At 68.6% G+C, this 54,131-nt stretch carries 55 protein-coding genes (2 of these 55 running past the window's edge); 31 read left to right on the top strand and 24 right to left on the bottom strand.

The window, feature by feature from the left end:
- The 3 genes from BMY22_RS07915 to BMY22_RS07925 form a co-directional block, all read left to right on the top strand.
- Positions 1 to 919 carry the 3' portion of an ethanolamine ammonia-lyase subunit EutB gene (locus BMY22_RS07915; RefSeq protein WP_090620974.1) on the top strand. 476 nt of this gene lie to the left of the window's left edge, so 919 of the gene's 1,395 nt are visible here — the last part of the coding sequence; the start codon falls outside the window, past its left edge; its stop codon occupies positions 917 to 919.
- Between the two features lie 95 nt (positions 920 to 1,014).
- The gene (gene eutC / locus BMY22_RS07920) at positions 1,015 to 1,827 is read left to right on the top strand and encodes an ethanolamine ammonia-lyase subunit EutC (protein WP_090620976.1); all 813 of its coding nucleotides are present in this window, start codon (positions 1,015 to 1,017) and stop codon (positions 1,825 to 1,827) included.
- A gap of 61 nt (positions 1,828 to 1,888) precedes the next feature.
- Positions 1,889 to 2,521, top strand: a complete 633-nt coding sequence (locus BMY22_RS07925) for a pseudouridine synthase (RefSeq protein WP_090620977.1) — start codon at positions 1,889 to 1,891, stop codon at positions 2,519 to 2,521.
- A 33-nt stretch (positions 2,522 to 2,554) separates the two neighbouring features.
- Here BMY22_RS07925 and BMY22_RS07930 read toward each other — a convergent pair whose 3' ends face one another.
- From BMY22_RS07930 to BMY22_RS07950, 5 genes are all read right to left on the bottom strand, one after another.
- Complete coding sequence (locus BMY22_RS07930) at positions 2,555 to 3,373, bottom strand: FkbM family methyltransferase (protein ID WP_090620979.1); 819 nt, start codon at positions 3,371 to 3,373, stop codon at positions 2,555 to 2,557.
- A 384-nt stretch (positions 3,374 to 3,757) separates the two neighbouring features.
- Positions 3,758 to 3,961 (bottom strand): DUF2788 domain-containing protein, encoded by a 204-nt coding sequence (locus tag BMY22_RS07935; protein ID WP_090620980.1) that lies wholly within the window; start codon positions 3,959 to 3,961, stop codon positions 3,758 to 3,760.
- A gap of 60 nt (positions 3,962 to 4,021) precedes the next feature.
- Positions 4,022 to 4,501, bottom strand: coding sequence for an Lrp/AsnC family transcriptional regulator (locus BMY22_RS07940; RefSeq protein ID WP_090620982.1), 480 nt, complete (start codon positions 4,499 to 4,501; stop codon positions 4,022 to 4,024).
- A 331-nt stretch (positions 4,502 to 4,832) separates the two neighbouring features.
- Positions 4,833 to 5,723: a cation diffusion facilitator family transporter gene (locus BMY22_RS07945; RefSeq protein ID WP_090620983.1), complete on the bottom strand. Its 891-nt coding sequence runs from the start codon at positions 5,721 to 5,723 to the stop codon at positions 4,833 to 4,835.
- Positions 5,724 to 5,790: 67 nt separating this feature from the next.
- On the bottom strand, positions 5,791 to 6,210 hold the full coding sequence (locus BMY22_RS07950) for a polyribonucleotide nucleotidyltransferase (RefSeq protein WP_090620985.1): 420 nt from the start codon (positions 6,208 to 6,210) through the stop codon (positions 5,791 to 5,793).
- A 106-nt stretch (positions 6,211 to 6,316) separates the two neighbouring features.
- Between BMY22_RS07950 and hrpB the strand changes: the two genes are divergently transcribed.
- The 3 genes from hrpB (at position 6,317) to BMY22_RS07965 (ending at position 11,254) form a co-directional block, all read left to right on the top strand.
- Positions 6,317 to 8,833 carry an ATP-dependent helicase HrpB gene (gene hrpB / locus BMY22_RS07955; RefSeq protein ID WP_090620986.1) on the top strand — a complete coding sequence of 839 codons (2,517 nt, stop codon included), beginning with the start codon at positions 6,317 to 6,319 and terminating at the stop codon, positions 8,831 to 8,833.
- A gap of 49 nt (positions 8,834 to 8,882) precedes the next feature.
- Positions 8,883 to 9,629, top strand: coding sequence for an SDR family oxidoreductase (locus BMY22_RS07960; RefSeq protein ID WP_090620988.1), 747 nt, complete (start codon positions 8,883 to 8,885; stop codon positions 9,627 to 9,629).
- 302 nt (positions 9,630 to 9,931) lie between these two features.
- Complete coding sequence (locus BMY22_RS07965; RefSeq protein WP_090620989.1) at positions 9,932 to 11,254, top strand: DEAD/DEAH box helicase; 1,323 nt, start codon at positions 9,932 to 9,934, stop codon at positions 11,252 to 11,254.
- A 34-nt stretch (positions 11,255 to 11,288) separates the two neighbouring features.
- Here the strand turns inward: BMY22_RS07965 and BMY22_RS07970 are convergent, their stop codons facing one another.
- Both BMY22_RS07970 and BMY22_RS07975 read right to left on the bottom strand, forming a co-directional pair.
- Complete coding sequence (locus tag BMY22_RS07970; protein WP_090620991.1) at positions 11,289 to 12,521, bottom strand: TIGR03862 family flavoprotein; 1,233 nt, start codon at positions 12,519 to 12,521, stop codon at positions 11,289 to 11,291.
- 58 nt (positions 12,522 to 12,579) lie between these two features.
- Positions 12,580 to 13,500, bottom strand: a complete 921-nt coding sequence (locus BMY22_RS07975) for a histone deacetylase family protein (RefSeq protein ID WP_090620992.1) — start codon at positions 13,498 to 13,500, stop codon at positions 12,580 to 12,582.
- A 212-nt stretch (positions 13,501 to 13,712) separates the two neighbouring features.
- Between BMY22_RS07975 and bfr the strand changes: the two genes are divergently transcribed.
- Entirely contained in the window at positions 13,713 to 14,177 is a 465-nt protein-coding gene (gene bfr / locus BMY22_RS07980; RefSeq protein WP_090620994.1) for a bacterioferritin, read from the top strand.
- 65 nt (positions 14,178 to 14,242) lie between these two features.
- Here the strand turns inward: bfr and cueR are convergent, their stop codons facing one another.
- On the bottom strand, positions 14,243 to 14,647 hold the full coding sequence (gene cueR / locus BMY22_RS07985; RefSeq protein ID WP_090620995.1) for a Cu(I)-responsive transcriptional regulator: 405 nt from the start codon (positions 14,645 to 14,647) through the stop codon (positions 14,243 to 14,245).
- A gap of 119 nt (positions 14,648 to 14,766) precedes the next feature.
- On the opposite strand from cueR, the gene BMY22_RS07990 reads away from it, so the two are divergent.
- Entirely contained in the window at positions 14,767 to 14,964 is a 198-nt protein-coding gene (locus BMY22_RS07990; RefSeq protein WP_090620997.1) for a heavy-metal-associated domain-containing protein, read from the top strand.
- A gap of 42 nt (positions 14,965 to 15,006) precedes the next feature.
- Here BMY22_RS07990 and BMY22_RS07995 read toward each other — a convergent pair whose 3' ends face one another.
- Complete coding sequence (locus BMY22_RS07995) at positions 15,007 to 15,645, bottom strand: TetR family transcriptional regulator (protein WP_090621063.1); 639 nt, start codon at positions 15,643 to 15,645, stop codon at positions 15,007 to 15,009.
- Positions 15,646 to 15,914: 269 nt separating this feature from the next.
- Here BMY22_RS07995 and BMY22_RS08000 point away from each other — a divergent pair, with 269 nt between their 5' ends.
- Positions 15,915 to 17,105, top strand: coding sequence for a multidrug effflux MFS transporter (locus BMY22_RS08000; protein ID WP_090620999.1), 1,191 nt, complete (start codon positions 15,915 to 15,917; stop codon positions 17,103 to 17,105).
- A 25-nt stretch (positions 17,106 to 17,130) separates the two neighbouring features.
- Here the strand turns inward: BMY22_RS08000 and BMY22_RS24305 are convergent, their stop codons facing one another.
- Positions 17,131 to 17,295: a hypothetical protein gene (locus BMY22_RS24305; RefSeq protein WP_090621001.1), complete on the bottom strand. Its 165-nt coding sequence runs from the start codon at positions 17,293 to 17,295 to the stop codon at positions 17,131 to 17,133.
- A 339-nt stretch (positions 17,296 to 17,634) separates the two neighbouring features.
- Here BMY22_RS24305 and BMY22_RS08010 point away from each other — a divergent pair, with 339 nt between their 5' ends.
- Both BMY22_RS08010 and BMY22_RS08015 read left to right on the top strand, forming a co-directional pair.
- Positions 17,635 to 17,901 carry a PepSY domain-containing protein gene (locus BMY22_RS08010; RefSeq protein WP_090621002.1) on the top strand — a complete coding sequence of 89 codons (267 nt, stop codon included), beginning with the start codon at positions 17,635 to 17,637 and terminating at the stop codon, positions 17,899 to 17,901.
- A gap of 3 nt (positions 17,902 to 17,904) precedes the next feature.
- Positions 17,905 to 18,432, top strand: coding sequence for a cytochrome b/b6 domain-containing protein (locus BMY22_RS08015; RefSeq protein ID WP_090621004.1), 528 nt, complete (start codon positions 17,905 to 17,907; stop codon positions 18,430 to 18,432).
- A gap of 313 nt (positions 18,433 to 18,745) precedes the next feature.
- Here BMY22_RS08015 and BMY22_RS08020 read toward each other — a convergent pair whose 3' ends face one another.
- Positions 18,746 to 19,516 (bottom strand): phytanoyl-CoA dioxygenase family protein, encoded by a 771-nt coding sequence (locus BMY22_RS08020; protein ID WP_090621005.1) that lies wholly within the window; start codon positions 19,514 to 19,516, stop codon positions 18,746 to 18,748.
- Positions 19,517 to 19,882: 366 nt separating this feature from the next.
- Between BMY22_RS08020 and BMY22_RS08025 the strand changes: the two genes are divergently transcribed.
- The 3 genes from BMY22_RS08025 to BMY22_RS08035 all read left to right on the top strand — a co-directional run bounded on the left by BMY22_RS08025 (position 19,883) and on the right by BMY22_RS08035 (position 22,880).
- Positions 19,883 to 20,746, top strand: coding sequence for an alpha/beta fold hydrolase (locus BMY22_RS08025; protein ID WP_090621007.1), 864 nt, complete (start codon positions 19,883 to 19,885; stop codon positions 20,744 to 20,746).
- 121 nt (positions 20,747 to 20,867) lie between these two features.
- Complete coding sequence (locus BMY22_RS08030; protein WP_090621008.1) at positions 20,868 to 21,668, top strand: DUF4892 domain-containing protein; 801 nt, start codon at positions 20,868 to 20,870, stop codon at positions 21,666 to 21,668.
- 111 nt (positions 21,669 to 21,779) lie between these two features.
- Positions 21,780 to 22,880 carry an AI-2E family transporter gene (locus tag BMY22_RS08035; RefSeq protein WP_090621010.1) on the top strand — a complete coding sequence of 367 codons (1,101 nt, stop codon included), beginning with the start codon at positions 21,780 to 21,782 and terminating at the stop codon, positions 22,878 to 22,880.
- 2 nt (positions 22,881 to 22,882) lie between these two features.
- Here the strand turns inward: BMY22_RS08035 and BMY22_RS08040 are convergent, their stop codons facing one another.
- Positions 22,883 to 23,869, bottom strand: a complete 987-nt coding sequence (locus BMY22_RS08040; protein WP_090621011.1) for a patatin-like phospholipase family protein — start codon at positions 23,867 to 23,869, stop codon at positions 22,883 to 22,885.
- Between the two features lie 119 nt (positions 23,870 to 23,988).
- On the opposite strand from BMY22_RS08040, the gene selD reads away from it, so the two are divergent.
- On the top strand, positions 23,989 to 25,026 hold the full coding sequence (selD, locus tag BMY22_RS08045; protein ID WP_090621013.1) for a selenide, water dikinase SelD: 1,038 nt from the start codon (positions 23,989 to 23,991) through the stop codon (positions 25,024 to 25,026).
- Entirely contained in the window at positions 25,026 to 26,138 is a 1,113-nt protein-coding gene (mnmH, locus tag BMY22_RS08050) for a tRNA 2-selenouridine(34) synthase MnmH (RefSeq protein WP_090621015.1), read from the top strand. The genes selD and mnmH overlap by 1 nt, the downstream gene beginning before the upstream one ends.
- Here the strand turns inward: mnmH and BMY22_RS08055 are convergent.
- Both BMY22_RS08055 and cysZ read right to left on the bottom strand, forming a co-directional pair.
- Entirely contained in the window at positions 26,099 to 27,328 is a 1,230-nt protein-coding gene (locus BMY22_RS08055; RefSeq protein ID WP_090621016.1) for a glycosyltransferase family 4 protein, read from the bottom strand. The two genes, mnmH and BMY22_RS08055, sit on opposite strands and share 40 nt — an antisense overlap.
- Before the next feature lie 104 nt (positions 27,329 to 27,432).
- Entirely contained in the window at positions 27,433 to 28,179 is a 747-nt protein-coding gene (cysZ, locus tag BMY22_RS08060; RefSeq protein ID WP_090621018.1) for a sulfate transporter CysZ, read from the bottom strand.
- 602 nt (positions 28,180 to 28,781) lie between these two features.
- Here cysZ and BMY22_RS08065 point away from each other — a divergent pair.
- Positions 28,782 to 30,176, top strand: a complete 1,395-nt coding sequence (locus BMY22_RS08065; protein WP_090621019.1) for a cytochrome c peroxidase — start codon at positions 28,782 to 28,784, stop codon at positions 30,174 to 30,176.
- A gap of 227 nt (positions 30,177 to 30,403) precedes the next feature.
- Here the strand turns inward: BMY22_RS08065 and BMY22_RS08070 are convergent, their stop codons facing one another.
- The 4 genes from BMY22_RS08070 to folM form a co-directional block, all read right to left on the bottom strand.
- Positions 30,404 to 30,745, bottom strand: coding sequence for a HopJ type III effector protein (locus tag BMY22_RS08070; RefSeq protein WP_090621021.1), 342 nt, complete (start codon positions 30,743 to 30,745; stop codon positions 30,404 to 30,406).
- Positions 30,742 to 31,035 carry a DUF1244 domain-containing protein gene (locus BMY22_RS08075; RefSeq protein ID WP_090621022.1) on the bottom strand — a complete coding sequence of 98 codons (294 nt, stop codon included), beginning with the start codon at positions 31,033 to 31,035 and terminating at the stop codon, positions 30,742 to 30,744. Before BMY22_RS08075 ends, BMY22_RS08070 begins: the two co-directional genes overlap by 4 nt.
- 294 nt (positions 31,036 to 31,329) lie before the next feature.
- On the bottom strand, positions 31,330 to 31,707 hold the full coding sequence (gene folX / locus BMY22_RS08080) for a dihydroneopterin triphosphate 2'-epimerase (protein WP_090621024.1): 378 nt from the start codon (positions 31,705 to 31,707) through the stop codon (positions 31,330 to 31,332).
- A 41-nt stretch (positions 31,708 to 31,748) separates the two neighbouring features.
- The gene (gene folM / locus BMY22_RS08085) at positions 31,749 to 32,459 is read right to left on the bottom strand and encodes a dihydromonapterin reductase (RefSeq protein ID WP_090621025.1); all 711 of its coding nucleotides are present in this window, start codon (positions 32,457 to 32,459) and stop codon (positions 31,749 to 31,751) included.
- Between the two features lie 282 nt (positions 32,460 to 32,741).
- Between folM and mdcA the strand changes: the two genes are divergently transcribed.
- The 9 genes from mdcA to madM are packed head-to-tail and all read left to right on the top strand — an operon-like array spanning position 32,742 to position 40,090.
- Positions 32,742 to 34,403, top strand: coding sequence for a malonate decarboxylase subunit alpha (mdcA, locus tag BMY22_RS08090; RefSeq protein WP_090621027.1), 1,662 nt, complete (start codon positions 32,742 to 32,744; stop codon positions 34,401 to 34,403).
- Positions 34,403 to 35,281, top strand: coding sequence for a triphosphoribosyl-dephospho-CoA synthase (locus BMY22_RS08095; protein ID WP_090621029.1), 879 nt, complete (start codon positions 34,403 to 34,405; stop codon positions 35,279 to 35,281). Before mdcA ends, BMY22_RS08095 begins: the two co-directional genes overlap by 1 nt.
- Positions 35,282 to 35,283: 2 nt before the next feature.
- A complete protein-coding gene (locus tag BMY22_RS08100) occupies positions 35,284 to 35,583 on the top strand; it encodes a malonate decarboxylase subunit delta (protein WP_090621030.1) in 300 nt (99 codons plus the stop codon).
- A complete protein-coding gene (locus BMY22_RS08105; RefSeq protein ID WP_090621031.1) occupies positions 35,576 to 36,427 on the top strand; it encodes a biotin-independent malonate decarboxylase subunit beta in 852 nt (283 codons plus the stop codon). The genes BMY22_RS08100 and BMY22_RS08105 overlap by 8 nt, the downstream gene beginning before the upstream one ends.
- Complete coding sequence (gene mdcE / locus BMY22_RS08110) at positions 36,424 to 37,230, top strand: biotin-independent malonate decarboxylase subunit gamma (RefSeq protein ID WP_090621033.1); 807 nt, start codon at positions 36,424 to 36,426, stop codon at positions 37,228 to 37,230. Before BMY22_RS08105 ends, mdcE begins: the two co-directional genes overlap by 4 nt.
- 23 nt (positions 37,231 to 37,253) lie before the next feature.
- Positions 37,254 to 37,892 (top strand): malonate decarboxylase holo-ACP synthase, encoded by a 639-nt coding sequence (locus tag BMY22_RS08115; RefSeq protein WP_090621034.1) that lies wholly within the window; start codon positions 37,254 to 37,256, stop codon positions 37,890 to 37,892.
- A complete protein-coding gene (mdcH, locus tag BMY22_RS08120; RefSeq protein ID WP_090621036.1) occupies positions 37,889 to 38,824 on the top strand; it encodes a malonate decarboxylase subunit epsilon in 936 nt (311 codons plus the stop codon). Before BMY22_RS08115 ends, mdcH begins: the two co-directional genes overlap by 4 nt.
- Positions 38,825 to 38,874: 50 nt before the next feature.
- On the top strand, positions 38,875 to 39,324 hold the full coding sequence (gene madL, locus BMY22_RS08125) for a malonate transporter subunit MadL (protein ID WP_090621037.1): 450 nt from the start codon (positions 38,875 to 38,877) through the stop codon (positions 39,322 to 39,324).
- A 1-nt stretch (position 39,325) separates the two neighbouring features.
- Positions 39,326 to 40,090, top strand: a complete 765-nt coding sequence (madM, locus tag BMY22_RS08130) for a malonate transporter subunit MadM (protein WP_090621038.1) — start codon at positions 39,326 to 39,328, stop codon at positions 40,088 to 40,090.
- A 117-nt stretch (positions 40,091 to 40,207) separates the two neighbouring features.
- On the opposite strand, the gene BMY22_RS23725 is transcribed toward madM, so the two are convergent.
- Complete coding sequence (locus BMY22_RS23725) at positions 40,208 to 40,465, bottom strand: hypothetical protein (protein ID WP_139204325.1); 258 nt, start codon at positions 40,463 to 40,465, stop codon at positions 40,208 to 40,210.
- 484 nt (positions 40,466 to 40,949) lie between these two features.
- On the opposite strand from BMY22_RS23725, the gene BMY22_RS08135 reads away from it, so the two are divergent.
- Entirely contained in the window at positions 40,950 to 42,353 is a 1,404-nt protein-coding gene (locus tag BMY22_RS08135; protein WP_090621040.1) for a sodium:proton antiporter, read from the top strand.
- Between the two features lie 49 nt (positions 42,354 to 42,402).
- On the opposite strand, the gene BMY22_RS08140 is transcribed toward BMY22_RS08135, so the two are convergent.
- Positions 42,403 to 43,320 carry a LysR family transcriptional regulator gene (locus BMY22_RS08140; RefSeq protein WP_090621041.1) on the bottom strand — a complete coding sequence of 306 codons (918 nt, stop codon included), beginning with the start codon at positions 43,318 to 43,320 and terminating at the stop codon, positions 42,403 to 42,405.
- Positions 43,321 to 43,556: 236 nt separating this feature from the next.
- Here BMY22_RS08140 and BMY22_RS08145 point away from each other — a divergent pair, with 236 nt between their 5' ends.
- From BMY22_RS08145 to nhaA, 3 genes are all read left to right on the top strand, one after another.
- Positions 43,557 to 44,024, top strand: coding sequence for a ferritin-like domain-containing protein (locus BMY22_RS08145; RefSeq protein WP_090621043.1), 468 nt, complete (start codon positions 43,557 to 43,559; stop codon positions 44,022 to 44,024).
- Between the two features lie 308 nt (positions 44,025 to 44,332).
- Positions 44,333 to 46,543 carry an LTA synthase family protein gene (locus tag BMY22_RS08150; RefSeq protein WP_244158823.1) on the top strand — a complete coding sequence of 737 codons (2,211 nt, stop codon included), beginning with the start codon at positions 44,333 to 44,335 and terminating at the stop codon, positions 46,541 to 46,543.
- A 178-nt stretch (positions 46,544 to 46,721) separates the two neighbouring features.
- Positions 46,722 to 48,083: a Na+/H+ antiporter NhaA gene (gene nhaA, locus BMY22_RS08155; RefSeq protein WP_208599247.1), complete on the top strand. Its 1,362-nt coding sequence runs from the start codon at positions 46,722 to 46,724 to the stop codon at positions 48,081 to 48,083.
- Positions 48,084 to 48,151: 68 nt separating this feature from the next.
- On the opposite strand, the gene BMY22_RS08160 is transcribed toward nhaA, so the two are convergent.
- From BMY22_RS08160 to BMY22_RS08175, 4 genes are all read right to left on the bottom strand, one after another.
- Entirely contained in the window at positions 48,152 to 50,596 is a 2,445-nt protein-coding gene (locus BMY22_RS08160) for a TonB-dependent siderophore receptor (protein WP_090621046.1), read from the bottom strand.
- Positions 50,597 to 50,698: 102 nt separating this feature from the next.
- Positions 50,699 to 51,694: a FecR family protein gene (locus tag BMY22_RS08165; protein WP_208599248.1), complete on the bottom strand. Its 996-nt coding sequence runs from the start codon at positions 51,692 to 51,694 to the stop codon at positions 50,699 to 50,701.
- Positions 51,691 to 52,281 carry an RNA polymerase sigma factor gene (locus tag BMY22_RS08170; RefSeq protein WP_090621048.1) on the bottom strand — a complete coding sequence of 197 codons (591 nt, stop codon included), beginning with the start codon at positions 52,279 to 52,281 and terminating at the stop codon, positions 51,691 to 51,693. Before BMY22_RS08170 ends, BMY22_RS08165 begins: the two co-directional genes overlap by 4 nt.
- Positions 52,282 to 52,382: 101 nt before the next feature.
- Positions 52,383 to 54,077, bottom strand: coding sequence for a cation:proton antiporter domain-containing protein (locus BMY22_RS08175; protein WP_090621049.1), 1,695 nt, complete (start codon positions 54,075 to 54,077; stop codon positions 52,383 to 52,385).
- Between the two features lie 33 nt (positions 54,078 to 54,110).
- Between BMY22_RS08175 and BMY22_RS23735 the strand changes: the two genes are divergently transcribed.
- Positions 54,111 to 54,131, top strand: the 5' portion of a protein-coding gene (locus BMY22_RS23735; RefSeq protein ID WP_143068471.1) for a hypothetical protein. Its footprint extends 270 nt past the window's final position; only the first 21 of its 291 coding nucleotides appear in the window; the start codon lies at positions 54,111 to 54,113; its stop codon lies beyond the right edge, outside the window.

A 54,131-nucleotide genomic window follows, 5' to 3' on the forward strand; every position in this document is an offset into this window, starting at 1 on the left:
CACCCGCCTGCAGCCCAACCATCCCACCGACGACCCGGCGGGCATCGCCGCCAGCGTGCTCGACGGGCTGCTCTACGGCAACGGCGACGCGGTGATTGGCGTCAACCCGGCCAGCGACAGCCTGGAAGCGATCGGCGAACTCTTGAAGATGCTCGACGCGGTGATCCAGCGCTACCAGATTCCCACCCAGGCCTGCGTGCTCACCCACGTCACCTCGTCGATCGCCGCCATCGAACGCGGCCTGCCGGTCGACCTGGTGTTCCAGTCGATCGCCGGCACCCAGGCGGCCAACGCCAGCTTCGGCATCGACCTCGCAGTGCTGCGCGAGGGGTACGAAGCCGGCCTCAGCCTCAAGCGCGGCAGCCTCGGCGACAACCTCATGTACTTCGAGACCGGCCAGGGCAGCGCGCTGTCGGCCAACGCCCACCACGGCGTCGACCAGCAGACCTGCGAGGCGCGCGCCTACGGCGTGGCGCGGCGCTTCCGGCCGCTGCTGGTGAACACCGTGGTCGGCTTCATCGGCCCGGAATACCTCTACAACGGCAAGCAGATCATCCGCGCCGGGCTCGAGGACCACTTCTGCGGCAAGCTGCTCGGCCTGCCGATGGGCTGCGACATCTGCTACACCAACCACGCCGAGGCCGACCAGGACGACATGGACATGCTGCTGACCCTGCTCGGCGTGGCCGGGGTCAACTTCATCATGGGCGTGCCCGGCTCCGACGACGTGATGCTCAACTACCAGAGCACCTCCTTCCACGACGCCCTCTACGCCCGGCAGAGCCTCGGCCTGCGCGCCGCGCCGGAGTTCGAGGCGTGGCTCGCGCGGATGGGCATCCTGCGCCAGGACGGCGGCCGGCTGATCCTCGGCGACGAGCTGCCGGCCGCCTTCCGCCCGGCGCTGGCGCGGCTGTCCTGAGCCGCTTGCCCTGTAGGAGCGGATTTATCCGCGATATTCCGCTGGATCGCGGATAAATCCGTTCCAACAAGAGCCACCTAGTTCCGAGGTTTCCGATGTCCGACAGATCCCCCACCACCGAAAACCCCTGGCAGCAACTGCGCCGCCTGACCCCGGCGCGCATCGCCCTCGGCCGCGCCGGCGCCAGCCTGCCGACCGCGGCGCACCTGGCCTTCCAATTCGCCCATGCCCAGGCGCGCGACGCCGTGCACCTGCCGTTCGAGCCCGCCGCCCTGCAGGACGGGCTGCACCGGCGCGGCCTCGACAGCCTGCTGCTGCACAGCGCCGCCCGCGACCGCGACACCTACCTGCAGCGCCCCGACCTGGGCCGTCGGTTGCAGGCCGATTCCGCCAACCGGCTGCGCGAGCAGCGGGCCGCGCACGGCGGCGGCCGGGACCTGGCCGTCGTTGTCGCCGACGGCCTGTCGGCGCTGGCCGTGCAGCGCCACGCCCTGCCGCTGCTCGACTGCCTGCTGGAGCGGCTGCCGGCCGAGGGCTGGTCGCTGGCGCCGGTCAGCCTGGTCGAGCAGGGCCGGGTGGCGGTGGCCGACGAGATCGGCGAACTGCTCGGCGCGCGGATGACGGTCATCCTCATCGGCGAGCGCCCCGGTCTCAGCTCGCCGGACAGCCTGGGCCTGTACTTCACCTTCGCGCCGCGCATCGGTCTCACCGACGCCGCGCGCAACTGCATCTCCAACGTGCGCCCGGAGGGTCTGAACTACGCGATGGCCGCCCACAAGCTGCTCTACCTGATGGGCGAGGCCAGCCGCCGCCGGCTCTCGGGGGTGGCGCTCAAGGACGAGGCCGAAGTGCCGCGGCTGGACGGCGCCGCCTCGGGGCCGGGCAACTTCCTGCTCGGCGAGGGCTGAGGCTTGCCGCAAGGAGGGGGCGCCCCTAGCATGGGCGCCCCTTTTTGCCGGTGAACCCTCCATGGCCCGCCCAGTCCGTCCCGCACCCCGCCGGCCCGCCGGCCAGGCGCCCGCCCGCCGTCCGGGGCCGCCCACGGCGCCGCCGGTCGCGCCGCGGCTGATCCTGTTCAACAAGCCGTTCGACGTGCTCACCCAGTTCAGCGGCGGCGACGGGCGGGCGACCCTCAAGGACTTCATCCCGGTCCCCGGCGTCTATCCGGCCGGGCGCCTGGACCGCGACAGCGAGGGCCTGCTGCTGTTGACCAGCGACGGCCGCCTGCAGGCGCGCATCGCCGATCCCAGGCACAAGCTGGCCAAGACCTACTGGGTGCAGGTCGAGGGCGAGCCGGACGAGGAGCAGCTCCAGCGCCTGCGCGAAGGGGTGACGCTCAACGACGGCCCGACCCTGCCGGCCGAGGCGCGCCGGCTCCCCGAGCCCGAACTCTGGCCGCGCGATCCGCCGGTGCGTTTTCGCAAGAGCGTGCCGACCGCCTGGCTGGAGCTGACCATCCGCGAGGGGCGCAACCGCCAGGTGCGGCGCATGACCGCCGCGGTCGGCCTGCCGACCCTGCGCCTGGTGCGGGTGCGCATTGGCCCCTGGAGCCTGGAAGGGCTGGCGCCGGGGGAGTGGAAGGAAGTGCCAGCGCGGTTGTGAGGGGAAGGGACCCTGTTGCCAGTGGGCAGATAATCATTCCCGCATGGCGTGCGTGTCGTACCAACTGTCATAGTTGAAAGCACGGCGAAGCAGGCGAAGCACGGGTGTGCGCTTGATAACTTTCGATGGGAGGCTATGGACGCCGATCGTCTTGTATTGAATGAATATCGGCACATAGGCGCGTATTGCTTGCCTTTTGGTCAGCCACACACCATCGAGGCTATCGCCAAAAGGTCCTGAGGCGCCTTCTTCAAAGGTGTGGCTGATCAACTCCCCGTTGCGGTTTCTGAAATTTCCGTCCGGGTGTTTTTTTTGGTTTACGAGCTTGAACTTTGTATAGCCGAGACTTTCAAGCGTATTGAATTCATTCAATAAATCAGACCAGGAAGTCATCGTCGACTCCAGGGATATGTATTTGGGGCGGTACGCCATGTTTTTGAGGGCATTGACGCAGCGCATATCGGCACCTTCTATGTCGATTTTCAGGTAATGAGGGCAGCCGTACGTGGCGACAATGTCGGAAAAGCGGATGCTTTCAACTTTTATCTCTTCCGATTCTGCGTTGAGCGCCTTGTTTCTCCTGGCCCACTCGGGGTCTGCTGTTCCCCAGACGGATTTTTTCTTGTTGACGAAGAAGCTTATCGTGCCCTCCGTATCGGCAATGGCTTTATTGATCAATACAAAGCTGCCGTCGCCAATCTCTTTGCTGAATCTTTCTTTCAGGTGATCGGCAAGTGCCGGGTTGGCTTCAATGGCTACTACTCGATAGCCGAGCTTGAAGTAAAAATCGCTGTCCTCTCCCTTGTGTGCGCCTACATCGAAAATCAAGTCGGTTGGTTCGGCTTCAGTCATGGCATCGCTCTCTTGTTGGCAATGACTTGTTCAAACGCGTGCTTGTAGCGTTGGTGTGTTATCCGCTATCGCGGCAATGGCAGTACATGACAAGGCAACTGCAAGGCGTGTCGTAGTGAGAACCGTTGCGCCGGCCTGTTTCACACACCGACATTTTGGCGTTTACAGCAGGGCTTCCCAAAAGGTCGTTATTGACCCTAGCACTGGCTGACCATTTTGGGAGGCCATACTGACGTCCGGGAAAGTCGGGGGCCTACGCCCCATTGACCACGCCGAAGCCTGGACGGCCTGGCGCCGGGGGAGTGGCGGGAGGTGTCGGCGCGGCTGCGCAAGGAGCGGGCCGCGAAGCCGCTTCGGGCGGCGTCCGCGAAACCCCGGGGACCGTCAGAACCCTTCCAGGCTGCCGATCACCAGGGTCTTGATGACGAAGCCGAGCACGCCCAGGCCGAGGGCGAGGAACAGGATCATGGTGCCGAAACGGCCGGCGTTGGACTTGCGCGCCAGGTCCCAGACGATGAACGCCATGAACAGGATGAGGCCGCCGACCAGGCCGATCATCATCCACTCTTCGAACACTGCGGGATCCACTGCGATCCTCCTGCGGGGCTTACGGAGAAGGCCGACGAGTATAACGGAGTCGGCTTCGCCTCAGGGGCGCAGGTGCTCCAGCGGCAGTTCGGTGCTCGACTGCACCTGGCGCAGGACGAAGCTCGAGCGCACGCTGGAAACCCCGTCGATGCGGGTCAGGGTGCCGAGCAGGAACTGCTGGTAGCTGTCCATGTCCGGCACCACTACCTTCAACTGGTAGTCGGCGTCCATCCCGGTGACCAGGCTGCACTCCAGCACCTCCGGGCACTTGCCGATCACCGCCTCGAAATGCTCGAAGCGCTCGGGGGTGTGCCGGTCCATGCCGATCAGCACGTAGGCGGTGAGGGTCAGGCCGAGCCGCTTGCGGTCGAGCAGGGCCACCAGGCGCAGGATGTAGCCGTCGTCCTCGAGCTGCTTGACCCGCCGCGAGCAGGGCGAAGGCGACAGACCGATGCGTTCGGCCAGCTCCTGGTTGGACAGGCGGGCGTCGTGCTGCAGTTCGGCGAGGATGCGCAGGTCGTAGCGGTCGAGTTTGCCCATGGCGGATGGCTCTGTGTGGATGGATTGCTGGTTATCTTGCTTTCCTGACGAATGATTGCGCAAGTCATGCTTTGCTGGGCAATGTTCGCAATCCTCTGCCGGATTCGCAGGTTTATTCTTTTTCCAACTTCGAGGCCCGGACATCTGGTCCATCCGGAGCGCCCAACCAGGCACTCCGGCGCCGCGCGATCCCACCGGATCGCGTCGGCACCCGGGCTCGCGGCGCCCAACCAGGCGCGCGGGAAGACGGCGACAGGCTCGCCGGCAGCGGACGAAACGAAAAAGGAGGGAAGGCCGCGGGCCTTCCCTCCTTTTTCGTTTGCGCGTCGTTTCAGTGGAGTTCGCCTACCGCCTGCGGCGGATCGGTATGCACCAGTACCTCGGCGCGGGGGAATTCCGCATGGATCGCCCGCTCCACCGCCTCGGTGCGCTGGTGGGCCTCGCTCAGCGTCATCTCGCCGGGCAGCCGCACGTGCAGTTGGACGAACCAGCGGGTGCCCGAGATGCGGGTGCGCAGGTCGTGCACGTCGATCACTTCCGGCACCGCGCCGGCCAGTGCGGCGATCCGCTCGCGCACCTCCGGCGACAGTTCGGTGTCCATCAGCACCGTCACCGCTTCGCGGGCGATCTGCAGGGCGCTCCACAGGATGTAGCCGGCGATGCCGAGGCCGAACAGCGCGTCCAGCTCGCCGAAGCCGAACTGGGCGAGCAGCAGGGCGAGCAGGATGCTGGCGTTGAGCAGCAGGTCGGAGCGGTAGTGCAGCGAGTCGGCGCGGATCGCCGTGGAGCCGGTCACTCGCACCACGTGGCGCTGGAACAGCAGCAGGGCGGCGGTGGCCGCGAGCGACAGCAGGATTACGGCGATCCCCAGGAGCTGCGCGTGGATCGGCTGCGGATGGAGCAGGCGGTCGACGGCCTGCACGCTGACCAGGAGGGCGCTGACGCCGATGAACACCGCCTGGCCGAGACCGGCCAGCGCCTCGGCCTTGCCGTGGCCGTAGCGATGGTCGTCGTCCGCCGGGCGCAGCGAGTAGTGCACCGCCAGCAGGTTGATCAGCGAGGCGGCGCCGTCGAGCAGCGAGTCGGTCAGGCCGGCGAGCAGGCTGACCGAACCGCTCAGCCACCAGACGATCGCCTTGGCCAGCGCCAGGCCGACGGCGACTGCCAGGGCGGCAGCGCTGGCCTGGCGCATCAGGCGGGCATGTTCCTGTGGGGTACTCATCGGTAGCGGGTCTTTGCTGGAGAGGGAAAACGGGGCGGCATGATAGCAAGGCGCAGCCGCCGTGGAATCAGGCGGCCGGGCCCAGGCCGAGGGCGGCGAGCTGGTCGGGGCCAGCCTCGCGCGGCAGCGCGCGCAATTCGCCGGCCGGCAGGGGCCGGCCGGTTTCCCGCTCGATCAGCGTCCTGAGCCGCGCCGGGTCGACGCGTCCGTCGGCACCGAGGGTTTCGCGCAGGGTTTGCGGGGCCACCGAGTGGCGCTCGCCCGGCGGCAGGTAGATGGCGCCGGTGGTGAAGTCGACGGCGAAGGCGACCACCCCGGGGATGATGAAAAAGAGCAGGCCGATGGCGTCCAGGCCGGCGACCAGGTAGTCGATCTGGCCGTCGATCTGGCCGCGCCGGTCGGGGAAGAAGAGGCTGCCGCAGGCGCCCAGCTGGGTAGTCAGGGCGACGGCCAGCAGGCCGCCCAGAATGCGGGTCCGGGTGTGCATGAAAAGGTCCTGGTGGGAGTCCTTGGCAACTATAGCAAGGCCTTCGTGACAGGCGTCCACGGGCGGCGGCCGGCCCTATAATCGGCGCCCTGCCGTGGAGTGTCCGATGAATCCGCTACCCATAGACGCCGTCCTGCCCGCCCTGCGCGAGGCCCTCTCCCTGCGCCACGAAGCCGTGCTGGAGGCGCCGCCCGGCGCCGGCAAGACCACCCGCGTGCCGCTCGCCCTGCTCGACGAGCCCTGGCTCGCCGGGCAGCGCATCCTGATGCTCGAGCCGCGCCGGCTGGCCGCGCGGGCGGCGGCCGAGCGCCTGGCCAGCGAACTGGGCGAGCCGGTCGGCGAGACGGTCGGCTACCGCATCCGCCTGGACAGCAAGGTCGGCCCGCGCACCCGCATCGAGGTGGTCACCGAAGGCATCCTCACCCGCCGCCTGCAGGACGACCCGGCGCTGGAGGGCGTCGGCCTGGTGATCTTCGACGAGTTCCACGAGCGCAGCCTGGACGCCGACCTGGCCCTGGCGCTGACCCTCAACGGCCGCGCCCTGCTGCGCGACACGCCGCTGCGGGTGCTGCCGATGTCCGCCACCCTGGAGGGCGAGCGGCTCGCCGCGCTGCTGGACGATGCGCCGGTGGTGCGCAGCGAGGGGCGCATGTTCCCGGTGGCGGTCCGCTGGGGGCGGCCGTTCCAGTCCGGCGAGCGGCTCGAGCCGCGGGTCCTGCAGACCGTGCTGCAGGCGCTCGACGAGGAGGGCGGCAGCCTGCTGGTGTTCCTCCCCGGCCAGGCGGAGATCCGCCGCCTCCACGAGCAGCTGTCCGAGGCGCTGGCGGGGCGCAGCGAGATTCTGCTCTGCCCGCTGCACGGCGAGCTGGACCTGAGCGCCCAGCGTGCCGCCATCGAGCCGGCGCCGGCCGGCCAGCGCAAGGTCGTGCTGGCCACCAACATCGCCGAGACCAGCCTGACCATCGACGGTGTGCGCGTGGTGGTCGACGCGGGCCTGGCGCGGGTGCCGCGCTTCGACCCCGGCAGCGGCATGACCCGCCTGGACACCCAGCGCATCTCCCGCGCCTCGGCGACCCAGCGCGCCGGCCGCGCCGGGCGCCTGCAGCCGGGGGTGTGCTACCGGCTGTGGTCGCAGGCGCAGCACGAGCAGCTCGCCGCCCACGACGGCGCGGAAATCCTGGCGGCCGATCTCGCCGGGCTCGCCCTGCAACTGGCGCGCTGGGGCGTCGCGCCTGCCGAACTCGCCTGGCTCGATGCGCCGCCGGCGGCTGCCTTCGCCCAGGCCCGCGAGCTGCTGGCGCGGCTCGGCGCGTTCAACCCCAACGGCAGCCTGAGCAGCCACGGCCAGGCCATGGCGATGCTGCCGGCGCACCCGCGGATCGCCCATCTTTTGCTGCGCGGCCAGGCGCTGGGCCTCGGCGCGCTGGCCTGCGACGTCGCCGCGCTGCTCGGCGAGCGCGACATCCTGCGCGGCGCTGGCGCCGACCTGCACAGCCGGCTGGCCCTGCTCGGCGGCGCGGAGCGGGCCGGGCGCGGCGCCCAGGGCGGCGTGCAGCGCGCCCGCCAGCTGGCTCGCCAGTATCGCGGGTTGCTGCCGAAGGGCACGCAGGAGGCGGTCGCCGATCCCGGACATCCGCGCTGGCTGGGGGCGCTGCTGGCCTTCGCCTACCCGGACCGCATCGCTTGCCAGCGCCGTTCCGGCGGTGGCGAATACCGCCTGGCCAACGGCCGCGCCGCGCAGTTCGCGGAAGCCGATGCGCTGATGAAGCACGAATGGCTGGTGGTCGCCGAGCTGGGCAGCCGCCAGGGTCAGCGCGAGGAGCGCATCTACTTGGCCGCCGAGCTCGATCCGGCGTTGTTCGAGACGGTGCTTGCCGAACAGCTGACGATCCGCGACGAGCTGGACTGGGACGAGCGCGAGGGTGTGCTGCGTGCCGAGCGCCAGCGGCGGATCGGCGAGCTGGTGCTGGAGCGCCAGGCGTTGCCGGAACTCGACGAGGCGGCGCGCAGCCGGGCGCTGGTCGCCCTGGTGCGGCGCAAGGGCCTGGAGCTGCTGCCCTGGAGCCCGGAGCTGCGCCAGTGGCAGGCGCGGGTGGCGCTGCTGCGCCGCCTCGACCTGGCGGAAAGGGGCGAAAGCGACTGGCCGGACCTGTCCGACGCGGCTCTGCTGGCGAGCCTCGAGAACTGGCTGGCGCCGTACCTCGGGCGGGTCTCGCGGCTCAGCCACTTCGCCGCCCTCGACCTGCCCGGCATCCTCGCCGGCCTGTTGCCTTGGCCGCTGCCGCAACGCCTCGACGAGCTGGCGCCGACCGCCATCGCCGTGCCGTCCGGCTCGCGCATCCGCCTCGACTACGCCGAGGAGCCGCCGGTGCTCGCCGTGCGCCTGCAGGAGCTGTTCGGCCTGGCCGCGACGCCGCGCATCGCCGGCGGCCGGCTGGCGGTCAAGCTGCACCTGCTGTCGCCGGCGCGCCGGCCGGTGCAGGTCACCCAGGATCTGGCGAGTTTCTGGGCCAATACCTACGCCGAGGTGAAGAAGGACCTCAAGGGCCGCTACCCCAAGCACTACTGGCCGGACGATCCGCTGATCGCCGAACCCACCGCCCGGGCCAAGCCGCGAAAGTAGCGGCGCCCGCTGGTCTATGCTGGAGGGGGCCGCGACCGGGAGGGTCGGTATGTATCGCAAGCTTCTCGCCAGCCGGGTGTTCGAGCGCCAGGTGGCGCTGATCAGCGGCGGCTGCTCCGGCGTCGGCCGGACGCTGGCGACGCGCCTGGCGCAGGCCGGTGCGCCGCTGGCGCTGCTCGATCTCGACCCGTCGGCGCTGGAGGGCCTGGTCGAGCACCTGGTCGACCACCACAACGCCGAGGTGCTCGGGTTGCCCTGCGACGTCACCGACGCGCAAGCGGTGGAGCGCGCGGTGGCGCTGCTCGGCGAGCGCTTCGGCGGCATCGACCTGCTGGTCTGCTGCGCCGCCGTCGGTCATCGCGGCGCCGTCCTGGACTGCGATCCCGAGGCATTCCGGCAGGTCATGGCGGTCAACTTCTTCGGCGCCCTGCACTGTGCCCGGGCGGCGCTGCCCAGTCTGCTCGCGCGGCGTGGGCAGATCGTTGCCTTCGGCGCGCCGCCCGCCTTTTCCCCGCCGCGGCCCGGTCACGGCGCCGAGGTCGCCAGCCGGCAGGCCCTGCACGGGCTGTTCGAGACGCTGCGCCGGGAGATCGCGGCGGACGGGGTCAACGTGATGCTGGTCTGCCCCGGTACCGTTGCCGGCGATCCGGACGGCGAGGTCCCGTCCGACGACGACACGCCCTCGGCGCAGGAGATCGCCGAGGCGATCTTCCAGGGTGCGCTGCGCCGCCGCCACCTGCTGGTGCCGTCCGGCGCCGGCTGGCGCACCCGGCTGCTGGCACGACTCGCACCCTAGCCGTTCCCGCCGGAGGCAGCTGGGCGGTGCCGCCCGGTTCAAGCGGGGACCGGTCGTCCGGTCCCAGGCCGGGGCGGCGGGTGGAGAAGGGTGGGGAGTCTTGTGCCGGAGGGCAGGAAAGGATATGAACATGCGCGCCCGCTAAGACCCCGTGCCCGATGTCGGCCGGGCCGTGGTGTAATCCCTTCGTTGCATTGTCAGATGCGGTCTTTTTCGTCCGGTGCCGTTCTGTTTGCCCGCTTTTTAAGCAACCCTGCAAAGTTTGCGGGTAAAATGGCGCCTTTACATTCTGGTGGCCTGCCATGACCTTCGCCTCCCTCGGCCTGATCGAACCTCTTTTGCGGACCCTGCCCGTACTCGGTTATATCCTGCCAACGCCGGTGCAGCGCCAGGCAATTCCCTCCCTGCTCACCGGTCGCGACCTGCTGGTGGCGGCGCAGACCGGCAGCGGCAAGACCGCCGGTTTCGCCCTGCCGGTGCTGCAGCGGCTGACCCTGGAAGGCCCGCCGGTCGCCGCCAACTCGGTGCGCGCGCTGGTGCTGGTGCCGACCCGCGAGCTGGCCGAGCAGGTCCACGGGACTTTCCGCGCCTGTGGCATGGAGCTGCCGCTGCGTACCGCGGTGGCCTACGGCGGGGTGAGCATCAATCCGCAGATGATGATGCTGCGCCCGGGCCTCGACGTGCTGGTGGCCACCCCCGGCCGGCTGCTCGACCTGCACCGGCAGAACGCCGTGCGCTTCGACCAGCTGCGGATTCTCGTGCTCGACGAAGCCGACCGCATGCTCGACCTGGGCTTCGCCCGCGAGCTGGACGAGCTCTTCGCCCTGCTGCCGAAGCAGCGCCAGACCCTGCTGTGCTCGGCGACCTTCTCCGACTCGATCCGCCAGATCGCCGCCGGCCTGCTGCGCGATCCGTTGTCGATCGAGATCAGCGCGCCCAATTCGGCGGCGCCGAGCGTCGAGCAGTGGCTGATTCCGGTGGACAAGAAGCGCAAGGTCGAGCTGTTCCTGCACCTGCTGGAGCGCGAGCGCTGGGAGCAGGTGCTGGTGTTCTCGCGGACCCGCAAGGGCGTTGAGCGGCTGGCCGAGGAGCTGCAGCAGCGCGGCTACCGGGCCGGCGCGATCCACGGCGACCTGCCGCAGCCGGCGCGCCTGCGCGCCCTCGAGCAGTTCAAGGCCGGCGAGCTGCAGGTGCTGGTGGCCACCGACGTGGCGTCCCGCGGGCTGGACATCCAGGGCCTGCCGCTGGTGGTCAACCTCGACCTGCCAGTCGCCCCCGAGTACTACGTGCACCGCATCGGCCGCACCGGCCGGGCCGGCGCCACGGGCGAGGCGATCTCGCTGGTCTGCGCCGACGAGGTCGAGCAACTGGCCGCCATCGAGATGCTGATCCGCGAGTTGCTGCCGCGCCACGAGGAGCCCGAGTTCAGCCCCGAGCACCGGGTGCCGGAAACCGCCCTGGGCGGGGCGATCCTGAAGAAGCCGAAAAAGCCCAAGCAGAAGCTGATCCCCGGCGCCGGCGCGAAGGGCCGGATCCATCTCGGCAATCTGCTCGACGACCCCCGGCCGGAGGTGGAGGCGGTGCGCCAGATGCCCAACCTGGGCGCACCTTCGAAGAAGAAGTAGGCCGGGTGAAACCCGGCGCGCGTGCGCCGGAGTTCTACCTCCGCTCCAGCCAGCGCAGCATGCCGCGGGCGGCGGCCTGGCCGCTGGCCAGGCAGGCGGTGAGCAGGTAGCCGCCGGTGGGCGCCTCCCAGTCGAGCATCTCGCCGGCGCAGAAGGTTCCCGGCACGCCGCGCAGCATCAGGTTTTCGTCCAGTGCTTCGAAGGGCACCCCGCCGGCGCTGCTGATCGCCTCGTCCAGCGGCCGCGGGCGCACCAGGGTCAGCGGTAGCGCCTTGACCAGTCCGGCCAGCCGCGCCGGTTCGGCGAAGGCCTCGGCCGGCGCCAGTTCGCGCAGCAGGGCGGCCTTGACCCCGTCGATCCCCAGTTGACCGTGCAGGTGCTTGGCCATGGAGCGCGAGCCGCGCGGCTTGGCCAGGGCGGCGAGCACCCTGGCCGGCTCGTGCTGGGGCAGCAGGTCGACGAAGACGGTGGCGCTGCCCTCGCGCTCGATCCGGTCGCGGATCGCTGCCGACAAGGCATAAATGAGGCTGCCCTCGACGCCGCCGGCGGTCAGCACGCATTCGCCGTGGCGCGCCGGCGCATCGCCCAGGCGCAGGCCGACGTGCTTCAGCGGCGCGCCGGCGAAGCGCTCGCGCAGGTGCGCGCTCCAGCCGGCCACCTCGAAGCCGCAGTTGGCCGGGCGCAGGGGCGCGACGTTCACCCCGCGCGCTTCCAGCAACGCCACCCAGACGCCGTCCGAACCGAGCCGCGCCCAGCTGCCGCCGCCCAGGGCGAGCAGGGTGGCGGCGGGCCGCGAGCGGCGTTCGCCCTCCGGGCTGGCCAGGCGCAGGGCGCCGTCGGCATCCCAGCCGAGCCACCGGTGACGGGTATGGATGGCCACCCCGGCCTCGCGCAGGCGGCGCAGCCAGGCGCGCAGCAGCGGTGCGGCCTTCATGTCGGCGGGGAACACCCGCCCGGAGCTGCCGACGAAGGTGTCGATGCCCAGGCCGTGCACCCACTGGCGCAGCGCCTCGGCGTCGAAATCTTCGAGCAGTCGCGCGATTTCGTCGCGCCGCGCGCCGTAGCGGGACAGGAAGGGCTCGCGCGCTTCCGAGTGGGTGATGTTCATCCCGCCGACCCCGGCGAGCAGGAACTTGCGCCCGACCGAGGGCATGCGCTCGTACAGCTCGACCGCGAGGCCCGCCTGGCTGAGTGCCTCGGCGGCCATCAGGCCGGCGGGTCCGCCGCCGACGATGGCGACCGAGGGAGTGGGAGTGGCGTCGGGCATGCTGGCTCCGGGGCGGGAGAGGGGGCGCGCATTCTACTCCGCCGGCGGCGCAGGGGGTTCAGCCGAGGCCCAGTTCCCGCCAGAGGCGCGCCGCGCTGTGGTGGAGGATGCCGTGGCGCCGCGCCAGGGCCGCGTGGTCCGGGTCGTAGCCGCCGCCGATCACGCCGACCACCGGAATTTCGCGCTCCAGGCAGTGGCGCAGCACGGCGCCGTCGCGGGCGGCGAGGCCGGCGTCGGTCAGCTCCAGATAACCGAGGGCGTCGTCCCGGTGCACGTCGACGCCGGCGTCGTAGAGCACGATGTCCGGCTGATACAGCGGCAGCAGATAGTTCAGCGCATCGTCGACCACCTTCAGGTAGTCGGCATCGCCCATGCCGAGCGGCAGGCCGATGTCCCAGTCGCTTTTGGCCTTGCGCGCCGGAAAGTTCTGCTCGCAGTGCAGCGACACGGTGATCGCCTCCGGCGTGTCTTCGAGGATGCGCGCGGTGCCGTCGCCCTGGTGCACGTCGCAGTCGAAGATCAGCACGCGGCCGATCCGTCCGCTCGCCAGCAGGTAGCGGGCGATCACCGCCAGGTCGTTGAAGATGCAGAAGCCCGAGGGGTGGTCGTAGTGGGCGTGGTGGGTGCCGCCGGCGAGGTGGCAGGCCAGGCCGTGTTCGAGGGCCAGTTCGGCGGCCAGCAGCGAGCCGCCCACCGCCAGTACGGTGCGCCGCGCCAGCGCCGGGGTCCAGGGCAGGCCCAGGCGGCGCAGTTCCTCGCGGCTCAGTTCGCCGCTGCAGTAGCGCTCGATGTAGGCCGGGTCGTGGGCCAGGGCGAGAATGTCCGCCGGGCAGGGTTCGGGGCGGCGCAGCTCAGCGTCGACGGTCAGGCCGCTGGCGACCAGGTGGTCGCGCAGCAGGCGGAACTTCTCCATGGGAAAGCGGTGGCCGTCCGGGAAGGGCGGGCTGTACTCGTCGTGGTAGACCAGCGGCAGGGGCATGGCGAAGCTCCGCGGGAGGGACCCGGAGTATCGCCGGCCGGTGCGCTGCGGCTCAAGGTCGCCGGCCGCGGAGATTCCGGCCGCGCGGGTTTCCCCGCCGATCCGGCGGCGCTATGCTGGGAAAAAGTCCGGTGCGATGCCGGACTTGACCAGGGAACGCTCAATGCGGATCCTTGCGCGCTTTTTACCGATAGAGATCCGGGGGAGTTGATATGCAAGGGCAGGCGCAAGTCGTCGATTATCTGAAGGAACTGCTGCGCGGCGAGCTGGCGGCGCGCGACCAGTACATGCTGCACTCGCGGATGTACGCCGACTGGGGCCTGAGCAAGCTCTACGAGCGCCTGGACCACGAGATGCAGGAGGAAACCCAGCACGCCGACGCGCTGCTGCAGCGTCTGCTGTTCCTGCAGGGCACGCCGGACATGAGTCCCGAGCCGATCAATGCGGGGCAGACCGTGCCGGAGATGCTGCGCAACGACCTGGCCCTGGAGTACCACGTGCGCGGCGAGCTGGCCCGCGGCATCACCCTCTGCGAGCAGCTCGGCGACTACGTCACCCGCAACATCCTGCTGGCGCAGCTCAAGGACACCGAGGAAGACCACGCCTACTGGCTGGAGCAGCAGCTTGGCCTGATCGACCGCATCGGTCTGCAGAACTACCTGCAATCGCAGATGTGAATCCCGCTCCGGCCATCGGCCGGAGCTTGGGGCATTTCCCGCAGGGCCGATCGTCAGGACAGACCCTAGCCCCCGCAACGGCCGCCCGACTCCAGTTCCCGGAGGATCGGGCAGTCCGGGCGTTCGTCCCCCCGGCAGTGATCCACCAGCTCCCTGAGGGTGTCGCGCAGGTCGGCGAGTTCGTCGATTCGGCGCTCCAGCGCCGCAATGTGCGCGCTGGCCAGGGCCTTCACCTCGGCGCTGGCGCGCTGGCGGTCCTGCCAGAGGTCGAGCAGCCGGCCGACCTCCTCCAGGGAGAAGCCGAGATCCCGCGCGCGTTTGATGAAGGCGAGCCGCTGCAGGTCGGCCTCGGCGTAGCGGCGATAGCCGTTGTCGCCGCGTCCGGCCGGGACGATCAGGCCGATGGCCTCGTAATGGCGGATCATCCGTGCGGACAGGCCGCTGCGTCTCGCTGCTTGGCCGATGTTCATCGGTGGTGTTCCCCTGCATGCTGCCGATTGGCCGCCGCGCCGGCTCCTCCCGGGGGCTTGACCTTGTCAGGGTGGCAAGCCTGACACTGCGGGCAACCATACTCCAGAGGAGCGTCACGATGCAGAAGTTTCAGGTAAAGGGCATGAGCTGCGGGCACTGCGTGCGGGCCGTCACCCAGGCCGTGCAGGCGCTGGACGCGGCGGCCGAGGTGCAGGTGGACCTGCCCACGGGCGAGGTGCGGGTGGCCAGCGAGCTGTCCGCCGAGCGGCTGATGGCGGCGATCCGCGAGGAGGGTTACGAGGTCGTCGCGGCCTGACGCGCGTACACCGCCGCCCGCTCCCGGCCGGGCGGCCTGGCGTCAGGCGGACGCGCCGTGCCCGGCGATCTGCCAGTCGACGAGCAGGCCGCTGAACAGGGCGTCGATCATCGCCGGCGCCTCCGCCTGGGTGTCGAACAGCGCGGGATCGCGCAAGCGGTCGCTGAGCATGCCGATCAGCGTGGCGTGCAGCAGGCGAGCCGCCAGGCGCGCGCTGATGCCGGGGCGCAGGCGCACCCGCTCGCACCCGAACTGCTCCTCGCTGAGGGCGATGAACTGGTTGATGAAGTCGGTGTGGCGTTCTTCGGCATCGCTCAGTTCGTCGGTGAACTCGCAGCGCAGCAGCAGGATGGTCAGGATGTTGCGTTTCTGCTCGTTGCCGGCCAGGCCGGCCATGATTTCCACGAAGAGATCGCGCAGGTTCTGCAGGGGATGCGTCGCCGTGGGGGCGTTCAGCCGTTCGGCGAGCTTTTCCGGCCGCGGGCGGACCTGGTTGAGCATTTCGTTGAGCAGATGGCTCTTGTTCTGGAAGTGCCAATAGATCGCGCCGCGGGTCACACCGCTGGCGCGGGCGACCTGCTCCAGGCTGGTGTGGGCCACGCCGTTGCGCAGGAACAACTGCTCGGCGGTGGCCAGGATGGTTTCGCGGGTCTTTTCGGCATCGGCCTTGGTTCGGCGCATGGCGTTCTGCATGACGGTCGGTGAGGGGATCGATCGGTCGGCGCCGGACGTCGCCGCCGATCATGGTCGGGCCGGGCGTGTCCAGAGGGGCCGGCCGGTCTGCGGATCAATTGAGTTTATCCCCTTTTGTCCCCGGCGCTTTGTTTACAAACGTATTCGTATGTAACAGCATCGCCAGAGTCCCCGGCGGACGCCGCTGCGCCGTCCGCCTTTCCGGTCCTTCTCCAAGACATTCCGCCGCGTTCCTGCCGCGGAGGGAGTTTGCCAACGTGACGCTACCCCTGCTGCTGATTCTCGGCGCCCTGACGGCCTTCGGACCGCTGGCCATCGATTTCTATCTGCCCAGCTTCCCGGCCCTGGCGGCTGTCTTCGGCACGGAAGTGGAGCGGGTCCAGCTGTCCCTGGCGGCCTATTTCATCGGCATGACCATCGGCCAGCTGGCCTACGGGCCGCTGGCCGACCGTTTCGGCCGGCGCCTGCCGCTGCTCTTCGGGGTTGCCTTGTTCAGCCTGGCCTCGCTGGCCTGTGCGCTGGCCGGCAGCCTCGAGCAGCTGGTGGTGGCGCGCTTCGCCCAGGCCCTCGGCGGCTGTGCCGGCATGGTGGTGGCGCGCACCGTGGTGCGCGATCTGTGCGATCCGCCGACCACGGCGAAGGTGTTCTCCCGGTTGATGCTGGTGATGGGCCTGGCGCCGATCCTCGCGCCCCTGGCCGGGGGGCTGCTGCTCCAGGCTTTCGGCTGGCAGTCGATCTTCGTCTGCCTGACCCTGTTCGGCGCGCTGACCGGCCTGGCGGTGGCCCTGCGGCTGCCGGAAACCCTGGCCTCCGGGACGCCGCGGCCGTCCGTCGGCGACGGTTTCCGGCACTACGCCCGGCTGTTGCGCGACCGGGAGTTTCTGGCCTTCAGCCTGGCCGGCGGGGTGGCCATGGCCGGGATGTTCGCCTACATCGCCGGCTCGCCGTTCATTTTCATCCAGCTCTACGGCGTGCCGGAGGAGCACTACGGCTGGCTGTTCGGCAGCAATGCGGCGGGCTTCATCCTGGTTTCCCAGCTCAACGCCCATGTCTTGCGCTGGCGCGGGCCGGGGTTCTGGCTGCGGCGGGCAGTCTGGCTGCACGCCGCCAGCGCACTGGTCCTGCTGCTGGTGGCGCTGACGCGGCCGGCGGCGCTGTGGCCGCTGCTGCCGCCGCTGTTCGTCTGCATCGCTAGCCTCGGGGCGATCATGCCCAACGCCGCAGCCTGTGCCCTGGCGGCGCAGGGCAGCCAGGCCGGCAGCGCCTCGGCGCTGATGGGCAGCCTGCAATTCGGTGTGGCGGCGCTGGCCTCGGTGCTGGTCGGCGCGCTGCACGACGGCAGCGCGCTGCCCATGGCCCAGGTGATCGGTTTCTGTGCGCTGGCCGCGGCAGGACTCGCCTGGTACAGCGGGCAGCTGGATACACGGGTTCGCCGAGCGGCGGACTGACGGTCGGGAAGGCCCCGGCGCCTGTTCAGCCCAGTGCCTTCGGCCAGGGGTGGGGCGCCTTCAGGCGCGATTCGAGGCGGGCGGCATACTGGCGGGCTTCGCTTTCGGTACGGAAGGGCACGCTGAGCTGCCCCATCTGGACTTTCCAGCAGCCTTGAGGCTTGGCGATCTGTTGCACGATGACTTGCATGGCTTCTCCAGGGAGTACCGGATGCGCAGGCGATGGCGCGGATCTGCAGGGTTCGCCGGCTGTGCGGCGCGCCCCTTCCTCGGTCTTGCGACCCGATAGTGTAGGCCCCCGTTGCCGGAGGTAATGACTCGGGTCAACGCCTTCCGTCGGCACGCGGTACGGTCGTCCGATTTTTCCGCGGCGCTCGGATTTCGAACGCATGTCGCTACACTTGTGCTGAGCTACCCGTGGCCGGCTTGCCGTGCTTTCCGGCCGCACGTACTTCTTCTTAAGGTCGTTTTAAGATTCCGGGAGCAGAATCGCTTCGGCCTTAACCATACACAACATGAGGGATTCATCATGCACAAGATCGTTCTGCTGGGCCTCGCTCTGGCCGCTCCGCTGGCGTTCGCCGGGCCTCAGTGCACCTCGGCCGACAAGGCCCAGTGGCAGGACCAGGCCAAGTTCCAGGAGCAGCTCAAGGCCCAGGGCTACGACATCCAGAAGTTCAAGGTCACCAGCGGCAACTGCTACGAGATCTACGGCCACGACAAGGACAAGCGCAAGGTCGAGATCTACTTCGACCCGGTGAGCGGCAAGCCGGTCAAGGAATCCTTCAAGGACTGAGCCATGAGCACCGAGACGCTGCGCCTCTGGGACCCGCTGGTGCGGCTGTTTCACTGGTCGCTGGCCGGCGTGTTCGTCGCCAACTACTTCTTCACCGAGGAGGGCGAATCCTGGCACGTCTGGCTGGGCTACTACGCGGTGGCGTGGCTGGCCATCCGGGTGGTCTGGGGATTCGTCGGTTCGCCGGCGGCGCGCTGGACGGACTTCTGGCCGACCCGCGCGCGTCTGGCCGAGCACCTGCAGGCGCTGGTCGCCGGGCGTCCGTATCACCGGCTCGGCCACTCGCCGCTGGGCGCGCTGGTGATGCTCCTGATGATGGTCTGCATGGCCGGTCTCGGCCTGAGCGGTTTCCTGATGCAGGAGGTCGACTACTTCTTCGGTTCGGACGTGGTCGAGGAGGTGCATGAACTGCTCGCCAACGGCCTGCTCCTGCTGGTCGGCCTGCACCTGACGGCGGCGCTGGTGGAGAGCATTCGCCTGCGCGAGAACCTGCCGCTGTCGATGATCACCGGCCGGCGGCGCAAGCTGTAGCTCTTCCCTCGGCCGGACGGGCGATCTTCTGCGCAGCATGCCGCCGCCCGCAGGAGTTCGGCGTCCGGCCCGGCTATCGCGAGCGGCTTCCGCGGCTTTTCCCCGCCGCCGGCCGCTTCGCTTGTTGAGTGGCGGTATTTCCCGACGATCCCGCGCCACGGCGCAAGCCGTGGTACGGGCGTGCCGTGCAAAAAGTGTACGCGTCCCGGCAGGCCGCAGCCCGCGAGGGCTGCAGCCAGGTATTCGGAGGTTATCCACGGTTTAGTCCACGGCTTCTGGGGGTAACTGCCCGGCGCTGCCTGCTGCCGTGCGCTCAGTCGTATTCCGCCGGCGCGTGGTCGCCGAGCAGGCGCCGCTGGCGTGCCGTGCAGGCGGCCAGCACCTGTGGATCGAAGCGCCAGTGCAGATAGGGCGAGAACTTCTGTGCCACCATCCGCCGCCCGTAGTGTACCTGCAGCAGATAGCGCGTCCGGTCGGCGGTGCGGTTGCGGCTGCCGGCGTGCCAGAGTTCGCTGCGAAAGAACAGCACGTCGCCGGCCCGGCACAGCACCGGCTCGGGCACGCGGCCTTGCCACTGACGCTCGTCCGGGCGGGGCGGGCGGCCGGCGCGGTGGCTGCCGGGGATCACCAGGGTCGGGCAGAGGTCCGCGTCGATCGCATCGAGGTAGAGGTGCGCCGTGCAGATCTGCATGGGCAGACGGAAGGCCGGGTCGGCGAGCAGGGCCGGCGGCAGCTCCATGACCAGGTAGTCCAGGTGCAGGTCGGCGCCGATGAAGCCGGGATGGCAGCGCCAGGCGGTCTGGCCGATCACGTGGCAGTCGCTGCCGAGCGCGGCTTCGGCCAGCTCGATCACCCCCGGCAGGTCGAGGTAGGGCAGCCACAGAAGCGAGCGGTTGAATACGCACTTGTAGTGATCGACCAGCCCGGTGTAGTCCCAGTGTTCGGGCTCGAGGCGGTCGATGGCGTCGCGCAGCGCGGCGATCTGTCCGGCCTCCAGCACGCCGGGCAGCAGCACGAAACCCTCCTCGTGCAGCGCCTGCAGGCGCCGGGCGGTCAGCTCCGGGGGAGTGGCATCGTCGGGCATGGCAGTCTCGCTCGGGCGTTCCTGCTCCAGTCTAGGGTCTGTTGACGTTTTGGCGTGAGCCGCGTTGCCGCGTCAAATGCCGCCAGGCAAGGCGCGGGGCGCCGGCAATGGTCATTCCCTTGCCAAGACCCGCAACGCCGCATGGCGGCATTTGACGCGCAACCCGAAGGGACGGGGCCCGTCTGGCGCAGCACGGCGTCGCTCGTCGTTCATTTGGAATGACCAAACCTCTCTCCTCGTTCCTTGTTCTGCGCCAGACGGGCCTCCGTCGCGGCCTACGCCAAAACGTCAACAGACCCTACGCCGACGCGGGGCCTGCCATCCGCTATGCTGCGGCTCTCGTCGCCCTCCCGCACAGGACGCCCCATGACCCTGCATTTCGAAGAGGTCCGCCTCAATCTGCCCCATATCGAATTGGCCGCCCACCTCTACGGACCGGAGGACGGCCTGCCGGTGCTGGCCCTGCATGGCTGGCTGGACAACGCGATGAGCTTCGCCCGCCTGGCGCCGCGGCTCGATGGGTTGCGCATCGTCGCCCTGGACTTCGCCGGCCACGGCCACTCCGCCCATCGTCCGGCCGGCGCGAGCTACAGCCACTGGGACCATGCCTACGACGTGCTGCAGGTCGCCGAGCAGTTCGGCTGGCAGCGCTTCTCCCTGCTCGGGCATTCCATGGGCGCGATCGTCGCCGTGCTGCTGGCCGGCGCGCTGCCGGAGCGGATCGAGCGGCTGGCGCTGATCGACGGCGGCATGCCGATCACCCGCGCGGCCGGGGAGGCCCCGCTGCAGCTCGGCGACGCTTTGCGCGGACACCTGGCGCTGGCCGGCAAGCGCAAGCCGGTCTACGAGAGCATCGAGCGGGCGGTGCTGGCGCGCATGCACGGGGTGGCCGCGGTGAGCCGCGAGGCCGCCGAACGGCTCGCCGAGCGCGGCCTGATGCCGGTGCCCGGTGGCTATACCTGGCGGGCCGACAGCCGCCTGCGGCTGCCCTATCCGCTGCGCCTGGACCCGGCCCAGGCCGAGGCCTTCGTCCGCGCCGTGCGCTGCCCGGTCAGTCTGGTGCTGGCCCGCGCGGGACTGCTGGTCGGCCGGCCGCAGCTGGCCGGGCTGCTGGAGGAGCTACCCTTTGAAGTGCACGAGCTGCCCGGCGGGCATCATCTGCACCTGGACGACGAAGCCGGCGCCCAGGCCGTCGCCGATTGCCTCAACCCTTTCTTCCGCGCGCCTTGACTTGCCGGGGGCACCTCGGGAAGTGGGCCGCCCCCGAGGAGACCGCGCTGTGCACGGCCATTCCCCGTTACCAAGCCTGATCCGCTGCCGTCCGCTCCGGGCCGCGTCTGCGGGGCGCCGGATGCGGGTGACCGCTTTCTGCTGCCTGGTGCTGGCCAGTCGCCTCCTGCTGGCCGCCGACCTGCCGGGCAGCCACGACCTCGAAGTCCTGCCGCGTGTTCCCCATGCCGAGATCGTCGAGTTCCGCCAGGGCGATGCGGAGCGCCGCTATCCCCTGGGCGGCATCCAGCGGATCAGCGGCCGCCTGCGTGCCGAGCGCGAAGTGTCCGCCGAAGGGGCGCTGACCGCGGTGACCTATCAGCTGCCGGACGGGCATGCCGCCGCGGAGGCCTTCGCCCAGGCCCGCGAGGCGCTGCTCGGGCAGGGCGCGGAACTGCTCTACTGGTGCGAGGGACGCGACTGCGGCGCCAGCAGCCTGTGGGCCAACGCGGTGTTCGGCAACGCCGACCTGTACGGCCCGGACGAGCGCCAGGCCTATGCGTTGCTGCGCCTGGCTGCACCGCGCCGGGACAGCCTGCTGGCGTTGTATGCGATTATTCGCGGCAACCGCCGGGAGTACCTGCATGTCGAGCAGCTCGACGCCGCCGCCCTCGGCGAGCTGCTGCCGACCCCGGACACCCTGCTGCGCCAGCTGCGCGCCGACGGCCAGCTGCTGCTGCCCGGCCTGACCGGCGAGCCCGGCGCGGCCTGGAGCGAGCTGCTGGCCCGCAGCCTGATGCTCGACAGCACCCTGCGGGTCGCCCTGGCCGGGGCGCAGGCGCCGGCCTGGCGCGCCGCGCTGGTCGAGCGGGGCGTGCGTGCCGCGCGCCTGGAGTTGGACGAGGCGGCGATTGCGGGGCTGCGCCTGAGCCGGCTGCCGTGAGGCGCGCGAACGTGCGCCGCCCGTCCCGGCGTTTTCCCTGCAACCTGCCTGCGGCACAATGCCCATACTGTCCGGCCCTTGGCCGCCTTTTCGATGGAGTTGCCAACCCCCATGCCGCCCAATAACGATCGTCTGCTGGTGCTGTTCCTGCTGGTGGGATTGCTCGGCGCCTGCCTGTGGGTGCTGCTGCCGTTCGCCTCGGCGCTCTTCTGGGCGGCGGTGCTGGCCTTCGCCAGCTGGCCGCTGATGCGCCTGCTGACCGTCCGGCTGAAGGGGCGGGAGTCGGTGGCGGCCAGCCTGCTGACCGTCGGCTGGGTGATCCTGGTGGCGGTGCCGCTGCTGCTGTTCGGCTTCAACCTGGTCGGCTACGTCCGCGAACTCACCGAGCTGATCAACACTCTGCGCCTCGAAGGCCTGCCGCCGCCGCCGGACTGGCTGGCCGGACTGCCAGTGGTCGGCGACGAACTGGTCGCTCTCTGGCGCGCCCTCGACCAGCAGGGGCTGGCGCTGTTCGCCACGCTCAAGCCTTACCTCGGCCAGGTCGGCAACTGGTTGCTGGCACGCAGCGCCAGTATCGGCAGCGGCATGCTGGAGCTGGTGCTGAGTCTGGTGCTGGTGTTCTTCTTCTACCGCGACGGACCGCGCCTGGAGCGCTTCGTGCAAAGCCTGCTGGAGCGGCTGATCGGCGAGCGCGCCGAGCATTACCGGAAGCTGGTCGCCGCCACCGTGCAGCGGGTGGTCAACGGGGTGATCGGCACCGCCGCGGCCCAGGGCCTGCTGGCGCTGATCGGCTTCTGGATCGCCGGAGTGCCGGGGGCGATGCTGCTCGGCCTGCTGACCTTCGCGCTCAGCCTGATTCCCATGGGGCCGCCGCTGGCCTGGATGCCGGCCACCGCCTGGCTGGTCTGGCAGGGCGACTACGGCTACGCGATCTTCCTCGGCATCTGGGGCATGTTCGTGATCAGCGGGGTGGACAACGTGCTTAAGCCCTATCTGATCAGCCGCGGCGGCAACCTGCCGCTGGTGGTGGTGCTGCTCGGGGTGTTCGGCGGGATCTATGCCTTCGGCTTCATGGGCCTGTTCCTCGGCCCGACGCTGCTGGCGGTGGCCTACAGCCTGCTCAGCGACTGGGTGAACGAGCCCGGGCCGACGCAGGGATTGCCGGAGGGCGATCGGCGGGGGCGGCCGGCGGAACAGGCCGAGCGGGAGTAGGGCTAAGCGTCGCGTTCGAAGGCATCCAGGCTGTCGCGGGCGATCTCCCGGCCGAGCTGGATCATCTCCGGCGCCTTGTGGAACTCGAAGAAGCGGCACACCTGCTTGGGCACGTTGATCAGGATGTCCGGCGGGTAGCCGGCGATCTTGTACTGGGTCAGCGCGCTCTGCATGACCTCGAAGCTCTGGTTGACCAGATCGAGCAGCGTCGCCGGGCCGATGGAGTCGACCACCCGGGCGCCGCTGGCCGACTTCGGCGGGCTTTCCGTGTCCAGGCCGGGCGGCTCGCCCAGTTCGCCGCGCAGCTCGGGCACCGGCAGCGACGCGCCGTACCCTTCGCGACGGCGGAACGGCAGACGCGAGCCGAGCGAGTCGAGCATGGCGTCGACCCGTCCCTTGAGCGCCGCCTGGCGCTCGTTCACCGGCAGCCGGTAGTGCTTGTGGTTGGCCGCGCCGAGGTTGACCGCGACGATCAGGTCGCAATGGCTGGAGACCACCGGGACGATCGGCAGCGGGTTGAGCAGGCCGCCGTCGACCAGCATGTGGTGGCCCTTGGTCACCGGGGTGAACAGGCTGGGGATCGCCGCCGAGGCGCGCATCGCCTGGTGCAGGCAGCCCTCCTGGAACCACACCTCCTGGTAGGTGGTGAGGTCGGTGGCCACCGCGGTGAAGGGGATCGGCAGGTCTTCGATGTTCACCTCGCCGACGATCTCGCGGATTCGCGCGAAGATCTTGTCGCCGCGGATCACTCCCAGGCTGAAGCTGACGTCGAGCAGGCGCAGCAGGCCCAGGTAGTCCAGGCTCTCGATCCACTGGCGATACTCGGGTAGCTTGCCGGCGGCATGGATGCCGCCGATCACCGCGCCCATGGAGCAGCCGGCGATGCAGCCGATCTGGTAGCCGCGGGCCTCGAGTTCCTCGATCACCCCGATGTGGGCATAGCCCCGCGCACCGCCCGAGCCCAGTACCAATGCCACCCGCTTGCCCATGGAATCCCCCGTACTGCCGTACCGCTTGTTCCTCGAACCATACGCCGGGCGCGACGCGGCGCCAAGGTGCGCTTTTGGTACAATTCGCCGCTTGTTCAGTTCCCCTTCGAGGACGCCCCGTGAGCGACCCCATTCGCCTGACCCAGTACAGCCATGGCGCCGGCTGTGGCTGCAAGATTTCCCCCAAGGTGCTGGAGGTGATCCTCGCCGGCAGCGGCGCGCAGAACCTCGACCCCAGGCTCTGGGTCGGCAACGCCTCGCGCGACGACGCCGCCGTGTACGCCGTCGACGAGGAGCGTGGGGTGGTCTCCACCACCGACTTCTTCATGCCGATCGTCGACGATCCCTTCGATTTCGGCCGCATCGCCGCGACCAACGCGATCAGCGACATCTATGCGATGGGCGGCGACCCGCTGCTGGCGATCGCCATCCTCGGCTGGCCGATCAACGTGCTCCCGCCGGAAGTGGCCCGCGAGGTGATCGCCGGCGGCCGCTCGGTCTGCGATCTGGCGGGCATTCCGCTGGCCGGCGGCCATTCCATCGACACCCCCGAGCCGATCTTCGGCCTGGCGGTGACCGGCATGGTGGAGAAGCGCTTCCTCAAGCGTAACGATACCGCCACCGCCGGCTGCCGGCTGTACCTGACCAAGCCGCTGGGCATCGGCATCCTCACCACCGCGGAGAAGAAGTCCAAGCTGCGCGCCCAGGACGTGGGCCTGGCGCGCGACTGGATGTGCACCCTGAACAAGCCGGGCAGCCGCTTCGGTCGCCTGGCGGGGGTCAAGGCGATGACCGACGTCACCGGCTTCGGCCTGCTCGGCCACCTGGTCGAGATGGCCGACGGCAGCGGGCTGTCGGCGCGCATCGAGTTCGCCGCGGTGCCGCGTTTCGTCGGCCTGGAGTACTACCTGGAGCAGGGCTGCGTGCCCGGCGGCACCCTGCGCAACTTCGACAGCTTCGGCGAGCGCATCGCGCCGCTGCCGGAGCTGTGCAAGCTGGTGCTCTGCGACCCGCAGACCAGCGGTGGCCTGCTGGTCGCGGTGAGTCCCGAGGGCGAGGCGGAGTTCCTCGCCGCGGCCGCCGAGCTGGGCCTGGTCCTGGCGCCGATCGGCGAGCTGGTCGAGCGACAGCGTCTGGCGGTCGAGGTGCTCTTTTGATGCGCGCCGATACCGCCGACTACCGCCAGCTTTTCCTCGATGCAGTCCCCATGATGGACTCCCGCGCTCCGGTGGAATTCGCCGCTGGCGCCTTTCCCGGCGTGCTCAACCTGCCGCTGATGACCGACAGCGAGCGACAGAAGGTCGGCACCTGCTACAAGCAGCACGGCCAGCAGGCGGCCATCGAACTCGGCCACCGGCTGGTGTCCGGTCGGACCAAGGAGCAGCGCATCCAGGCCTGGGCGGACTTCGCCCGCGCCCATCCCGACGGTTACCTGTACTGCTTCCGCGGCGGCCTGCGCTCGCAGATCGTCCAGCAGTGGCTGAAGGACGAGGCCGGCATCGATTACCCGCGGGTGATCGGCGGCTACAAGGCGATGCGCGGCTTCCTCCTCGAGACCACCCGCCAGGCCACCGAGCAGTGCGCATTCCTGCTGGTCGGCGGCCTCACCGGCACCGGCAAGACCGAGGTGATCGCCGCCCTGGACAACAGCCTGGACCTGGAGGGCCATGCCAATCACCGCGGCTCCAGCTTCGGCAAGCGCGCCACGCCGCAGCCGGCGCAGATCGATTTCGAGAACCGCCTGGCCATCGACCTCCTGAGAAAGCGCGCGGCCGGCATCGGCCGGTTCGTGCTGGAGGATGAGAGCCGCCTGGTCGGCACCTGCTCGCTGCCGCTGGAACTCCACCAAGGCATGCAGCAGTACCCGCTGGTCTGGCTGGAGGACAGCTTCGAGGGGCGCGTCGAGCGCATCCTGCGCGACTACGTGATCGACCTGTGCGCCGAGTTCGTCGCCGTCGAGGGCCCGGATGCCGGCTTCGCCGCCTTCGCCGCGCGTCTCACCCAGAGCCTGGCGAACATCGTCAAAAGGCTCGGCGGCGAGCGTTACCAGCGGCTGGCGGCAATCATGGCCCAGGCGCTCGCCGAGCAGGGCGAAGGGCGCGGCGTCGAACTGCACCGCGAGTGGATCGTCGGCCTGCTGCGCGAATACTACGATCCGATGTACGCCTACCAGCGCGAGAGCAAGGCCGGACGAATCGTCTTCGCCGGCGACCAGGCGGCGGTGCTGGCCTATCTGCGCGAGCGCGCGACCGGGACCGCCGGCGGCTGATGCCGCAGGCTCTCGGCTGGCGCCGAGGCGGCGGCTCTCTGCTCGGGGGGCGCCTGTAGGGCGCCGCGCAGGTAGGCCTCGAACTGCCCGACGATAGCGTCCCAGCCCTGGTGGCTGGCGTGCCGGCGGGCGTTGAGGCGCACCCGGCGCAGGTTTTCCTCGTCCTCCAGCAGCCAGCTCGCCGCCTCGGCGAAGCCGCGCTCGTCGCCCGGCTCGGCCAGCGCACCGTTGTGTCCGTGGCGGATGTGCTGGGCGGCGGCCGCCTGATCGTAGGCGACCACGCCGAGCCCCGAGGCCAGTGCCTCCAGCACCACGTTGCCGAAGGTTTCCGACAGGCTGGGAAAGAGGAACAGGTCGCCCGAGGCATAGTGGGTGGCCAGCGTCTCGCCCAGCTGCATGCCGCAGAAATGGGCTTCCGGCCATTGCAGTTGGAGGCTGGCGCGCAGCGGACCGTCGCCGACCACCACCAGCTTCAGCCTGCGCTGCGGATGGGCCGCCTGCAGGCTGCGGAAGCTGCTGCCGAGCAGGCCGAGGTTCTTCTCCGGCGCCAGTCGCCCGACGTGCAGCACGACGAGGTCGTCGTCCCCCACGCCCCAGCTGGCGCGCAGGGTGGCGGAGCGTCGGGCGGGGTGGAACAGCTGGCTGTCGACCCCGCGGGAGAGCAGTTCCAGCCGCTCGAAGCCGCGCCGGGTCAGCTCCATGCGCTGGCTGGCGCTGGGCACCAGGGTCAGCCGGGAATGGTTGTGGAACCAGCGCAGGTAGCGGGTCAGCAGGCGGCTCAGCAGGCCGAAGCCGTAATGGCCGCTGTACTGCTGGAAGTTGGTGTGGAAGCCGCTGACCGCCGGAATCCCCAGACGCCTTGCGCAGCGCAGGGCGGACAGGCCCAGCGGGCCTTCGGTGGCGATATAGATCACGTCCGGGCGTTCGCGCTGCCAGCGGTGCAGCAGCTTGCCGGTGGCCGACTGGCCCCATTGCAGCCCCGGGTAGCCGGGCAGCGGCCAGCCGCGGGTCAGCAACAGCTGCTCGTCGCCGTGCCGGCCCCGGTCGGCGCTCTGCCGCGGGCGGACCACCTGCAGGCGGTGGCCGCGCTCGCGCAGCCCGGCGCACAGCCGGCCCAGGGTGTTGGCGACGCCGTTGACCTCGGGGGGAAAAGTTTCGCCGATCAGGGCGATGTGCAGGGCGGTAGTCATGGCAGCAGTCTCGGACGCTGCCATGTCAGGTCGATGACCGTTCGTTGACGTTCCGGTGACGACCTCCCGGCGGGCAGGCGGCCCGGGCGCGGGCCGCCTGTGGCTCAGGCTTGCGGCGGCGGCGCGTCGCCCTCGCGGACCCAGAACAGCGTGGCGCCGGCCACCGCGGCGGGCATGATCAGCAGGTTCAGCCCCGGCACCAGCAGCGCGGCGTAGGTGATGCCGCCGAAGCTCAGGCTGCGCCAGCGGCGGGCGCGCAGCCAGGCGAGCATGGCGTCCCAGCTGAAGCGGTTGTTGTCGGCCGGGTAGTCGATGTACTGCACGGCCATCATCCACACGCCGAACAGCAGCCAGAGCGGCGGGGCGAGCAGGTTGAGCACCGGGATGAAGGAGAGGGCCAGCAGCAACAGCGCCCGCGGCAGCAGGTAGGTCAGCTTGCGCCACTCGCGGCTGAAGGTGCGCGGCGCCAGGTCGAGCAGTTCGCGCCAGTGGAAGGCCGGGAAGTTGTCCTCGCCGCGCGCCACCACTTCGACCTTTTCCGCGAGCAAGCCGTTGAAGGGCGCGGCGATGGTGGTTGCCAGCAGGGTGAAGCTGAAGAACACCATCAGCACCACCAGTCCGACGAACAGCGGCCACAGCAGGTAGTCGAGGAAGGCCAGCCACTGCGGCAGTCTGGGCATGAGGGTGTCGACCCAGTGCTCGAACTGGCGCACGGCCAGGCCGACCAGGCCGGCGAAGAGCAACAGGTTGACCGCCAGCGGCAGGAGGACGAACAGCCGCAGGCCGGGGCTGAGGATCAGTTTCAGACCTTCGCCCAGGTAGTGCGGGCCGGACAGGACGGGTGAGGGCATGGCGTTCTCCGAAATCGAATTCGCGGCGACCTTACCGGCTTTGCCGGGGCGGGAAAAGTGCTGGCTGGAGAAACGATAGATATTGGCTATGAGGCGGATTGATTTTGAGCATTTCCGTGGGCCGGGCTCTGCGGGTAGCTTGAGCCTACCGATTCGAGAGCCACTCGACAGTTGCCGGGGCCCCCGCTCTCCCTAGAAGTCTTCCCCTTGGCTTGGTGGCCCCTTTTTCTTTTCTTGGCTCAGGCCTCGCGGCGGGTTGTTGCAGCGCACACCGCCCGGGCCGTTTTATTCCCCCGCCCGCCGAACCGTTGTCCTACTGGGCCGACGGCTCGGCCGCGCCGCCGTCGGTCCTCCCGGCGCACAAGCCTGCCCGTCTTCCGCCTCGTCCCCTGGTCGATAGCGCGTAGGGCCATTGCTCGGGCAGCTTGGATAGCTTCCGCCTATGAACGGCATTGACTTTAAAAATTTCCTCCGAAAAGGAAGGGGCTTTAAGGTACCGTTCATCTGATCTGTGATTAAGTCGACAGTCGGCAGAGCCTTGCGCTCCTCGGCCGGTCCGCTGTCGGCTGCCCCCGTTTCCAACCTCTCGCAAAGGATGCCCCGTGAAAAAGCTCCCCCTTGTCGTCGGTGCCTGCGTAGCCGGTTACCTGGCCACCGTCTTCATCGTCGACCGTTTCGACGACCGCCTCAGTCGCCAGCACCTGGCCAGCGCCGAGTTGAAAGGCTTGGACAACCTGACGACCGAAGCCTTCAAGGTGCTGAACGGCAACGGCTGCCAGTACTGCCACACCCGCAACAGCGAGCTGCCGTTCTACGCCAACCTGCCGGTCGCCAAGCAGGTGATGGCGAAGGATATTGAGATGGCCCAGCGCCAGTTCAACATCGAATCGCTGCTGGCCAACGTGCAGCAGGGCCAAGCCGTGTCGGAAGTGGACCTGGCCAAGCTCGAGTCGGTCATGCAGGACAACGCCATGCCGCCGAACCTCTACCTGAGCATGCACTGGCGTTCCCGGCTGTCCGACGCGGAGAAGGGCGTGCTGCTCGACTGGGTGAAGGCCGAGCGCCTCAAGCAGCACCCGGATGGCATCGTCGACGGCACCTTCAAGTTCGAGCCGGTGCAGCCGATCACCACCACCTTCCCGGTGAACGCCGGCAAGGTCGCGCTGGGCGAGAGGCTCTATCACGATACCCGCCTGTCCGGCGACGACAGCGTGTCCTGCGCGAGCTGCCACGCCCTGGACAAGGGCGGGGTCGACCGCCTCGAGGTGTCGGTCGGGGTCGGCGGCTCGAAAGGTCCGATCAACGCGCCGACGGTGTACAACGCCGCTTTCAACATTCACCAGTTCTGGGACGGCCGGGCTGCCGACCTGCAGACCCAGGCGGGCGGTCCGCCGATGAACCCGCTGGAGATGGCCTCGACCTCCTGGCAGCAGATCGTCGGCAAGCTGGCGCAGGACGGGCCGCTGAGCGCGGAGTTCGCCGCCCTCTATCCGGACGGCATCACCGCGAAGAACATCACCGACGCGATCGCCGAGTTCGAGAAGACCCTGGTCACCCCGAACAGCCGCTTCGATCTCTTCCTGAAGGGGGATGCCAATGCCCTGAGCAGCGTGGAGAAGGAAGGCTACGAACTGTTCAAGGCCACCAAGTGCGCGACCTGCCACGTGGGCGAGGCGATGGGCGGGCAGTCCTTCGAACTGATGGGCGTGAAGGGCGACTACTTCGCCGCGCGCGGCAATGTCAGCGAGGTGGACCACGGCCGCTACAACGTGACCAAGGAACCGAACGACATGCACCGCTTCAAGGTGCCGACCCTGCGCAACGTCGCCCTGACCGGCCCCTACTTCCACGATGCCAGCGCCAAGACCCTGGAAGAAGCCGTCGACAAGATGGCGGAGTACCAGGTCGGCGTGAAGCTGTCCAAGGACGAGGTCGGCAAGATCGTCGCTTTCCTCAACACCCTCAACGGCCAGTACCAGGGCAAGACCCTGCAGTAACCGGCAGCTCCCGGGGGCGTTCGCCCCCGGTTCTCGCCCGGTTTGGCTCAGAGGTTGTGAAAAAATCGAATAGCGCCGCGAGAACCTCTCCAACCACCTTCAGAACGGCGTGCTACGTGAAATGCAGGAGAGTTTGCGGACCAAATAGTCTCACTTTTCACGTAGCGCAACGTTTTAGCGGGGGTTTTGAAGGGGGCTCAGCAGCGGCTTGAATTTTTCACAGCCTCTCAGCCCTTGCGGCCGAGCGGCTGGCTTTCGAAGCGCACGCCGGCCAGGCCGCTTTCCATCAGCGCACGGATGTTGCCGTGGTCGCTGCCGGCGGGGCTGGCCAGCACGGCGCGGTAGTGCTCGCCGAAGGCCAGCAGGGCCTCTTCGTCGCTCAAGCCTTCCAGCAGCGCCAGGCCCAGGGTTTTGCAGGAGCCCTCGTTCTGTCCGGCGGCGTTCTCCACCGGACCGTTGGCGAAGGCGCTCGGCCGGTAGTCGTAGTGCGCGGCGATGAAGGCCAGGGTGTCGGCAAAGGCGTGCTCCCCGCCGCGCAGGCGGGCACGGAAGTCGTTCAGATCGGTCATTTCTTGCTGCTCTTCTCGAAGGCCGCCACCTGCTCGGGGCTGGCCTCTTTCTGGTATTTGCTTTTCCATTCGTCGTAGGGCATGCCGTAGATCTCCTCGCGCGCCTGTTCGACGCTGAGTTCGATGGAAAGGTCGTCGGCGGCGGCCTTCAGCCATTTCCACAGGCAATTGCGACAGAATCCGGCAAGGTTCATCAGGTCGATGTTCTGCACGTCCGGCCGGCTGCGCAGATGCTGGACCAGGCGGCGGAAGGCGGCGGCTTCGAGTTCGATGCGTTGTTCTTCGGTCATCGCGGTTCCCCGGCTGACAGTCGTCGGTAGCGTAGACGGCCGGCGAGGCGGCCGCCGGGCGCGATCATAGCGCGCTGCCGGCGGCCGTCACCAGCGTGCCCGGGCGGGCTGCGCTCAGAGGTTGTGAAAAAATCGAATAGCGCCGCGAGAACCTCTCCAACCACCTTCAGAACGGCGTGCTACGTGAAATGCAGGAGAGTTTGCGGACCAAATAGTCTCACTTTTCACGTAGCGCAACGTTTTAGCGGGGGTTTTGAAGGGGGCTCAGCAGCAGCTTGAATTTTTCACAGCCTCTCAGGCCTCGCGGTGGCCGGCGAGGGTGATCGACACCGATTCGGCGAAGCGCAGGGCGTGGGGCTTGTCCACCTCGACCTCGGCGTAGCGCACGCTCGCGTGACCCATCACCAGATCGAGGATCTCCTGGGTCAGGCGTTCGAGCAGGGCGAAGCGGTTCTCCTCGACGTGGCGGATGATCGCTTTGGTCAGGGTGCGGTAGTTCAGCGCGTGGTCGATGACGTTGTCGCGCACCGCATCGACGGCGGGGTAGAGCACGGTGAGGTTGATCAGCACGTCCTGCTTGTTGAGGATTTCCTCCTCCTTGATGCCGATGTAGGTGCGCAGACGCAGGTCCTTGACCCGGATCCGCGCCATGCCAGGTTCCAGTCGCGGCATAGCCTTGCTCCATTCTGTCGGTTGCGGAAGTGGGGCAGCACTCACTTGAGGTGACGGCCGCCGTTGACGGTCAGCGTGGTGCCGGTGACGTAGGGATTGTCCAACAGATAGCGCAGGCCCAGATAGACCGCCTCGGCGCCGGGCTCGATGCCGAGGGCGGACTTGGCGAGGGTCTTGGCCCGGTAGTCGGCGTCGTCTTCCGGCTTGAAGAGGATCAGCGCCGGAGCGATGCCGTTGACCTTGACGCGCGGCGCCAGGCGCGCGGCGAAGGACAGGGTGAGGTTCTCCAGGCCGGCCTTGCTGGCGCTGTAGGCGATGTGCCGGTCGCTGCCCTTGCGCGTCACGTCGTCGCCGATGTGCACGATGTCCGCCGGGCTCGAGCGTTCCAGCAGCTCGGCGCAGTGCAGGTTGATCAGGTAGGGCGCCAGCATGTGCACGCTGAACAGCCGCTGGAAGGTCTGCGCCTCCGCGCCGGGGGCTTCGCTCAGCCATTCCGAGGCGTTGTGGACGATGGCGCGCAGGCGGTCGGTGTGCGCCTTGAGCCGCTCGATGAAGGCGAGGATGCCGGCCTCGTCGGCGAAGTCCGCAGGCAGGGTCAGCGCGCCGCGCTCGCGCAGGCGCGCCAGGCCCGGCCGTTCGCGGCGGAAGGTCACGATCAGCGGCTGGCCCGCGTCGAGCAGCCGCTCGGCGCAGTAGAGGCCGATGCGCTGGCTGGCGCCGGTGATCAGGATGGGGGCCGGGGACGCGCTCATGGGGGACTCGCACAACCGATGGAATAGGTCCAGCGGCGCAGCGTCCGGGTACCTGACCAGTAGGGACGCTGCGCCACCGAACCAAGAGGGAACTTATAGCAGTGTCCAACTTTGTACAACCGTGCCCGTTTACTCCTCCAGACGAAGGTATGACGGGATAACGTGCCGCTCGTCGGCAAGAAATCGTTAACTTCAGAGTAACGATCGACCGCCCTGCTTGATTGAACGCTTCCCGGCCGCCCCCTACCGTGAGACCACGACAGCGGAACCCGTGGAGTAGCCATGACAACAACAATTTCCCCCCCGCCGCAGTGGGCGCGCCGGCGCAGCGAGAAGCAGCGCCGTCTCGACCAGGTGCGCAGCCTCGCCGATGGCGTGGTTCTGCCGACCGAGCGGATCGTCGCCGCCCTGGAGGCGCTGATCGCCCCCGGCGATCGCGTGGTGCTGGAAGGCAACAACCAGAAGCAGGCGGACTTTCTTTCCCGCTCGCTGGCCAAGGCCGATCCGGGCAAGTTGCACGACCTGCACATGATCATGCCCAGCGTCAGTCGCGCCGAGCATCTGGATCTGTTCGAACGCGGCATCGCCCGCAAGCTGGACTTCTCCTTCGCCGGGCCGCAGAGCCTGCGCATCGGCCAGTTGCTGGAGGACGGCCTGCTGGAAGTCGGGGCGATCCATACCTATATCGAGCTGTATTCGCGGCTGGTCGTGGACCTGATCCCCAACGTCGCGTTGCTGGCCGGTTTCAAGGCCGACCGCCACGGCAACATTTATACCGGGCCGAGTACCGAGGATACCCCGGCGATCATCGAAGCCGCCGCATTCTGCGATGCGGTGGTGATTGTGCAGGTCAACGAGCTGGTGGACGAGACCACCGATCTGCCCCGCGTGGACATCCCGGCCTCCTGGGTCGACTTCGTGGTGGTGGCCGACAAGCCGTTCTACATCGAGCCGCTGTTCACCCGCGACCCGCGCCACATCAAGCCGGTGCACGTGCTGATGGCGATGATGGCGATCCGCGGCATCTACGAGAAGCACAAGGTCCAGTCGCTCAACCACGGCATCGGCTTCAACACCGCGGCCATCGAGCTGATCCTGCCCACCTACGGCGAGCGCCTGGGCCTCAAGGGCAAGATCTGCCGCAACTGGACGCTCAACCCGCACCCGACCCTGATTCCGGCCATCGAGACCGGCTGGGTCCAGAGCGTGCACTGCTTCGGCACCGAGCTGGGCATGGAGAACTACGTGGCGGCGCGCCCGGACGTGTTCTTCACCGGCCGCGACGGCTCCTTGCGCTCCAACCGCCTGATGTGCCAGCTGGCCGGCCAGTACGCGGTCGACCTGTTCATCGGCGCCACCCTGCAGGTCGACGGCGACGGCCATTCCTCCACCGTCACCCGCGGCCGCCTGGCCGGCTTCGGCGGCGCGCCGAACATGGGCCACGACCCGCGTGGCCGCCGCCACGCCACCCCCGCCTGGCTCGACATGACCGAGCCGGTCACCCTGCTCGAGCGCGGCAAGAAGCTGGTCGTGCAGATGGTCGAGACCTACCAGGAAGGCGGCAAACCCACCTTCGTCGAGCAGCTCGACGCCGTCGAGGTGGCGCGCAAGGTCGGCATGCCGCTGGCGCCGGTGATGATCTACGGCGACGACGTCACCCACCTGCTCACCGAGGAGGGCATCGCCTACCTGTACAAGGCCCGCTCGCTGGAGGAACGCCAGGCGATGATCGCCGCAGTGGCCGGGGTCACCAGCATCGGCCTGCGCCACGATCCCAGGGACACCGAGCGCATGCGCCGCGAGGGGCTGATCGCCCTGCCGGAAGACCTCGGCATCCGCCGTACCGACGCCAGCCGCGAGCTGCTCGCCGCCAAGAGCATCGCCGAGCTGGTCGACTGGTCCGGCGGCCTCTACAACCCGCCCGCCAAGTTCAGGAGCTGGTGATGAACGCACAGATTGCCGTTCTCCCGCGCCTGAGCCTGGCCGAGCAACTCGCCGACCTCGCCGTCGAGGCGCTGATCGACGAGGCCGAGCTGTCGCCCAAGCCGGCGCTGGTCGACCGCCGCGGCAGCGGTGCCCACCTGGACCTCAGCCTGGAGCTGATGCACGCCTCGGCCTGGTCGTTGTGGCCGGCCTTCCACGACATGGCCGCCGCCGGCCAGGCGGCCGGGCAGGTCGATGTCGCCCTGCGCGAAACCCTCGGCCGCCTCGGCCGCGAGGGCGAGGCGCAGATGCTCGCGGTCACCGGCGGGGTCAATACCCACCGCGGCGCGATCTGGGCGCTGGGTCTGCTGGTCAGCGCCGCCGCGCTGGCGCCGCCGCGGGCTCGGGTCTCGCTCGTCGCGCTGCAGGCCGCCCGACTGGCCCGGCTGGAGGACCGCCAGGCCCCGACGCAGCCGCCGAGCAACGGCGAGCGGGTGCGCCGGCGCTACGGCGTGCGCGGCGCCCGCGCCGAGGCCCAGGCCGGTTTCCCCGGCGCGCTGGCCCACGGCCTGCCGCAGCTGCGGCGCAGCCGCGCAGCCGGCGTCGAGGAGAACCACGCGCAGCTGGATGCGCTGCTGGCGATCATGGCCCAGCTGGAGGACACCTGCGTGCTGCACCGCGCCGGCCTGGAGGGGCTGCGCTGCATGCAGGACGGCGCCCGCGCGGTGCTGGTGGCCGGCGGCAGCGCCAGCCTGGCCGGACGCCGTAGCCTCAGGGAGCTGGAGCTCGGTTTGCTGGAGTTGAACGCCTCGCCCGGCGGAGCAGCCGATCTGCTCGCCGTGACCTTATTCCTCGACCGCCTGGAGCCGATGCTCGGGGCGCCGATTGGGAGCCTGTAAACATGGAAACCCTGTCCTTCGAATTTCCCGCCGGCCAGCCGGCCCGCCAGCGCGCCCAAGTGGGTTGCGTCGGCTCCGGCGACCTGGAGGTGCTGCTCGAGCCCGGCCCGGCCGGTCGCCTGAACATCCAGGTGGTCACCTCGGTGAACGGCAGCGCCGAGCGCTGGCGCCACCTGTTCGAGCGCATGTTTGCCGGCGCCAACCCGCCGGCCCTGAACGTCGATATCCACGATTTCGGCGCCACTCCCGGTGTGGTGCGGCTGCGTCTGGAACAGGCGCTGGAGGAGGTGAGCAATGTCTGATCTGAATGCACTGCTGCACAGCCGCAGCTTCGTCGAGCTGGGCGCCCGCCAGCGGGTCGCCGCGCTGCTCGATCGGGGCAGCCTGCGCGAGCTGCTCGACCCCTTCGCCCGGATCAAGTCGCCGTGGCTGGAGGCCCAGGGCATCGTCGCCCAGGCCGACGACGGCGTGGTGGTGGCCAAGGGCACCCTCGGCGGTCGCCCGGCGGTGGTCGCCGCCATCGAGGGCAACTTCCAGGGTGGCAGCCTCGGCGAAGTGGGCGGCGCGAAGATCGCCGGCGCCCTGGAGCTGGCCGCCGAGGACAACCGCAACGGCATCCCGACCTGCGCCGTGCTGCTGCTGGAGACCGGCGGCGTGCGTCTGCAGGAGGCCAACCTGGGCTTGGCGGCGATTGCCGAGGTGCAGGCGGCCATCGTCGAGCTGCGCCAGTACCAGCCGGTGATCGGCGTGGTCGCCGGTCCCGTGGGTTGCTTCGGCGGCATGTCGATTGCCGCCGCGCTGTGCAGCCATCTGCTGGTCACCCGCGAGGCCCGCCTGGGCCTCAACGGTCCGCAGGTGATCGAGCAGGAAGCCGGCCTCGACGAGTACGACTCCCGCGACCGTCCGTTCATCTGGAGCCTCACCGGCGGCGAGCAGCGCTTCGCCTGCGGCCTGGTCGACGCCTACGTCGCCGACGACGTGGTCGCCATCCACGACCGGCTGCTGGCGATTCTCGAACAACCCGGCGAGGCCCTGCCGCGCAGCCGCCAGTACGCCCGCTTCCTCGACCTGCTCGGCCGCTACGACGCCGTACCGCAGGCCGACGCCGCCGCCGTGCGCGCCCTCTACCAAGGAGATCAGGCATGAGCACCGTCCTTTCGCAACGCGGCCTCAACTGGCTGCGCGCCCTCACCGCCAACGCCGCCGCGCAGCCGGGCTACCCGGCCTCGGTCCGGGTGGTCGACGCCAGCCTCGGCGGCCAGCCGGCGCGCTACATCGCGGTGGTGCCGGATGCCGACAACCGCTTCCCGCGCGCCAGCCACGGCGAGGTCGGCCTGCTGGAAGGCTGGAGCCTCGGCCGCGCGCTGGACGAGGTGATCGCCGCCGACCGCGACGCCGCGGTGAAGCGCACGGTGGTCGCGGTGGTCGACGTGCCCAGCCAGGCCTACGGCCGCCGCGAGGAGGCCCTCGGCATCCACCAGGCGCTGGCCGGTGCGGTGGACGGCTACGCCCGCGCCCGCCTGGCCGGGCATCCGGTGATCGCCCTCTTGGTCGGCAAGGCGATGTCCGGCGCCTTCCTCGCCCACGGCTACCAGGCCAACCGCATCGTCGCCCTGCGCGATCCGGGGGTGATGGTTCACGCCATGGGCAAGGAATCCGCCGCGCGGGTCACCCTGCGCACCGTGGACGAGCTGGAGGCGCTGGCCGCCAGGGTGCCGCCGATGGCCTACGACCTCGACAGCTACGCCTCGCTCGGCCTGCTCTGGGAAACCCTCTCGGTGGACGCCATCGAGGCGCCGCAGGGCGACGACCTGGCGCGGGTACAGGCCTGCCTGGCCCACGCGCAGGCCGACATCCGCACCAAAGGCAGCGACCTGCGCGGCCGCCTCGGCGCCGCCAACCGCGCTGCCTCGCGCCGGGTGCGCGAGCTGCTGCGGGCGCAGTGGTAACCGGCCGGGTGGAGGAGACGCCGATGCACGAAACTCGCCTGCTGCCGCAGCCCCACGACCTGCTCTGGGGGATGTGCACCGACCGGCTCGACGCCGCCGCACCGACCTGGGCGGCCGAGGTGCTCGCCGCCGGCCGGCCGGTGGTGGTGCGCCGCGCGCCGGCGCGGGACGGCTGGATCGCCGTCGGGGTGCGCGGGCACGGACGCGAGCAGCGCCACGCCGCCTGGATGCCGCGGGCGGCGATCCGCCGGCGCGTGCAACCGGAGCAACTGACCGGCGGCGGGGAACGGGAGGGCGTCTGCGCGCCGCTGCGTGCCCTGGCCCTGCTGCAGCCGCAACTGGATGCGCTGTGCCGCCAGCGTGGCCTGGCCTGGGGGGTGACCGGCGGCGCCGGTTACCAACTGGCAACCGGCGTGACGGTGCTCGGCGAGCACAGCGATCTCGACCTGCTGCTGCGCGTGCCGCGGCCGCTGGAGCGCCGGCAGGCCCTGGCTCTGCTCGAGCGGCTGAAGCAGTTGCCCTGTCGGGTCGACCTGCAACTGGAAACCCCGGCCGGTGCCGTCGCCCTGCGCGAGTGGGCGGGCTCCGCGTCGCAGGTGTTGCTCAAGGCCTGCAGCGGCGCGCGGCTGGTCGGCGATCCCTGGCGGGAGGTGGCGGCATGAGCAGCCTGTTCGCCTTCCCCGGCCAGGGCGCCCAGCAGCCGGGCATGCTTCGCCAGCTGCCGGACGAGCCATTGGTACGGGCCTGCCTGGAGGAGGCCGGCGACGCGCTGGGCGAGGACGTGCGGGCGCTGGACAGCGCCGAGGCCCTGGCCTCGACCCGCGCCGTGCAGCTCTGCCTGCTGCTCGCCGGGGTCGCCAGCGCGCGGCTGTTGATGGCGCGCGGCGCGCGGCCGGACTACGTCGCCGGGCTGTCGATCGGCGCCTACCCGGCGGCGGTGGTCGGCGGCGCGCTGGAGCTGGCCGATGCCGCGCGTCTGGTGGCGTTGCGCGGCGAGCTGATGGAGCGGGCCTGGCCGGGCGGCTACGGCATGACTGCGATCATGGGCCTCGGCATCGTCGAGCTGGAGCCGTTGCTGGCGCGGGTCAACGGCCCGGACAGTCCGGTGTTCCTGGCCAACATCAACGCCGACAACCAGTTGGTGATCGCCGGCAGCGAGGCGGCGATGGCGGCGGTCGGCGAGCTGGCCCGCAGCATCGGCGCCGGCGCGGCACGGCGGCTGGCGGTCAGCGTGCCCTCGCACTGCGCGCTGCTGGCCGAGCCGGCGGCGCACCTGGCCGAGGCCTTCGCCGGCGTGAAACTGCGCCGTCCGGCGCTGCGCTACCTGAGCGGCAGCTCGGCGCGCCTGGTGCTCGACCCCGAGGCGCTGCGCGACGACCTGACCTTCAACATGTGCCGCGTGGTCGACTGGCGGGGCACCCTGCGCAACGCCTACGAACGCGGCGTGCGCCTGCACGTCGAACTGTCGCCGGGCACGGTGCTCAGCGGCCTGGCGCGGCGGATAATGAAACAAGGAACCGTGGTCGCCTTCCAGGGCGCCCGTCTCGACACGCTGGACGCGCTGCTGCGCGAGGAGGGCTGCTCGAGCCGCTGACTTTGCGAAGTACCAGAACAACGATTTCAATCCAACACAGGACAATAACAATGATTGTTTACGGCGTGGCTCTGCTGGCCATCTGCACCCTGGCTGGCGTCATCATCGGTGACTTTCTGGGTGTTCTACTGGGTGTTCAATCCAACGTGGGCGGTGTCGGTATCGCCATGATTTTCCTGATCTGTGCTCGCTTGTATATGCACAAGCACGGAAGCATGAGCCACACGACCAAGGAGACTGAGCTTGGCGTCAGTTTCTGGGGTTGCATGTATATTCCGATAGTCGTAGCCATGGCGGCTCAGCAGAACGTCGTAACCGCGCTACACGGCGGCCCGGTCGCACTGATTGGTGCAATCGGCTCCGTCTTGGTATGTGGCTTTGCCATCACGGTAATCAGTCGTAGCCACAAGGGCGAGCCGCTTCCTGCCGAGCCGATAGAGCCACTGCCGGAAAAGTCGATTGAGCTGAATATTACCGCTGCTCCGGTAGGAGGTCGCTGATATGTGGGACGTCATCAAACACGGCTTGGAGCACAACAGCCTAGTCACTGCTTTCGCCCTGGTTGGGGTGATCATGTGGATATCGGCCATCCTGTCCAAGCGTCTCACCCGAGGTCGCGTCCATGGCTCGGCAATTGCGATTGTCATCGGCTTGGTCCTGGCCTGGGTCGGTGGCACGCTAAGTGGCGGACAAAAGGGGCTGGCGGATCTGACGCTGTTTTCTGGTATTGGCCTGATGGGCGGGGCCATGCTGCGCGACTTCGCTATCGTTGCCACGGCCTTCGAAGTGCAAGCGACCGAAGCACGCAAAGCCGGCATGATCGGAGCTGTTGCGCTGTTACTGGGCACTGTTCTGCCTTTTATCGTCGGTGCTGCAGTGGCTTGGGCATTCGGTTATCGCGATGCCGTGAGCGTAACCACCATCGGTGCCGGTGCGGTGACTTATATCGTCGGACCGGTGACCGGTGCCGCAATCGGAGCGACCTCGGACGTAGTAGCGCTTTCCATTGCTACCGGGCTGATCAAGGCGATTATGGTTATGGTCTTTACCCCGGCAGCGTCCCGCTTGATGGGTCTCGACAATCCACGCTCGGCGATGGTCTTTGGCGGCCTGGCCGGCACGGTCAGCGGCGTGACGGCTGGCCTCGCCGCGACCGATCGCCGACTCGTCCCCTATGGCGCCCTTACTGCCACGTTCCATACCGGGCTAGGTTGCCTGCTTGCTCCTTCGCTGTTTTTCTTTTGCGTGCGCGGACTGATTGGCTGACCACCGATAATCCGCCATGTCGGATATTCCGACATGGCGGACATACATCGACAAATTCGTTCAACTGTTTTCCTGATCTGTCGAAGTCGTATTTTCGCTCTCACGGGGAGCAGGATTTCAGCATACAGGCTGCTCTCTGGCGGTTTTCTTACTGCCGCTGCGCAGTCGTCTGCTATCCCATAGGGCGCCGCGGTTGTACTTCATGATGCGCAGCCTGTTCGGCTGAGCGCCCGTTCCGCAGTTACCGTCGAAACCTTTGGCCGCCGCGAGGCGGCCATTTTTTTTGCGTTTGGAGAAGGCTTCGAGCAGAAGTTTGCTCGGCTCATCCGGCGAGCGCATATGAGTAACAGGCGTTGTTTCGGAAATATTATCCACTTAAATGGTAAGTGAATATTGGCGTGTAGCATTTCAGCCATTTTTTTACGCCGCATTAATTAATGCGTGGCGCTTTCAATACAGGGCTGGGTTGCTCTTCGAGACATGTGCTCATGTGCCATGAGATAGAGCGGCACACAATTTCGAGTATGGCTTTTCCCGTGGAACCTGCAGGGGGGGCCGGCATCGCGGCAAGTCCCTGTAGGGCCAGCTGTCAGGAACCGCGGGCTTTGGCGCGGTTTGGCCCCCTGTATGTCGCGGCTGACTGGCACTGTCCGGGGAGCCTGGCGGGAGAGCCCGCCGACGAAGGGCCGAATAGTTGATGATGAATTTTCATGGGAAATGAATATTCCTATGTTGATCTGGCGCAATTAATGCCTTCATGGATAAAGCCTGTTCTGGTTGATGGACTGCTGCTCCGGGCTAGTCGCCGTTCGCAAGAGTTCGGATATCTGTAATCACCTTTCATTGGGAGAGTCAGTTAATGAAGTCGTTCCTGAGCCGGTTTTTATATGTACTGCTTCTGTCGCCCGGACTCTTGTTTGCGGCGGAAGTCGACGGCGCCGCCCTGAGTCTTGCCTGGAGCATTCCCTTCGTGGGAATCCTGTTGTCGATTGCCCTGTTTCCGCTGTTCGCGGGACGGATCTGGCACCACCATTTCGGCAAGATCACCGCGCTCTGGACGCTGCTGTTCCTGATTCCGTTCGTCGTCGCCTTCGGTCTGCACGACACCGTCGCGGTGATCGTGCATGCGCTGTTCGCCGAGTACCTGCCGTTCATCGTCCTGCTGTTCTCGCTCTACACCATCTCCGGCGGCATTCTGGTCGGCGGCAACCTGCACGGCTCGCCGCGCCTGAACACCGCGTTGCTGGCCATCGGCGTGGCGCTGGCCTCGCTGATGGGCACCACCGGCGCAGCGATGCTGATGATCCGTCCGCTGCTGCGCGCCAACGACAACCGCAGGCACCGCGTGCATGTGGTGGTGTTCTTCATCTTCCTGGTCGCCAACATCGGCGGCGGGCTGACCCCGCTGGGCGATCCGCCGCTGTTCCTCGGCTTCCTCAAGGGGGTGGGCTTCTTCTGGACAGTCGAGCACATGCTGCTGCCGGTGTTGCTGTCGACGCTGGCGCTGCTGAGCGTCTTCTATTGCGTCGACCGCTATTTCTACGCCCGGGAAGACGAACTGCTGCCGAGCGATCCGTCGCCGGACTCGCCGCTCAAGCTCTATGGCACGGTCAACTTCCTGCTGCTCGGCGGGGTGGTCGGCGCCGTGCTGCTGTCGGGGGTCTGGAAGCCGGGGGCCGCCTTCACGGTGGCGGGCACGCCGATCGAGCTGCAGAACCTGGTGCGCGACCTGCTGATGCTCGGCCTGGCCCTGGCGTCTCTGAAGATCACGCCGGCGCAGGTGCGGGCCGGCAACGATTTCGACTGGGGGCCGATCCTGGAGGTCGCCAAGCTGTTCGCCGGGATCTTCCTGACCATCGTGCCGGTGCTCGCCATCCTGCGCGCCGGCAGCGAGGGCGGCATGGCCGGGCTGGTGGCGGCGGTGACCCATGCCGACGGCTCGCCGCTCAACGGCATGTACTTCTGGATGTCCGGCTTGCTGTCGGGGTTTCTCGACAACGCGCCGACCTACCTGGTGTTCTTCAACCTGGCTTCCGGCGATGCGCAGGTGATGATGAACGACCTGCCGCAGACCCTGGTGGCGGTGTCGATGGGCTCGGTGTTCATGGGCGCGCTGAGCTATATCGGCAACGCGCCGAACTTCATGGTCAAGGCGATCGCCGACCAGCGCGGCGTGCCGATGCCGAGCTTCTTCGGCTACATGGGCTGGTCGTGCGCGATCCTGCTGCCCTGGTTCGTGCTGCTGACGCTGTTCTTCTTCTGAACGGCCCCAGGCTGCCGAAACGCTCCGCCCCGTGCGGAGCCTTTCGTGTTCAGATTTCGTGGCGCTTGGCGTACATCCGGCACTCGGCGAGCAGGGCAAGCAGGTTGGGGTCGCGCTCGCGGCTCTTGAGAAACACCACGCCGATCTGCTGCTGCATCCGGTAGCGCGGCTGCAGCGGGATCAGTCGCACGCGGTTCTCGTACACCGCGGCGATGCGCCCCGGCAGCAGGGCGTAGCCGACCCCGGAGCTGACCATGCTGAGCAGGGTGAAGATGTCGTTGACCTGCATCGCCACCTTGGGCGCGAAGCCGGCCTGCCGGAACACCCGCAGGGCGTCCTGGTGGGTGGCGAAGCCCTGGGTCAGGGTGATGAAGGTGGCTTCGCGCAGCTCGGCCAGATCGACCTCGGCCTGCGCGGCGAAGGGCGAGTCGACCGGCACGGCGAGGAAGATGTCGTCGCGAAACAGCGGCAGCGAGTCGCAGTCCGGATCGGCCACGCTGTCGTTGAGCGAGACCAGGATGGCGTCCAGCTCGAGGTTCTTCAGCTTGTACAGCAGGTCGACGTTGGAGCCGAGGATCAGGTCGATGTTCAGCGTGCTGCGCCGCAGCTTGAGGCCCATGATCAGCTGCGGCACGGTCTTCACCGTCAGCGAGTAGAGCGCGCCGAGCTTGAAGCGCTCGGCGGAGAAGCCGGCGGCCTCGCGGGTCAGGCGCACGGTGTCGAGCACGTCGGCGACCAGCTTCTGCGCGCGGTCCTCCAGCACATGGGCGCTTTCCAGCGGGCTCAGCTTGCGCCCCTCGCGCCTGAACAGCGGGCAGCGCAGGGCGCTTTCCAGCGAGTGCAGGGCGCGGTGCACGCTGACCGTGCTGGTTTCCAGCTCGGCGGCGGCGCGCGACAGGTTGCCGCTGCGCATGAAGGCCAGGAAGATTTCCAGCTTCCTGAAGGTCAGTTCTTCGTCGATCTGCATGGTCGTCGATGCCTCAGGATAGGGGAGAGGCCACCTCCAGCGGCGGTCTCTGCGGTCACCGCGTCGAGTCTACCGAGTGCCGCACCGGCCATGCACTGCCTGCCGCGGCAAATCGCCGGTTGCCGGGGATGTGAAACCTGCCGCATTATCCTTACTTTCGGTGAGGCCACCCGGTCGTTCGACAGGGCCGCGGCGGCTTCGGCTTTCATTCACCTTCAGTCAATCAAGGAGAAGGCGTGAACGATATCCAGCGTTTCCTGGCCCATGCCATTCAGTTGGAAAAGGAATCGGCCCGCCGCTACGCGGAGCTGGCCGAAGCCATGGACACCCTCGGCAATGCCGAGGTGGCGGAATTCTTCAGGCAAATGTCGCACTACTCCCGCCTGCATCAGAAGGAAGCCATGGAGCGCGGCGGTTTCCACGACCTGCCGAACCTGGCTGCCGACGAATACCACTGGCCCAACGGTTCCAGCCCGGAAGCCGCCTGGGGCCATGTGAACCCCGGCATCGACGTCCTCGGCGCGATGTCGCTGGCCATGCACGGCGAACAGCGCAGCCACGAGTACTACCAGACGATCGCCGACGAAACCGCCGATCCGGAGGTGAGGGCGATGGCCACCGAGTTCGCCGACGAGGAGGCCGAGCACGTGGTCCAGCTGGAAGTCTGGCAGGCCAACCTGGCGAAGCTGACGGCCGTCAACTGAGTCGTCCGCCGGGGCCGGAGTCCGTCCGGAACCGGCCCGCCGATGCTCCCTAGGGCCGGGCGAAGCGCAATGCGTCGTCCGGCTTTTGATTTTCCGGGTGTTTCGGCCTATTTTCACAATCTTTTCACATCGGGATAATGACCCGTCGCGGGAGATCCGTTGCCCGAGGGCGCCGCTCCCCCGTTGCGGGCAGAGGTCGCCGCTCGGCGCCGGCCGCCGATCCCGTGCCTCGAGCGCCGGGCCGGCGTCAGGTTTCCGATGCCTCGGCTCCCCACACCTCCATGACGATTTACTGCGGACAGGTTTTTGTGAACTTCATTCGTCGCGGGTTAGCGCATCCCCTTTTCTCCCTCGTCGCCCTGACCGGCCTGGTACTGGTCGTTCCGCTGGGCCTGCGCCTTGCCCTGGGCTGGTCCAGTCCGCTCGGGTACCTGTCGGACCTGGGTATTGCCAGCGCGCTGATCGTGCTTGTGCACCGCCGTCCGTGGTGGCTGGGATTGCCGGTGCTGTCGGTGTGGAGCCTGATGACCCTGGCTGCGGCCGAACTGGTCAGCGCGGTCGGCAGGCTGCCGGACGTGGCGGATCTCCACTACCTGCTCGACCCGCAGTTTCTGGGAAACTCCAGCGGCGGCGGTTTTGCCCAGCCCTGGCTGGCCGCCGCCCTGGCGCTCGGCCTGGCGATCTGGCTGGCCAGCCGATGGGCCGGCCGTTCGAGATCCGCTCCAGGCCTGCCCCGGCGTGCCTGGATAGTGCCGCCGCTGCTTCTGCTGGCCCACGGCGGCGTGCAGTACCTGCACCCCGGCGAGGAGGATCAGTGGCGGCTGTTCAACCTGCCGCATCAACTGCTGACGGCGGGCCTCGGGGAAGGGCAGGCCCGGCTGGAGGTCTGGCTGGAGGGCGACCGCGTCGACCTTCCGCCGCAGATGGCGGGCCTCACCCGGCTCGACCTGAAGGGACGAAAACTGCTGCCGGCTCCCGGCCGCGCACGCAACGTACTGGTGGTGGTGCTGGAGGGCATTCCGGGCGCCTACGTGGGGGTCAACCGGCAGGCCTTGCACAGCAGCTACCGGGAAAACCCGATGCCGCAGCTGAGCGCATGGGCCGAGCGCGGCATGAACACGCCCGACTATGTGCTGCACAGCCACCAGACCATTCGCGGCCTCTACGCGATGCTCTGCGGCGATTACGACAAGCTCGACAACGGCACGCCCAAGGGCGTCGAGATGCTGACCCTGACCCGGCGCAACCGGGACTGCCTGCCGGCCCAGCTGCGCCAGAACGGGTTCGCCACGCACTACCTGCAGGCCGCAGGTCTCAGGTTCATGGCCAAGGACCAGATCATGCCGCACATCGGCTTCGACGCCACCCGGGGCCGGGAGTGGTTTGCCAATCCGTCGTACCTGGATTTCCCATGGGGCATGGACGACCGTGCTTTCTTCGAGGGGGCGCTGGACTACGTCGGACAGTTGCGGCAGAAGAACCGGCCCTGGATGCTCACCCTGCTGACCGTCGGCACTCACCAGTCCTATTCGGCGCCCGAAGACTACCTGCAGCGCCACGACACGCCCAAGCAGGCCGCGGTGGGTTATCTGGACGACGCGCTCGGGACATTCCTGGCCGAACTGGAGCGCCGGGGCGTCTTGAAGGACACGCTGGTGATCGTCACCTCGGACGAGTCCCACGGCATCGACGGCGTGCGCCTGGCCTCGTCCTGGGGCTTCAACCTGGTGCTGGCCCCGGAGCGGGAGCAATTGCCCCGGCTGAAGTCCGGGGTTTACGGACATGTCGATCTGAGCGCCTCGCTACTCGACTACTTCGGTTTCCCGGTGCCGGCCACCCTGAGCGGTCGTTCGCTGTTCCGGGACTATCGAACGGGCCGGGAGATCATGTCGTTCACCAACGGCAAGCTGCGCTATCACGACGGTCGGGGAACCTTGACCGAATGCGATTTCCAGCAGCACTGCCGGTATTACGCCAGCGAAGGCTTCATCGCCGAGCGGGCGACCTTTCTCGGCCAGTATGGCGGCAAGCGGGCGCGCCAGATCGCCTCGCGAGCCGCCGCGCTGGATCGCACCCTGCTGCGGACGGCGTCGAACCGGCGCTACCAGTTCGGCAGCCCGGCCCATATCCCGCTTCGGGCGCAGGTCCCGGACGACTGGGCGGACAACCTCATCGGCGCCCAGTATCTGGAGATGCCCAAGGGATCGCACACCCGCGTGCGCCTGACGGTACGCTCCGTGGACCCGCAGCAGGACGCTTACATCTTGCTCAAGGCCAAGGAGTTCGAGCGGGACGTGCCCCTGGGCCTGCCCGCGGAAGTGCGGGTCACTGCCGAACAGCCGCTGGTGATGGATTTCGGTTTCGACAACCCGGAATCGCGCAAGGCGTTCTCCTTCCATCTGCTCGGCCACGGGCTGGGAGCCGTCGAGGTCAGCGACTTCAGCGTGGTTACCGAGTTGCCGGGGCCGCCGGAGTCGCTGGACGAGACTCCGGACGACGAGGATGCCCAGTCGAGCTGAGGAGTCCTCGAACGGGCAAGCCGCGTCTCGTCGACGAGACACTTCCCGACACGATCGCCGGCCTTCCCGTTGCCGATCCTTTTGTGTAGGGTCGGCAACGGGTGTCGGGTTTGCGGGTGCAGCCGGACAGGTTTCTTGTGCCGGTCGGGCCGCCGCACAGCCGAGAGCGAGCGACCTCATGAACCAAGACCCTTCCCGCAAGGCGTTGCCGTCTGCGCAACGCTTGGCCGACAAAGCGTTCGACGCGCTTGAGCGTTTCCTGCACATCGAAGCGGTGAGCGGCATCGTCCTGCTGCTTTCCGCCGCCCTTGCGCTGATCTGGGCCAACTCGCCGGCCGCAGCGAGCTACGAGCATCTGTGGCACATGCCGCTCAGCGTCGGGATCGGCGAGCATGTCGTCTCGCGCTCCCTGCACTTCTGGATCAACGACGCGCTGATGACCGTGTTTTTCCTGGTCGTCGGCATGGAGATTCGCCGGGAAATCCATGACGGAGCCCTGGCCAGCCTCAAGCAGGCTGCCTTGCCGATGGCGGCGGCCCTGGGCGGCGTGGCGGTGCCGGCGCTGCTGTACCTTTCCGTCAACGGCAGCGAGGCTCTTCGCCAGGGCTGGGCCGTGCCGACGGCAACCGACATCGCCTTCGCCGTCGGTGTGCTGGCCCTGCTGGGCAAGTCGATTCCCGGCTCCGTGCGGGTCTTTCTGCTGGCCCTGGCGATCATCGACGACATCGTTGCGGTACTGATCATTGCGCTGTTCTTTTCGGGCGGACTCGATCCGTCGGGCTTCCCGATCGCCGGGGTCGGAATCTTGCTGGTGCTGGGCTTTCAGCGGATCGGCATCGGCTCGGCCTGGGCCTACGTCGTCCCCGGAGCCCTGCTCTGGTTCGGTCTGCTGCAGACCGGCGCTCATCCGACGCTGGCCGGCGTGGTACTGGGGTTGATGACGCCGGTCGTCTCGTCGCCAAGCCTCGCGCGCCCCGTCGAAACGGCAACCGGTGCCATCGAGGACTTCGTCGAGCGCGTACGGCAAGGCGCCGAGGATGCGCACCGCTTGATGCAGCCGGTGAAGCGGCTGCGCCACGCACAGCGCGAGCTGCTGCCGCCGGTCGTCCGCGTGCAGATGGCGCTGCATCCATGGGTCGCTTATGGCGTCATGCCGCTGTTCGCGCTGGCCAATGCCGGGGTGGGCCTCGATGGCATCGATCTGGCGAATGGCGGTTCGTTGACCGTGATGCTCGGGGTCTCGCTGGCCCTGGTCGTCGGCAAGCCGCTGGGGGTCATGCTCAGCAGCTGGACCCTGGTCCGTCTGGGCTGGTGCCGGCTTCCGGAGGGCATGAGCTGGTCGTGGATGTGGCTGATAGGCTGTCTGGCCGGGATCGGCTTCACCATGTCGATTTTCATCGCCACGCTGGCGTTCGACGGTGAACGTCTGCTGAGTGCCGCGAAGCTGGGAGTGCTGCTCGCTTCGGGGCTGGCCGGAGCCATCGGTCTCGTTCTCGGACGTATTCTGGTCGTGCGCGCCAGGGCGGCCAGTCGCCGCTGACCGCCAGATCCGGTTTGGCCGGCCGGTATCCTCCGGCCAGGCTTGTCGAAAGGATCGCGCGCAGGCACTCAGAACTCCAGCGTGCTGGAGAGCTGGAGCTGCCGGGGTTCGCCGATCGACACGTAATACTGGTTGGCGCTGGACGCATAGTAGGTCTTGTCGAACAGGTTCTTCACGTTGAGCTGGAGGGTGAGGTTTTGTTCGCCGAGCCGGGTCTCGTAGGTGGCGAAGGCGTCGGTCACCGTGTAGGAGGGCAGGGTGAAGGAGTTGGCCGCATCCCCGGAGCGCTTGGCCACGTAGCGGGTGCCGCCGCCGAGGCGCAACTGGTCGCCGCCGAACAGCGAGCCTACGTCATAGACCAGCGAGGCCGAGGCGGTGGTCTTGGCCACGTTCTGCAGGCGGTTGCCCTTCAGCTCCGGGTCTTCGGTCACTTCGGCGTGCAGCCAGGAGTAGCTGCCGATCAGGCTCCAGTGCTCGCTGAGCTGGCCGCTCATGTCCAGCTCCAGGCCGTAGGAGCGGACCTTGCCGGCGGCGCGGCTGTAGCTGTCGCCGTTGGCGTCGAGCTGGCTGATCAGTACGTTGCGCTTGTGGATGTCGAATAGCGCGAGGTTGGCGGTGATCCGCCCGGGAATGTCCAGCTTGCCGCCGATCTCCCAGGAGCGCGCCTCTTCCGGCGGGGTCGCGCCGTCGAGGACCTGGTTGTTGGCCAGCGGCGCGATGGTCGAGTTGGGCTTGAAGGAGTAGGTGTAGCTGCCGTACAGCGAGGCTTCGTCGCTGAGGCGATAGACCAGACCGGCGCGCGGCGTCCACTTGTGGCTCTGGACGTCGGTGTTGGCCTTGAACGGCCGACCGCGCCCGGCCCACTGATCGTAGCGCTGGTAGCGCGTGCCGAGCACCAGGATCCAGCGGTCGTCCAGGTGGATGGAGTCCTGGAAATAGACGGAGTCGGTGCGCAGCTTGTCGGTCTGGTCGCTGCTCGACGGATCGACGTTGTCCGACGGATCGATCTGGCCGTAGGCCGGATCGGTGTAGCTGAGGGTCGAGGTGGCGCCGCGGATCAGGTCGGCGCGGAAGATCTTGCGCTTCTCGCTGTCGATGCCGGTCATCAGCTCGTGGCGCAGGCCGAACAGTTCGAAGTCGCCGTTCAGGCCGAGCCGCGCGAAGCTGTCGGTGCTGACCGCGCCGTGGGTACCGTCGACGCGGCGGGTCACGGTCTGTTTGGCGGTGTTGACCGCGGTCACCCGCGCCTGGTTGTCGTCGTAGGTCTCGCGGGTCCAGCCGTAGGCGAAGTGGCCTTTCCAGCGTTCGTCGAAGGTATGGTCGATGCTGAAGCGGCTCAGGTCGGAGCGGCCCTCGGTGATGTTGAACGCCTCGTCCAGCCGGCGCCGGCGTGGAATGTCCAGCGGCCGCTTGGTGTTCGGGTCGATGACCGTACCGCGGTCGAAGGGGTAGGTGTATTCGCGGTGCTCGTAGCTCATAAGCACGGTGGTGTCCGCGCCGTACCAGGCCAGCGAGGGCGCGACCGTCGTCTGGCGGTTGGTGCCGAAGTTGCGCCAGTAGTCCTCGTCCGTGTAGTCGACGATGAGCCGGTAGGCCAGCCCATAGTCGCCCAGCGTGCCCAGCGCTCCGGTGCTGTCGAACTGGCCGCCGCTGCCGTTGCGCCCGTGGGCGTAGGCGTTGGCGCTGCCCTTGATGGAGTGGTGGGCGGTCAGCTCGGGCTTCTTGCTCACCAGGTTGACCACCCCGCCGGGATCCTGGATGCCGTAGAGAAGGCTCGCCGGCCCCTTGAGCACCTCGACGTGATCGACGCTGGCGGTGAAGTTGCGGCCGAGGATCGAAGGGATGCCGTCGCGCATGATCGAGCCGTCGCGGTTGTCGCCGAAGCCGCGCTTGGTCACCGCGTCCTGGGTGCCGCCGAGGGTGTTGGCCTGGGTGATGCCGCTGATGTTGTTCAGCGCGTCGTCGAGGTTGCGCGGGCGCTGGTCCTTGAGCACCTGGGCGGAAACCACGTTGATCGTCTGGGGGATCTCCAGCACCGGCGTGTCGCTGCGCATGATCGAGGCGGTCGGCTCCGGCTGGTAGCTGCTTTCCGGATCGCTGTCGGCGCTGACCAGGGTGCTCGACAGGGTCATCGGGCCGCTGTCGGCGCCGCCTAGGCGCTGCAGGGTCAGGGTGCGCTCGTCGATCTGCCGGTAGCTGTAGCCGGAGCCTTCCAGCAGCCGTTCGAGGGCGGCGGCGGCGCTCAGGTGCCCCTCCAGCGCCCGGGCCTGCACGGCATACAGCGCTTCGTCGGTGTAGACCAGGCTGAGTCCGGTGATCCGGCTGAACTCGCCCAGTGCCCGCGGCAGCGAACCGCCGGCGATGGCGAAGGTGTACTGCCGGTCCTGCCAGGCGGCCTGGGGCGTCTCGGCCTGGGCGGCGGTCGCCGGCAGGCCGTTCAGGCCGAGTCCCAGCAGGGCGGTGGCGAGGAACTGCCGGGAGGAGCGGGACAGCAGGGAGGCGCGGTGGGTCATCGGGATCTTCTCGTAAGCGTGGAATGCTGATGCAAATGAATCGCAATTCAGCTACTACACGGAGCCCGAGCCGCTATACCTCAACGAAAAACGAAAATATTTTCAGTGGACGACGATCAGCCGTCCGAACAGCTCGCGCTGCCGGAAGCCGAGCACCGCCTGCAGCGAGTTCAGCGCCGCGTGCGGATCGGCGCTGGGGAAGGAGCCGGTCACCCGGCGCGCCGCCAGCTCGGTATCGAGCAGCAGGATGCGCCCTGGGTAGTAGTCGCCGAGGCGCTCCAGCACTTCGCCCAGCGGCGCCTGGTAGAAGGCCAGCCAGCCCTGGCGCCAGGCCAGCGCGGCGTTGCTGTCGACCGCCTCGGGCGTGCCCAGGCGGCCGTCTTCGAAGGCCACCCGCTGCCCGGCGTGCAGCACCGCCTGCGGCAGCTCAGGGCCTTCGCCGGCGCGCACCGCCACCTGCCCAGAGGCGACGGTGACGCGGGTTTCCCGGGACAGGCGACGGACCTCGAACTCGGTGCCCAGCACCCGCGCCTCGCCCGCCTCGGCGCGGACCACGAAGGGCAGGCCGTTGCGCACCACCTTGAACGAGGCGGCACCGCGCAGCAGTTCGATCTGCCGCTGCTGCGCATCGAAATGCACCGCCAGGGCGCTGTCGCCGTCCAGGACCAGCTGCGAGCCATCGGCCAGGGTCAGTTCGCGGACTTCGCCGGGCGCCGAAACGTAGTCGGCGCGCAGATCGCCGAGCCAGTGCTCCGGCTGCCACCAGCCGCCGGTCCACAGCGCCAGCAGCAGGCAGGCGGCCGTGGCCAGCGACCAGGCCGGGGCGCGGTGCCGCCGCGGTGTGCGCCGGGGGGCGTCCATGCGTGCCAGATACCCGGCAAGGGCGGCCGACTCCTCCTGCGCCAGTCGGGCCGCCGGCGCGGCGCTGAGCGTCCACACCGCCTCGGCCCGGGCATAGACCTGCGGATGCCGGGGATCGGCGGCCAGCCAGCGCTCGAAGGCCGGCTCGTCGCGCAGCCCGTCCGGCGCCTGGCGTTGCAGCAGCCAGCGCCAGGCTTCCCGTTCCTGGGCGGTAGACATGAAAGGCGGCGGGGTCATCGGCGGTCGTTCCCTGGCGTGGCGTCGCGGCGCTGGGGCGGATGATCCAGGCTCGCCTTGCATGTGTCGAGGGCGCGCATCATATGTTTTTCCACGGCGCTTTGGGACAGCGCCATGGCCTTGGCGATCTCGCCGTAGGTGCGCCCGTGGATGCGGTTGAGCAGGAAGATGTGGCGGGTGCGCTCCGGCAGGCCGCGCAGCGCGGCCTCGACCCGGCGCAGGTCGTCGCCGGCCTGCAGCGCCGCCTCGAGCGAGGCGCTTTCGCCGTCGTGCTCCGGCGCCAGGCTGTCCAGCGAGCGGTTGCGCTTGCCTTCGCCGCGCAGATGGTCGATGGCCAGGTTGTGCGCGCTGCGCAGCAGGTAGGTGCCGGGCTCGTCGAGCGGCTTGAGCGGCCGTTTCCAGAAGCGCAGGAACAGGTCCTGGATGAGATCCGCCGCCGTGGCGCGGCAGCCGACCCGCCGGCTGACCAGGGCCTCCATCCGTTCGCGCTGGGCCAGGAAGACCCGCAGGAAGTCCTGCTCCGGCGCTTCGCCCGGTGCCGGGGCGTCCGGCGGGTCGAGGTCGGCAGGGGAATCGTGATCGGACATCGGCGGGGAACGACGCGGGTCGGCGAGGGCGGGGATAGATGATAATTCTTATCATCTATCCAGGGTAGTCACGCTCCGTCGGATTACCGGCTGCCGGCCGCTCAACGGGCTTTCCCGTAGCGCTCCAGCACATGCCGGCTCATGCCGTGGGCCAGTTCGTTCTCGCCGAGGAAGATTTTCCCGGCAGCCTCCCGCTCCAGCAGTTCGGCCTCTTCCTCGTTGTGGGTGCGGACCACCGTTTCGATCACCGGGTTGAGGGTGCGGGCGGTGGCGATCATCTGCCGCACGTCGAGGGTGTCGGGGGTGGCCACCACCAGCATGCTGGCGCGGGCGATGTGCGCCTGGATCAGCACCGCCGGGTCCGCGGCGTTGCCCGAGACGGCGGCGCCGCCCTCGGCGCGCAGGCGCTCGACCAGCTCGCGGTTCTGCTCGGCCACCACGTAGGGAATGTCGCGCTCGGCCAGGGCCTGGGCGATGCGCCGGCCGACGCGACCGTAGCCGACCAGCACGACCTGCCCGGACAGGTAGCGCTCGTGGGTGCTCATCGGCAGTTCGGCCAGCGGGTCGGCGGGATGCTCCAACCGGCGCGCCAGCTTGGAGTGCGAACCCAGCCAGGCCTGCAGCGGCTCGGCGGCCTTGAACACCACCGGGTTGAGGGCGATCGAGATCAGCGCGCCGGCGAGGATCAGGCTCTGGCCTTCCACCGGCAGCAGGCCCAGGCTCACCCCGAGTCCGGCGAGGATGAAGGAGAACTCGCCGATCTGCGCCAGGCTCGCCGAGACGATCAGCGCGGTGTTCAGCGGGTAGCGCAGGAGCAGGACCAGGGCGGCGGCGGCGATCGACTTGCCGACCACGATGATGCCGACCACGGCGAGCACCTGCAGCGGCTGCTCGAGCAGCACCCGCGGGTCGAAGAGCATGCCCACCGAGACGAAGAACAGCACGGCGAAGGCCTCGCGCAGCGGCAGCGATTCCTCGGCGGCGCGGTGGCTGAACTCGGATTCGCGCAGCACCATGCCGGCGAAGAAGGCGCCCAGGGCGAAGGACACGCCGAACAGTTCGGCCGCCCCGTAGGCGATGCTCACCGCGGCGGCCACCACGCAGAGGGTGAAGAGTTCCCGCGAGCCGGTACCGGCGACCAGCCAGAGCAGCTTGGGAAGCACCCGGCGGCCGCCCACCAGCATCAGGGCGATGAAGGCCGACACCTTGAGCAGGGTGAGGGCGAGGGTGCCCCACAAGCTCCCTGCCCCGGCGTCCGGCGCATCGCCGCCCAGCGCGCCGGCCAGGGGCGGCAGCAGCACCAGCACCAGCACCATGGCGAGGTCCTCGACCACCAGCCAGCCGACCGCGATGCGCCCGTTCATGGAGTCCAGGATGCCGTGCGCTTCCAGGGTCCTGAGCAGTACGACGGTGCTCGCCACCGAGAGGGCCAGGCCGAACACCAGCGCACCGCCGAGGTTCCAGCCCCAGGCGGCGGCGATGCCGGCACCCAGGGCGGAGGCCACGGCGATCTGCAGGATGGCCCCCGGCAGGGCGATCTTGCGCACCGCCAGCAGGTCGTCGAGGGAGAAATGCAGGCCGACGCCGAACATCAGCAGCATCACGCCGATCTCGGCGAGTTCGTGGCCGAGATGGGCATCGGCGACGAAGCCCGGTGTGAAGGGGCCGAGCATGATGCCGGCCAGCAGGTAACCGACCAGCGCCGGCAGCTTGAGGCGGGCGGCGAGGACGCCCAGCAGCAGAGCCAGGCCGAAGGCGGTGGCCAGGGTGGTGATCAGAGGCAGGTTGTGCGGCACGGCGATGCTTCCTTGATAGCTGTGGCGGGGAACATGGGACTCCTCGGACGGGCG

The organism is Azotobacter beijerinckii (genome assembly GCF_900110885.1).
Lineage (GTDB): Bacteria > Pseudomonadota > Gammaproteobacteria > Pseudomonadales > Pseudomonadaceae > Azotobacter > Azotobacter beijerinckii.

Coding starts and splice junctions, on each gene's coding strand:
- eutC (WP_090620976.1), top strand. CDS start 1,015: ATGTCCGACAGATCCCCCACCACCGAAAACCCCTGGCAGCAACTGCGC.
- BMY22_RS07925 (WP_090620977.1), top strand. CDS start 1,889: ATGGCCCGCCCAGTCCGTCCCGCACCCCGCCGGCCCGCCGGCCAGGCG.
- BMY22_RS07930 (WP_090620979.1), bottom strand. CDS start 3,373: ATGACTGAAGCCGAACCAACCGACTTGATTTTCGATGTAGGCGCACAC.
- BMY22_RS07940 (WP_090620982.1), bottom strand. CDS start 4,501: ATGGGCAAACTCGACCGCTACGACCTGCGCATCCTCGCCGAACTGCAG.
- BMY22_RS07945 (WP_090620983.1), bottom strand. CDS start 5,723: ATGAGTACCCCACAGGAACATGCCCGCCTGATGCGCCAGGCCAGCGCT.
- BMY22_RS07950 (WP_090620985.1), bottom strand. CDS start 6,210: ATGCACACCCGGACCCGCATTCTGGGCGGCCTGCTGGCCGTCGCCCTG.
- hrpB (WP_090620986.1), top strand. CDS start 6,317: ATGAATCCGCTACCCATAGACGCCGTCCTGCCCGCCCTGCGCGAGGCC.
- BMY22_RS07960 (WP_090620988.1), top strand. CDS start 8,883: ATGTATCGCAAGCTTCTCGCCAGCCGGGTGTTCGAGCGCCAGGTGGCG.
- BMY22_RS07965 (WP_090620989.1), top strand. CDS start 9,932: ATGACCTTCGCCTCCCTCGGCCTGATCGAACCTCTTTTGCGGACCCTG.
- BMY22_RS07970 (WP_090620991.1), bottom strand. CDS start 12,521: ATGCCCGACGCCACTCCCACTCCCTCGGTCGCCATCGTCGGCGGCGGA.
- BMY22_RS07975 (WP_090620992.1), bottom strand. CDS start 13,500: ATGCCCCTGCCGCTGGTCTACCACGACGAGTACAGCCCGCCCTTCCCG.
- bfr (WP_090620994.1), top strand. CDS start 13,713: ATGCAAGGGCAGGCGCAAGTCGTCGATTATCTGAAGGAACTGCTGCGC.
- cueR (WP_090620995.1), bottom strand. CDS start 14,647: ATGAACATCGGCCAAGCAGCGAGACGCAGCGGCCTGTCCGCACGGATG.
- BMY22_RS07990 (WP_090620997.1), top strand. CDS start 14,767: ATGCAGAAGTTTCAGGTAAAGGGCATGAGCTGCGGGCACTGCGTGCGG.
- BMY22_RS07995 (WP_090621063.1), bottom strand. CDS start 15,645: ATGCGCCGAACCAAGGCCGATGCCGAAAAGACCCGCGAAACCATCCTG.
- BMY22_RS24305 (WP_090621001.1), bottom strand. CDS start 17,295: ATGCAAGTCATCGTGCAACAGATCGCCAAGCCTCAAGGCTGCTGGAAA.
- BMY22_RS08010 (WP_090621002.1), top strand. CDS start 17,635: ATGCACAAGATCGTTCTGCTGGGCCTCGCTCTGGCCGCTCCGCTGGCG.
- BMY22_RS08015 (WP_090621004.1), top strand. CDS start 17,905: ATGAGCACCGAGACGCTGCGCCTCTGGGACCCGCTGGTGCGGCTGTTT.
- BMY22_RS08020 (WP_090621005.1), bottom strand. CDS start 19,516: ATGCCCGACGATGCCACTCCCCCGGAGCTGACCGCCCGGCGCCTGCAG.
- BMY22_RS08025 (WP_090621007.1), top strand. CDS start 19,883: ATGACCCTGCATTTCGAAGAGGTCCGCCTCAATCTGCCCCATATCGAA.
- BMY22_RS08030 (WP_090621008.1), top strand. CDS start 20,868: ATGCGGGTGACCGCTTTCTGCTGCCTGGTGCTGGCCAGTCGCCTCCTG.
- BMY22_RS08035 (WP_090621010.1), top strand. CDS start 21,780: ATGCCGCCCAATAACGATCGTCTGCTGGTGCTGTTCCTGCTGGTGGGA.
- BMY22_RS08040 (WP_090621011.1), bottom strand. CDS start 23,869: ATGGGCAAGCGGGTGGCATTGGTACTGGGCTCGGGCGGTGCGCGGGGC.
- mnmH (WP_090621015.1), top strand. CDS start 25,026: ATGCGCGCCGATACCGCCGACTACCGCCAGCTTTTCCTCGATGCAGTC.
- BMY22_RS08055 (WP_090621016.1), bottom strand. CDS start 27,328: ATGACTACCGCCCTGCACATCGCCCTGATCGGCGAAACTTTTCCCCCC.
- cysZ (WP_090621018.1), bottom strand. CDS start 28,179: ATGCCCTCACCCGTCCTGTCCGGCCCGCACTACCTGGGCGAAGGTCTG.
- BMY22_RS08070 (WP_090621021.1), bottom strand. CDS start 30,745: ATGACCGATCTGAACGACTTCCGTGCCCGCCTGCGCGGCGGGGAGCAC.
- BMY22_RS08075 (WP_090621022.1), bottom strand. CDS start 31,035: ATGACCGAAGAACAACGCATCGAACTCGAAGCCGCCGCCTTCCGCCGC.
- folX (WP_090621024.1), bottom strand. CDS start 31,707: ATGCCGCGACTGGAACCTGGCATGGCGCGGATCCGGGTCAAGGACCTG.
- folM (WP_090621025.1), bottom strand. CDS start 32,459: ATGAGCGCGTCCCCGGCCCCCATCCTGATCACCGGCGCCAGCCAGCGC.
- mdcA (WP_090621027.1), top strand. CDS start 32,742: ATGACAACAACAATTTCCCCCCCGCCGCAGTGGGCGCGCCGGCGCAGC.
- BMY22_RS08095 (WP_090621029.1), top strand. CDS start 34,403: ATGAACGCACAGATTGCCGTTCTCCCGCGCCTGAGCCTGGCCGAGCAA.
- BMY22_RS08100 (WP_090621030.1), top strand. CDS start 35,284: ATGGAAACCCTGTCCTTCGAATTTCCCGCCGGCCAGCCGGCCCGCCAG.
- BMY22_RS08105 (WP_090621031.1), top strand. CDS start 35,576: ATGTCTGATCTGAATGCACTGCTGCACAGCCGCAGCTTCGTCGAGCTG.
- mdcE (WP_090621033.1), top strand. CDS start 36,424: ATGAGCACCGTCCTTTCGCAACGCGGCCTCAACTGGCTGCGCGCCCTC.
- BMY22_RS08115 (WP_090621034.1), top strand. CDS start 37,254: ATGCACGAAACTCGCCTGCTGCCGCAGCCCCACGACCTGCTCTGGGGG.
- mdcH (WP_090621036.1), top strand. CDS start 37,889: ATGAGCAGCCTGTTCGCCTTCCCCGGCCAGGGCGCCCAGCAGCCGGGC.
- madL (WP_090621037.1), top strand. CDS start 38,875: ATGATTGTTTACGGCGTGGCTCTGCTGGCCATCTGCACCCTGGCTGGC.
- madM (WP_090621038.1), top strand. CDS start 39,326: ATGTGGGACGTCATCAAACACGGCTTGGAGCACAACAGCCTAGTCACT.
- BMY22_RS08135 (WP_090621040.1), top strand. CDS start 40,950: ATGAAGTCGTTCCTGAGCCGGTTTTTATATGTACTGCTTCTGTCGCCC.
- BMY22_RS08140 (WP_090621041.1), bottom strand. CDS start 43,320: ATGCAGATCGACGAAGAACTGACCTTCAGGAAGCTGGAAATCTTCCTG.
- nhaA (WP_208599247.1), top strand. CDS start 46,722: ATGAACCAAGACCCTTCCCGCAAGGCGTTGCCGTCTGCGCAACGCTTG.
- BMY22_RS08160 (WP_090621046.1), bottom strand. CDS start 50,596: ATGACCCACCGCGCCTCCCTGCTGTCCCGCTCCTCCCGGCAGTTCCTC.
- BMY22_RS08165 (WP_208599248.1), bottom strand. CDS start 51,694: ATGACCCCGCCGCCTTTCATGTCTACCGCCCAGGAACGGGAAGCCTGG.
- BMY22_RS08170 (WP_090621048.1), bottom strand. CDS start 52,281: ATGTCCGATCACGATTCCCCTGCCGACCTCGACCCGCCGGACGCCCCG.